The sequence below is a fragment of the Edaphobacter sp. genome (genome assembly GCF_035763405.1).
GTDB lineage: Bacteria > Acidobacteriota > Terriglobia > Terriglobales > Acidobacteriaceae > Edaphobacter.
In genome coordinates, this window is sequence record NZ_DASUBE010000047.1 from 1 (window position 1) to 57,671 (window position 57,671).

The 57,671-nt window shown below is 60.0% G+C and carries 51 protein-coding genes and 1 pseudogene (1 of these 52 running past the window's edge); 20 read left to right on the forward strand and 32 right to left on the reverse strand.

Features of this window, described 5'->3' with window-relative positions; translation table 11 throughout:
- Window positions 1-253 precede the first annotated feature (253 nt).
- The 6 genes from VFU66_RS04160 to VFU66_RS04185 all read right to left on the reverse strand — a co-directional run bounded on the left by VFU66_RS04160 (window position 254) and on the right by VFU66_RS04185 (window position 5,850).
- Complete coding sequence (locus tag VFU66_RS04160; RefSeq protein WP_326444977.1) at window positions 254-1,024, reverse strand: phenylalanine 4-monooxygenase; 771 nt, start codon at window positions 1,022-1,024, stop codon at window positions 254-256.
- A 68-nt stretch (window positions 1,025-1,092) separates the two neighbouring features.
- On the reverse strand, window positions 1,093-2,358 hold the full coding sequence (locus VFU66_RS04165) for an MFS transporter (RefSeq protein WP_326444978.1): 1,266 nt from the start codon (window positions 2,356-2,358) through the stop codon (window positions 1,093-1,095).
- Between the two features lie 6 nt (window positions 2,359-2,364).
- Window positions 2,365-3,147 carry a response regulator transcription factor gene (locus VFU66_RS04170; RefSeq protein WP_326444979.1) on the reverse strand — a complete coding sequence of 261 codons (783 nt, stop codon included), beginning with the start codon at window positions 3,145-3,147 and terminating at the stop codon, window positions 2,365-2,367.
- A 3-nt stretch (window positions 3,148-3,150) separates the two neighbouring features.
- Entirely contained in the window at window positions 3,151-3,477 is a 327-nt protein-coding gene (locus VFU66_RS04175) for a PilZ domain-containing protein (RefSeq protein ID WP_326444980.1), read from the reverse strand.
- Between the two features lie 144 nt (window positions 3,478-3,621).
- Window positions 3,622-4,551: an aldo/keto reductase gene (locus VFU66_RS04180; RefSeq protein WP_326444981.1), complete on the reverse strand. Its 930-nt coding sequence runs from the start codon at window positions 4,549-4,551 to the stop codon at window positions 3,622-3,624.
- Between the two features lie 48 nt (window positions 4,552-4,599).
- Entirely contained in the window at window positions 4,600-5,850 is a 1,251-nt protein-coding gene (locus VFU66_RS04185) for an MFS transporter (protein WP_326444982.1), read from the reverse strand.
- A gap of 157 nt (window positions 5,851-6,007) precedes the next feature.
- Between VFU66_RS04185 and VFU66_RS04190 the strand changes: the two genes are divergently transcribed.
- Window positions 6,008-6,898: a dihydrodipicolinate synthase family protein gene (locus VFU66_RS04190; protein ID WP_326444983.1), complete on the forward strand. Its 891-nt coding sequence runs from the start codon at window positions 6,008-6,010 to the stop codon at window positions 6,896-6,898.
- Here VFU66_RS04190 and VFU66_RS04195 read toward each other — a convergent pair whose 3' ends face one another.
- Together VFU66_RS04195 and VFU66_RS04200 are read right to left on the reverse strand one after the other, a co-directional pair.
- Window positions 6,899-9,331, reverse strand: a complete 2,433-nt coding sequence (locus VFU66_RS04195) for a glycoside hydrolase family 2 protein (protein ID WP_326444984.1) — start codon at window positions 9,329-9,331, stop codon at window positions 6,899-6,901.
- 9 nt (window positions 9,332-9,340) lie between these two features.
- Complete coding sequence (locus VFU66_RS04200; RefSeq protein ID WP_326444985.1) at window positions 9,341-11,404, reverse strand: DUF5054 domain-containing protein; 2,064 nt, start codon at window positions 11,402-11,404, stop codon at window positions 9,341-9,343.
- A 206-nt stretch (window positions 11,405-11,610) separates the two neighbouring features.
- Here VFU66_RS04200 and VFU66_RS04205 point away from each other — a divergent pair, with 206 nt between their 5' ends.
- The 3 genes from VFU66_RS04205 to VFU66_RS04215 all read left to right on the forward strand — a co-directional run bounded on the left by VFU66_RS04205 (window position 11,611) and on the right by VFU66_RS04215 (window position 15,885).
- A complete protein-coding gene (locus VFU66_RS04205) occupies window positions 11,611-12,804 on the forward strand; it encodes an acyl-CoA dehydrogenase family protein (protein WP_326444986.1) in 1,194 nt (397 codons plus the stop codon).
- 150 nt (window positions 12,805-12,954) lie between these two features.
- Window positions 12,955-14,826, forward strand: coding sequence for a 2-oxoacid:acceptor oxidoreductase subunit alpha (locus VFU66_RS04210; protein ID WP_326444987.1), 1,872 nt, complete (start codon window positions 12,955-12,957; stop codon window positions 14,824-14,826).
- Window positions 14,827-15,885 (forward strand): 2-oxoacid:ferredoxin oxidoreductase subunit beta, encoded by a 1,059-nt coding sequence (locus VFU66_RS04215; protein ID WP_326444988.1) that lies wholly within the window; start codon window positions 14,827-14,829, stop codon window positions 15,883-15,885. It abuts the gene before it with no gap.
- A 167-nt stretch (window positions 15,886-16,052) separates the two neighbouring features.
- Here VFU66_RS04215 and VFU66_RS04220 read toward each other — a convergent pair whose 3' ends face one another.
- The 4 genes from VFU66_RS04220 to VFU66_RS04235 form a co-directional block, all read right to left on the reverse strand.
- Entirely contained in the window at window positions 16,053-17,318 is a 1,266-nt protein-coding gene (locus tag VFU66_RS04220) for a four-carbon acid sugar kinase family protein (RefSeq protein WP_326444989.1), read from the reverse strand.
- Between the two features lie 5 nt (window positions 17,319-17,323).
- Complete coding sequence (locus VFU66_RS04225; RefSeq protein WP_326444990.1) at window positions 17,324-18,604, reverse strand: ribulose-bisphosphate carboxylase large subunit family protein; 1,281 nt, start codon at window positions 18,602-18,604, stop codon at window positions 17,324-17,326.
- A gap of 138 nt (window positions 18,605-18,742) precedes the next feature.
- Entirely contained in the window at window positions 18,743-20,530 is a 1,788-nt protein-coding gene (locus VFU66_RS04230; RefSeq protein ID WP_326444991.1) for a beta-L-arabinofuranosidase domain-containing protein, read from the reverse strand.
- Between the two features lie 65 nt (window positions 20,531-20,595).
- Window positions 20,596-21,822, reverse strand: coding sequence for a substrate-binding domain-containing protein (locus tag VFU66_RS04235; RefSeq protein ID WP_326444992.1), 1,227 nt, complete (start codon window positions 21,820-21,822; stop codon window positions 20,596-20,598).
- A gap of 282 nt (window positions 21,823-22,104) precedes the next feature.
- Here VFU66_RS04235 and VFU66_RS04240 point away from each other — a divergent pair.
- Window positions 22,105-23,589: pseudogene (locus VFU66_RS04240) on the forward strand (sulfatase family protein).
- Window positions 23,590-23,618: 29 nt separating this feature from the next.
- On the opposite strand, the gene VFU66_RS04245 reads toward VFU66_RS04240, so the two are convergent.
- The gene (locus tag VFU66_RS04245) at window positions 23,619-24,407 is read right to left on the reverse strand and encodes a TlyA family RNA methyltransferase (RefSeq protein WP_326444993.1); all 789 of its coding nucleotides are present in this window, start codon (window positions 24,405-24,407) and stop codon (window positions 23,619-23,621) included.
- Between the two features lie 198 nt (window positions 24,408-24,605).
- On the opposite strand from VFU66_RS04245, the gene VFU66_RS04250 reads away from it, so the two are divergent.
- Both VFU66_RS04250 and VFU66_RS04255 read left to right on the forward strand, forming a co-directional pair.
- Complete coding sequence (locus VFU66_RS04250) at window positions 24,606-25,172, forward strand: sigma-70 family RNA polymerase sigma factor (protein ID WP_326444994.1); 567 nt, start codon at window positions 24,606-24,608, stop codon at window positions 25,170-25,172.
- Entirely contained in the window at window positions 25,169-26,047 is an 879-nt protein-coding gene (locus VFU66_RS04255; RefSeq protein WP_326444995.1) for an anti-sigma factor, read from the forward strand. The genes VFU66_RS04250 and VFU66_RS04255 overlap by 4 nt, the downstream gene beginning before the upstream one ends.
- Window positions 26,048-26,130: 83 nt before the next feature.
- Here VFU66_RS04255 and VFU66_RS04260 read toward each other — a convergent pair whose 3' ends face one another.
- Window positions 26,131-27,552 carry a YncE family protein gene (locus VFU66_RS04260; protein ID WP_326444996.1) on the reverse strand — a complete coding sequence of 474 codons (1,422 nt, stop codon included), beginning with the start codon at window positions 27,550-27,552 and terminating at the stop codon, window positions 26,131-26,133.
- A gap of 64 nt (window positions 27,553-27,616) precedes the next feature.
- On the opposite strand from VFU66_RS04260, the gene VFU66_RS04265 reads away from it, so the two are divergent.
- Window positions 27,617-28,489 (forward strand): DUF92 domain-containing protein, encoded by an 873-nt coding sequence (locus VFU66_RS04265; RefSeq protein ID WP_326444997.1) that lies wholly within the window; start codon window positions 27,617-27,619, stop codon window positions 28,487-28,489.
- Between the two features lie 36 nt (window positions 28,490-28,525).
- Here VFU66_RS04265 and VFU66_RS04270 read toward each other — a convergent pair whose 3' ends face one another.
- Both VFU66_RS04270 and VFU66_RS04275 read right to left on the reverse strand, forming a co-directional pair.
- The gene (locus VFU66_RS04270) at window positions 28,526-29,191 is read right to left on the reverse strand and encodes a YdcF family protein (RefSeq protein ID WP_326444998.1); all 666 of its coding nucleotides are present in this window, start codon (window positions 29,189-29,191) and stop codon (window positions 28,526-28,528) included.
- 76 nt (window positions 29,192-29,267) lie between these two features.
- Window positions 29,268-29,912 carry an L-threonylcarbamoyladenylate synthase gene (locus tag VFU66_RS04275; protein WP_326444999.1) on the reverse strand — a complete coding sequence of 215 codons (645 nt, stop codon included), beginning with the start codon at window positions 29,910-29,912 and terminating at the stop codon, window positions 29,268-29,270.
- Between the two features lie 207 nt (window positions 29,913-30,119).
- On the opposite strand from VFU66_RS04275, the gene VFU66_RS04280 reads away from it, so the two are divergent.
- The 4 genes from VFU66_RS04280 to VFU66_RS04295 are packed head-to-tail and all read left to right on the forward strand — an operon-like array spanning window position 30,120 to window position 32,977.
- Complete coding sequence (locus VFU66_RS04280) at window positions 30,120-30,581, forward strand: GNAT family N-acetyltransferase (protein WP_326445000.1); 462 nt, start codon at window positions 30,120-30,122, stop codon at window positions 30,579-30,581.
- 52 nt (window positions 30,582-30,633) lie between these two features.
- The gene (locus tag VFU66_RS04285; protein WP_326445001.1) at window positions 30,634-31,443 is read left to right on the forward strand and encodes a TrmH family RNA methyltransferase; all 810 of its coding nucleotides are present in this window, start codon (window positions 30,634-30,636) and stop codon (window positions 31,441-31,443) included.
- Window positions 31,440-32,783: a replication-associated recombination protein A gene (locus tag VFU66_RS04290; RefSeq protein ID WP_326445002.1), complete on the forward strand. Its 1,344-nt coding sequence runs from the start codon at window positions 31,440-31,442 to the stop codon at window positions 32,781-32,783. Before VFU66_RS04285 ends, VFU66_RS04290 begins: the two co-directional genes overlap by 4 nt.
- 29 nt (window positions 32,784-32,812) lie before the next feature.
- Window positions 32,813-32,977 carry a hypothetical protein gene (locus VFU66_RS04295; protein ID WP_326445003.1) on the forward strand — a complete coding sequence of 55 codons (165 nt, stop codon included), beginning with the start codon at window positions 32,813-32,815 and terminating at the stop codon, window positions 32,975-32,977.
- Window positions 32,978-33,322: 345 nt separating this feature from the next.
- Here VFU66_RS04295 and VFU66_RS04300 read toward each other — a convergent pair whose 3' ends face one another.
- The 6 genes from VFU66_RS04300 to lnt all read right to left on the reverse strand — a co-directional run bounded on the left by VFU66_RS04300 (window position 33,323) and on the right by lnt (window position 39,666).
- The gene (locus VFU66_RS04300; RefSeq protein WP_326445004.1) at window positions 33,323-33,715 is read right to left on the reverse strand and encodes a YybH family protein; all 393 of its coding nucleotides are present in this window, start codon (window positions 33,713-33,715) and stop codon (window positions 33,323-33,325) included.
- Complete coding sequence (locus VFU66_RS04305) at window positions 33,712-35,805, reverse strand: protein-disulfide reductase DsbD family protein (RefSeq protein WP_326445005.1); 2,094 nt, start codon at window positions 35,803-35,805, stop codon at window positions 33,712-33,714. The genes VFU66_RS04300 and VFU66_RS04305 overlap by 4 nt, the downstream gene beginning before the upstream one ends.
- 42 nt (window positions 35,806-35,847) lie before the next feature.
- On the reverse strand, window positions 35,848-36,258 hold the full coding sequence (locus VFU66_RS04310) for a CoA-binding protein (protein ID WP_326445006.1): 411 nt from the start codon (window positions 36,256-36,258) through the stop codon (window positions 35,848-35,850).
- 10 nt (window positions 36,259-36,268) lie between these two features.
- A complete protein-coding gene (locus VFU66_RS04315; protein WP_326445007.1) occupies window positions 36,269-36,784 on the reverse strand; it encodes a DinB family protein in 516 nt (171 codons plus the stop codon).
- A 67-nt stretch (window positions 36,785-36,851) separates the two neighbouring features.
- Window positions 36,852-37,983, reverse strand: a protein-coding gene (gene prfB / locus VFU66_RS04320) for a peptide chain release factor 2 (protein ID WP_326445008.1) whose coding sequence is annotated in 2 segments (ribosomal slippage) — window positions 36,852-37,913 and window positions 37,915-37,983 — 1,131 coding nt in all. Because the reading frame shifts where the segments join, the coding sequence is not laid out codon by codon here.
- A gap of 9 nt (window positions 37,984-37,992) precedes the next feature.
- Window positions 37,993-39,666 carry an apolipoprotein N-acyltransferase gene (gene lnt, locus VFU66_RS04325; RefSeq protein ID WP_326445009.1) on the reverse strand — a complete coding sequence of 558 codons (1,674 nt, stop codon included), beginning with the start codon at window positions 39,664-39,666 and terminating at the stop codon, window positions 37,993-37,995.
- A 145-nt stretch (window positions 39,667-39,811) separates the two neighbouring features.
- Between lnt and VFU66_RS04330 the strand changes: the two genes are divergently transcribed.
- On the forward strand, window positions 39,812-40,042 hold the full coding sequence (locus tag VFU66_RS04330) for a hypothetical protein (RefSeq protein ID WP_326445010.1): 231 nt from the start codon (window positions 39,812-39,814) through the stop codon (window positions 40,040-40,042).
- A gap of 100 nt (window positions 40,043-40,142) precedes the next feature.
- Here the strand turns inward: VFU66_RS04330 and VFU66_RS04335 are convergent, their stop codons facing one another.
- The gene (locus VFU66_RS04335; protein ID WP_326445011.1) at window positions 40,143-40,781 is read right to left on the reverse strand and encodes a class I SAM-dependent methyltransferase; all 639 of its coding nucleotides are present in this window, start codon (window positions 40,779-40,781) and stop codon (window positions 40,143-40,145) included.
- A 21-nt stretch (window positions 40,782-40,802) separates the two neighbouring features.
- Window positions 40,803-41,225, reverse strand: coding sequence for a bactofilin family protein (locus VFU66_RS04340; protein ID WP_326445012.1), 423 nt, complete (start codon window positions 41,223-41,225; stop codon window positions 40,803-40,805).
- Between the two features lie 168 nt (window positions 41,226-41,393).
- Here VFU66_RS04340 and VFU66_RS04345 point away from each other — a divergent pair, with 168 nt between their 5' ends.
- Window positions 41,394-42,356 carry a hypothetical protein gene (locus VFU66_RS04345; RefSeq protein WP_326445013.1) on the forward strand — a complete coding sequence of 321 codons (963 nt, stop codon included), beginning with the start codon at window positions 41,394-41,396 and terminating at the stop codon, window positions 42,354-42,356.
- An 8-nt stretch (window positions 42,357-42,364) separates the two neighbouring features.
- Here VFU66_RS04345 and menC read toward each other — a convergent pair whose 3' ends face one another.
- From menC to mazG, 3 genes are all read right to left on the reverse strand, one after another.
- A complete protein-coding gene (gene menC / locus VFU66_RS04350) occupies window positions 42,365-43,495 on the reverse strand; it encodes an o-succinylbenzoate synthase (RefSeq protein WP_326445014.1) in 1,131 nt (376 codons plus the stop codon).
- 86 nt (window positions 43,496-43,581) lie between these two features.
- Window positions 43,582-44,358, reverse strand: coding sequence for a GNAT family N-acetyltransferase (locus VFU66_RS04355; protein WP_326445015.1), 777 nt, complete (start codon window positions 44,356-44,358; stop codon window positions 43,582-43,584).
- Window positions 44,355-45,218, reverse strand: coding sequence for a nucleoside triphosphate pyrophosphohydrolase (gene mazG / locus VFU66_RS04360; RefSeq protein WP_326445016.1), 864 nt, complete (start codon window positions 45,216-45,218; stop codon window positions 44,355-44,357). Before mazG ends, VFU66_RS04355 begins: the two co-directional genes overlap by 4 nt.
- A gap of 78 nt (window positions 45,219-45,296) precedes the next feature.
- Here mazG and VFU66_RS04365 point away from each other — a divergent pair, with 78 nt between their 5' ends.
- The gene (locus tag VFU66_RS04365) at window positions 45,297-45,503 is read left to right on the forward strand and encodes a DUF3311 domain-containing protein (RefSeq protein WP_326445017.1); all 207 of its coding nucleotides are present in this window, start codon (window positions 45,297-45,299) and stop codon (window positions 45,501-45,503) included.
- Between the two features lie 175 nt (window positions 45,504-45,678).
- Here the strand turns inward: VFU66_RS04365 and VFU66_RS04370 are convergent, their stop codons facing one another.
- Window positions 45,679-46,458, reverse strand: coding sequence for an OmpA family protein (locus VFU66_RS04370; RefSeq protein WP_326445018.1), 780 nt, complete (start codon window positions 46,456-46,458; stop codon window positions 45,679-45,681).
- 236 nt (window positions 46,459-46,694) lie between these two features.
- Between VFU66_RS04370 and uvrC the strand changes: the two genes are divergently transcribed.
- The gene (gene uvrC / locus VFU66_RS04375) at window positions 46,695-48,716 is read left to right on the forward strand and encodes an excinuclease ABC subunit UvrC (protein WP_326445019.1); all 2,022 of its coding nucleotides are present in this window, start codon (window positions 46,695-46,697) and stop codon (window positions 48,714-48,716) included.
- A 277-nt stretch (window positions 48,717-48,993) separates the two neighbouring features.
- Here uvrC and VFU66_RS04380 read toward each other — a convergent pair whose 3' ends face one another.
- A complete protein-coding gene (locus VFU66_RS04380) occupies window positions 48,994-49,395 on the reverse strand; it encodes an alpha/beta hydrolase (RefSeq protein ID WP_326445020.1) in 402 nt (133 codons plus the stop codon).
- Window positions 49,396-49,419: 24 nt separating this feature from the next.
- Entirely contained in the window at window positions 49,420-50,112 is a 693-nt protein-coding gene (locus tag VFU66_RS04385; RefSeq protein ID WP_326445021.1) for an alpha/beta hydrolase, read from the reverse strand.
- Window positions 50,113-50,284: 172 nt separating this feature from the next.
- Here VFU66_RS04385 and VFU66_RS04390 point away from each other — a divergent pair, with 172 nt between their 5' ends.
- Window positions 50,285-51,253 (forward strand): lipase family protein, encoded by a 969-nt coding sequence (locus tag VFU66_RS04390; RefSeq protein WP_326445022.1) that lies wholly within the window; start codon window positions 50,285-50,287, stop codon window positions 51,251-51,253.
- Between the two features lie 21 nt (window positions 51,254-51,274).
- On the opposite strand, the gene ypfJ is transcribed toward VFU66_RS04390, so the two are convergent.
- Entirely contained in the window at window positions 51,275-52,138 is an 864-nt protein-coding gene (gene ypfJ, locus VFU66_RS04395; protein WP_422653415.1) for a KPN_02809 family neutral zinc metallopeptidase, read from the reverse strand.
- A 128-nt stretch (window positions 52,139-52,266) separates the two neighbouring features.
- Here ypfJ and VFU66_RS04400 point away from each other — a divergent pair, with 128 nt between their 5' ends.
- Together VFU66_RS04400 and VFU66_RS04405 are read left to right on the forward strand one after the other, a co-directional pair.
- On the forward strand, window positions 52,267-53,859 hold the full coding sequence (locus VFU66_RS04400) for an ArnT family glycosyltransferase (protein ID WP_326445024.1): 1,593 nt from the start codon (window positions 52,267-52,269) through the stop codon (window positions 53,857-53,859).
- A gap of 325 nt (window positions 53,860-54,184) precedes the next feature.
- On the forward strand, window positions 54,185-55,579 hold the full coding sequence (locus tag VFU66_RS04405) for an APC family permease (protein ID WP_326445025.1): 1,395 nt from the start codon (window positions 54,185-54,187) through the stop codon (window positions 55,577-55,579).
- Here the strand turns inward: VFU66_RS04405 and glgA are convergent.
- Window positions 55,564-57,012, reverse strand: a complete 1,449-nt coding sequence (gene glgA / locus VFU66_RS04410; RefSeq protein WP_326445026.1) for a glycogen synthase GlgA — start codon at window positions 57,010-57,012, stop codon at window positions 55,564-55,566. The two genes, VFU66_RS04405 and glgA, sit on opposite strands and share 16 nt — an antisense overlap.
- 66 nt (window positions 57,013-57,078) lie before the next feature.
- Here glgA and rsmA point away from each other — a divergent pair, with 66 nt between their 5' ends.
- Window positions 57,079-57,671, forward strand: partial view of a 16S rRNA (adenine(1518)-N(6)/adenine(1519)-N(6))-dimethyltransferase RsmA gene (gene rsmA / locus VFU66_RS04415; RefSeq protein WP_326445027.1) — the 5' portion only. It continues 220 nt past the right edge of the window; 593 of the gene's 813 nt are visible here — the first part of the coding sequence; it begins with the start codon at window positions 57,079-57,081; the stop codon falls past the right edge of the window.

The following is a 57,671-nucleotide window of genomic DNA, read 5'->3' on the forward strand; positions in this document are numbered from 1 at the left end:
CGTTCCCTTGCCACCCAAATACGCCTGCAACACCTTCCGCCGCAAATCATCGCTATACGCACGAGCCATGACTCACACTCGCAGACTCAAGACGTCAGGAAAAGAATCAAGTGATATACCTATGGGTAAAATGCTCTAGAAGAAGGACTTTACAAAGCACGACCCAATAAAATCAGGACTTCCACCAGGTAGTCCAAACCTAAGTCCTTTGTTCGAAGGACTTTGCGCAAAAAAGTGGGGGGGGGTACCCACCCTATCCCAGCCGCGACTCCGCCATCTTGGCCGCCTCGTAGATCTGCTCGAACGACTCGACGGCATAAAGCACCGGTTGCATCGCGCCGGTATCGAACTCCTGATTCATCACCGTGTCCAGGTCGAAGTCCTTCACCTCACACCCGCCTGCCAGCACCCGCGTACACTCGCCGTGCGAGGAGATGAGCCCACTGCCGTAAACCTTCACCTCGCCGTCCTGCCGGATCAGTCCGAACTCGACCGTAAACCAGAAGAGCCGCCCCATCCGTTCCAGCGCCGCCGGATCGTGCATCAGGCCCGCGCACACCTTGCCGTAATGTTGCAAAAAGTTGCCGAAGACCGGATGCGCATGCATCGGCACATGCCCGAAGACATCGTGAAAGATGTCCGGCTCAGGCGTGTAACCCATCGACTCGCGCGACCGGAGCCACGTCGTCGTCGGAAACATCCTCGCAGCCAGCATCTCGAAGAAGGCGTCCGGCGGCAGGAAGCCGCTGACCGGCGTGGACTGCCAGCCCGTCCTCGGCCCCAGCCGCGCGCTGACCGCCTTCAGGTCAGGCAGCGTGTCTTCCCGGAGACCGATCTGCTCGAAGCCGTTCAGATACTCCCGGCAGGCGTGCTCGCGCAACTGCGGCATCCGGCGGCTGACCAGCTCGGCCCACACGGCATGTTGCTCGGGTGTGTAGGCGGCCCAGTCCTGCTCAATCAAAAAGGGCGCGGCCACCGTCAGCCTGCCCTTCGCTGCATCCAGCGATGAAGTCGCTGTTCCCATATATCTCCTGTCCGGCGCCGTGCCGCCCAGCAGCATACATGGTTAGACGCATCCCAGTCAGTTTCCAGTCAGTCTCCGGAGAACTCGACCCCGGTGGCCTGCCGCCCCAGCGCCGTGATGCCCGCCACGGCCAGCGCCACCACCAGCACCGTCGCGGACATGACCGGCTTCAACATTCCGCCGGAGAAGCGGCCGGCCAGCATGACCTGAAAGACGTTGTTCCTCGAAGCCAGCAGATTACCAAGCTGATATGCGAACCCGGGAAAGATGGCCCGGACCGGCCCCGGCGACAGCTCGTTCAAGTGCGCCGGGATGATGCCCCATGCACCCTGCACCATGAACTGCATCAGAAACCCACCCACTCCCAGCAACACCACCGAGTGCGACCACGCCCACAGCGGAATCATCGGCAGCGCCAGCAGCGCCGCGCCAATGATCGCGCCCTTGCGTCCCAGCCGCTCCGAGGCCCACCCCCACGCGATGCCTCCAGCCAGCGCACCGATGTTTCCAATCATCACCAGCAGCCCAACATGCGCCGGACTGAGCCCGTGATCGCGCTGTAGAAAGGTTGGGTACATGTCCTGCGTGCCGTGGCTGAATGAATTGAATGCCGTCATCAGCACTACAAGGAAGAGAAAGGAAGGCAGGTACTGCAGCACACTCTTCCAGTCGAACGAAGCCCGCAGACTTGTCCCCTTTGCTATCCGCTGCTCACGGCTCGCCAGCCACACCGGAGATTCTTCCACCTTGAACCGCAGATAGAGCGCCAGCAGCGCAGGCAGCGCGCCGAGCATGAACATCACCCGCCACGGTACGAATATCCCCGTGCCGTGCAGGTGAGGAAACAGCAGCCAGTACAAAGCCGCTGCAAGAAAACTGCCGACCACGTAGCCTTCCTGCAAGAGCCCGGAGAAGAGGCCGCGCCCTCCGACAGGCAAGGTTTCAAACGCGAGCGCCGCGCCGACGCCCCACTCGCCGCCCATTGCCAGTCCGAACAGCCCGCGCCAGACCATGAAGCTGCCGATGGTCGGAGCAAAGGCCGAGGCCAGCCCGAACGCCGAAAACGACACGATGTTCAGCATCAGCGTAGGCCGCCGCCCGTAACGCTCTGCCATCAACCCAAACAGAAACGCCCCGACGGGGCGCATGGCCAGCGTCCAGAACGTTGCTTCAGCGACGGCCTTGATGCCGACATGAAAGTCCGCTGCGATGGCGGAGAGACACAAAGTTAAGAGGAAGTAGTCGAACGCATCGAGCGTCCAGCCGAGGAAGCAGGCAAGGAAGGTATTTCGCTGGGTTGCGCTCAGCGAGCGCCACTCGCCGGTCAGTCCCATGTTGCCTCAGAGCTTCGCGCGCAGAGGATGCGCGGCCTCGCCCTGCGGCGCGGGCGTCGCGCTTTCGTCGTGCAGATACTGCTTGAGCAGTTCGTGATGCAGACAGTAGAGCGCAAGCTCCAGGCGGTCGGAGACGCCCAGTTTGTCGTACACCTTGCGCAGATAGTTTTTGATGACCTGCTCGGTGGTGCCGATCTGGTAGGCGATCTCCTTGTTGCGCATTCCGCGCGTGATGCAACTGATAATCGCCAGCTCTTTTTTGGAGAGCTTGGGCTGCACGCGCGGGTCGGTCAGGGTGGTTGCCTGCGAACGATACGCTTCGATGACCCAGCTAATCGACTGGTTATCGATCCAGGTCTCGCCCTCGGCGATCTTGCGCACGCACTTGACCAGCAGGTCGGGCGCAATGGAGCGGGGCACGACACCGCGCACACCGCGACGGTACAACTCGACCGTGTTCGATTCGTCAGTCTCTGTTACCTGCACGATCAGCTTCGCGTCGGGTGCCTGACGCACCAGTTCAGGAATCGCGTCGATGGTGCCTGCGATGAGCTGCCCTTCGAGCACGACCACGTCGGTCGGATAGCGTTGCAGCGCCGCGTAGAGATTGGTCAGGGTTTCGACCTGGGCGACGACGCGGATGTCGTCCTCCAGCGCGAAGACCTTTCTCATGCCTACGCGATAGATGGCCTGCGAGTCCGCCAGGATGACCCGGATACCGGCATGGGCCGCTCCTTCTTCTGGAACGTCGTCGGGATGAGGTGTCTGCTCAATATTTACTACCGTCATAGTTCAGGCCTTTAGGAAATACTCATCAATTACAGCAGCAGCCTTTTTTTCTCCGCCTTGCAGATAGTGCCGCACCACACGGCCAATGCAATGAATGGTCACGTCCGTCTCCGATCCCATGACTTCGGAAGGCATTGCTATCGTAAATTCAATTCGACTGTCAATCTCCGGGAGCGTGTCGCTCACGAACAGTAGGCCGTTGGCGGAGATGTTCTCCGTCATGGCGTCCAACTCCCCCTGCTCCGTCCTTACGTGGATGGCCAGTCTCATGGGAAAACGCACCGCGGTGCGAACCGGATTTTCTCCGCCGGGCTTTTGACGCTGGGCCACTGGTCCTCCTCTCTCCACTCACACCAACACGCGTTTGCACGCTGCCGACTCCACTGAAGTCTACCTCACGTGGCAAGCGTTGCAGCGATTTTTTCTCTCATCCTATTGAAAAAGCGGCACTTCAGCAATTACTGCGTGCTTGCACTAGATCGGCGCCGGGTGCGCATCGAGAAAAGCGCCTATCTCCGCATACTCGGCCTCGGTCAGCCGGAAGTGCAGCGCGGGAGCGACGCCTTCCACCTGCTTGGCGCTGCGCCCGCCGACGATGGCCGCGGTAACGGCCGGGTTGTGCAGCGTCCAGGCGATGGCGACCACCCCGGCGGAGACGTTGTGCCGCGCGGCAATGGTCTTCAGGAACTCTGCAATCTGAAGATTGCGCGTGAGCTGCGGCTCCTGGTAGTTCTTCGCGCGGCGACGGAAGTCGTCGGCGGGCAGAGCCTGCACACGCTCCTTCGTCATCGCGCCGGTCAGCAGGCCGGAGTGCATGGGTGAGTAGTTGATGACGCCAATACCATGCTGCAAACAGAATGGAAGTATCTCCGGTTCCACATTGCGGTTGATCATCGAGTACGGGGGCTGAAGCGAGGCGATTGGAGCAATCTTCAGGGCGCGCTCCATCTGCGCGACGCTGAAGTTGGAGACACCAATCCAGCGCACTTTGCCTTCGCGCTTCAGGTCGGCCATCACCGACCATCCCTCTTCGATCTCTTCGTCGGGCTTTGGCCAATGGATCTGGTAGAGGTCAATCGTCTCGACCTGCAAGCGCCTGAGGCTCTCTTCGACCTCGCGCCGGATTTGCCTGAGGCTGTTGGTAATGTCGCCTTTGCTGTCCCATACCATCGCACACTTGGTGAAGACGTACGGCTTGTGCGAAGTGGATTTGAGCGCGCGGCCAACGATCTCCTCCGAGTGGCCCAGACCGTAGACCGCCGCCGTATCGATCCAGTTCACTCCGAGATCGAGTGCACGGTGAATGGCAGCGATTGAGTCCGCATCGTCCTGCGGTCCCCACGAAAACGCCCACCCGCCGCCACCGGCGGCCCACGCGCCGAATCCGATTGAGGAAAGACGCATATCAGAGCTTCCAAGCTGTTTGAAGTCCATGCTTCTGATTCTAGACCGTCATGACTGCTCGACGCTGGAGGAGCTGAACCGGCGCGCGGCCGCGAAGAGCAAAACGCCGATGAGCAGATAGATCGCGGCAGTGGCGCTGAGCGCGGCGCTCATTCCGTAGTGCTCCGCACCGACTGCAACAGCGATGGGCGCAAAACCTGCGCCCAGCCAGCCGAGTGAGTTCAGGATGCCGGCAGCCGCGCCGCGCCGCTCGACGCCGACCACGTCGTAGAGGCTGGCGAAGATGTTCGCGTCGTAGATGCCTTTGAAGTACCCGAAGCCTACCATCGCAATAATGAGCAATGCGATCGACGCCGTGCTGCCAGTGAGGAAGAGGAATGGAACTCCGCAGAGCAGGCCGATGGCTTGCGTGAGGACGCGACCTCCGCGAGATTTTTTATGCAGAGCATCAGCCAGAACGCCGCCCGTGAGAACGCCGAGGACGGAAGCGATCTGGATGTAGACGGTGCTGTTGAGCCCGGCCATCGAGAGGCTCATGTGGAACTTCTGGTAGAGAAACGTCGGCAGCCAGGTGAGGAAGACGACAGCAACGAAGTTGGCCCCGATGAACGCGAGGATCAGGACAAGAACCATGCGGCTGCCGAGGACTTCGCGGAATTCTCTGACGAGGCTGGATTGCGATGACGGACGCGCTTCAGGTGCATCGGCCATGCCTCGGACGGGCTCTCTCAGCAGAAACACGAGCAGCAGGGCCAGCGCGATACCGGCCGATCCGAAGAAGAGAAAACTGGAGCGCCAGCCGTAGTATTGGCCGAGAAGGCCGGAGACGGTTCCGCCTGCAATACTGCCGAAGTAGACGCTGGACTGGTGCAGAGACATCGCGCGGGAGCGTGTCGACGGACCGTGGTAGTCGCTGATGAGCGACATGGCGGCTGGAAAGTAGAATGCCTCGCCAAAGCCGCCGAGCGCACGCACCAGTGTGAGTTCGGCAAAATTGCGCGCGAGGGCTGTGGCCAGAATCGTCAGCGACCAGAAGATGAGCGCGCTGAGGATGATGTTCCTGCGAGAGAAGCGGTCGGAGAGCCACCCGGCGATTGGGCCGAAGAGCGCGTAGACCCACATGAATGCTCCGCCGACGATGCCAAGCTGGACAGCGGAAAGATGCAGCTGCGTTCCGAGGAGCGGAAAGACGGAGAAGATGGCCTGGCGGTCCGCGTAGTTGAAAAAGCAGACAGTCCAGAGCATGGCTACGACGAGCCATCGGTAGGCGCGGTCCTGCGGCGCGCTCAGGATGGGCACACCTCGGGCGGTTCTGATTGGCGACCGGCTGCGGATCTCAGATACATGGACAAAGGGTACAGCGGACCGTCGGCAGCAATACAACACCGCCTTATGGAGGATGACAAGCTCCAGCGCAATCGAGTAGATAGAATCCAGTGACACGATGGAGGCAGACTTGGCTCAGAAACCGTTCGTTGGCGTCTACGCCGCGATGCTCACGCCGAGGACAGCACGTGGGCGGATTGATATGGATGCGCTGGCGCGGCTGGTTCGGTTTCTGATGGCGAAGGGCGTCTCGTCGTTTGCATTGAACGGCGCGACGGGCGAGTTCTGCCTGACCACGCCGGAGGAATTGCGCACCATACTGCGCACGGTAAAAGAAACGAGTGAGGGCAGGGGCAGGATTCTGTGCGGCGTGGGCTCTGCGGGCAGCGAGGGTGCAGTTGCGCTTGCCCGGATTGCCGAGGACGAGGGTGTGGACGGCCTGCTGCTGCCCATGCCTTACTTCTTCCGTTATGAGCAGAACGATCTGGAGCTTTTTTCAAGGACGGTTGCTCGGAGCACGGAGCTGCCCGCGCTGCTCTACAACCTGCCGCAGTTCAGCTCTGGGCTGGAGAAGGAGACCGTGCGGCGGCTAATTCTGGACGTGCCGAATATCGTGGGAATTAAAGATTCAAGCGGGTCGCTGGATATTCTGCGTGACCTGACCGCGAACGGAGTCGAGGCGTGCAGGATCGTCGGCAATGACGGCGTTCTGGCCCAGGCGCGCGAGGAAGGCGTCTGCGATGGAGTCGTCTCCGGAGTTGCGTGCGCGTTGCCTGAGCTGGTTACGGACTTGTACCGCAATCCCCTCGGCTCGGATGAGTTTCGTCGCAGTACGCGACTGATGGAGGAACTGCTCAGCAGGCTGGGGCAGTTCCCTGCTCCGTGGGGTGTGAAGTGGGCAGTAGAAGCTCGCGGGGTGGTCGATGCCACGTTTTCACAGCCGATGACGAAGCAGCGGTTGGAACAGGGTCGAGAGTTCATCGTGTGGTTGCGACAATGGCTCACGGACGCACTGGGTTAGTCAGAGCCTGGCTATGCGAGCAGTACGAACGCTTAGCTCCACCGTTCTTGTTCCGAGTTGCGAGTGAGTGGCGCGGATAACGACCTGGCCTGAGCGGTCGGGAATTGATTTGATCCACACTGCCCCGGAGCCGCCACTGTCTTCAAGATGGAAGGGGTTGTCTCCGACGATAGTGACAGGGCCCAGGATCTGGAAGGCGACTTCGCCCGTGACGAAGGGACGTTGTGCGCCAAAGCGATCCGTGACGCTGAAGGTAAGCCGTGTCGCGTCGATACCGTCGCCTTCGAGTTCACGATCATCCAGATGGAGCACGAGTCGATCGTGTGCGGGATCGGATGAGAGCGAGCGCGAAAGGGCCAGGCGGTTGCCGATATAGCCATCGATGCGGAGGGTGGGTTTGGCGGAGCCGTCCAGATTGAGGTCCGCAAAGAACGGCGGGTATTTGAGCTGCGCAAAAGCAGCGCGATCTGGATGGAGAACAGCGCGTTTGTTGCCGTCGATGGTTAGCTCGATGCGGTCGCAGTTGGAAAAGATGGCGGCGTGCTCACCGGGTCCGCCGGGCGTGCGGGGGCCGAAGTCCCAGTAGAAATTGGGTTCGATCACGACGCGCACTTTGGGGTCAACCTGCGATTGATAGAACGATGCGCCGAGTTTGGGAATACGGAAGACATCGGCGACACCCGGGCACTTGACGCCTTGATAAGGATTGACTGGACTGGCGTATTCGAATGCACACCACGCAATGGCTCCGCCGCAGCGTGGGAATGAGGCTGCGCGGTCGTGAGCCTGAGCATGAAAGATGGCCTGCTGCTGTTGGACAGCAGGATCGCCGGCGCGACGATAGATGTTGTCAAAGCCGTGACCGCGAGGATAGTTGAACTGGCCCACGGTTTCGGAGAAGAAGAATGGGACTCCGGGCAGCGGTGGGGTGAGGCCCACGCTACCGTCGGCGGCAGAGTGATAGTCATCGAGTGCGAAGACATCCTGATGCCATAGCTCCTTCCACGTCTTCATCGACCCGGACGTCATGGATCCGGAGGTGGGACGGCTGCCGTCGAGGTCCTTCGCCAGGTTGCGGGTACGGATGTAGAGCGTGGGATCGTTGCGCGATCCATTGACGCGCACACCCCAGATGACCACTGAGGGCCGATTGCGATCGCGGCGAACCATGTCATGCACATTTTGGACCACGATCTCCTGCCATTGATCGTCGCCAAGATAACCCCAGCCCGGAGTCTCTTCCCAGACCATCAGGCCAAGTTCGTCGCAAGCATCGAGAAAGGCCGGAGATTGCGGATAGTGCGAACAGCGAATGATGTTGCAGTTGAACTCATGCTTGAGAATTTCAGCGTCGCGGCGCATGACGCGCGGTGGCATGGCGTAGCCGGCGTAGGGATAGATCTCGTGGCGGTTGAGGCCAAAGAGTCGCAGGCGGCGACCGTTGAGGAAGAATCCATCCACACCGAAGCGAGCTTCGCGGAAGCCAACCCGGGTGCGGTAATCGTGGATAGGTTGACCATTGTGGACGAGAGTGACGATCAGCTCATAGAGATGTGGGGCATCTATATCCCAGAGCGCAACATCTTTGAGGCCGGTCAAGTTGAAGGTGATTTCGTTCTCGCCCCGCCTTTCGATGGCGATGTCATTTGATGTAACTGCGATCTTTTTTGCTGCCGCTTTGACATTGGCCCACAGGCTCGCTTCCATCCTGAAATTACCGTCCGGAACATCGGCTGCATCGACGGTGCATTTGATTTCGAGATGCCGCTCGGAGCTGAGCACGTTGAACGGTCTGGCGAAGACATCGCTGATAAATACCTGCGGGACGAAGCGAAGTTCCACCGGGCCGGTCATGCCTCCGGGAAGGTAGTAATCGCAGGCCGAGATGCCCTTCGGCGATCCGGCAGGTGGAATCGGCAGCCAGCGCGAGTCCACCTGGACGGCAAGGGTGTTGCTCTCTTCGAGCAGATGGGTGATTTCGTCATTGAACGGCAGGTAGCCACCGAGATGCTTCGGCAATGCGTGGCCGTTGAGTGTAGGCGCGGCGGCGGCCATTACGCGGTCGAAGTGCAGGAAGGCTCGGTTGCCCTGGTGAGCATCAGGCAGCGCGAAATGGCGCCGGTAGATCCAGACATCCTCCCATTGGGCGGGATCCCAATTCTCCCAGGAGAGTTCTGCGACGCAGTGCGGAAGAGTGACGCGGGTAAAGGATACGTCGTTGAAGTCTGGACTCAGGGCGGATGCGTCGAATTTGCCTCCGAAAAGCCACTTCTGATTGAGAGAGAACGTGCGGGTTGCGGGGCCGCGCCGGCCGGGTATGGGCGTGCCCTTCAGTGTCCAGCCGCTTAGGATGGGCGCGGCTGTAATCGCCGCCGCAGATGCTACACAGTTGCGGATGAAGCTTCTGCGAGACGACGGAGCAGTTTTCATCATGGTCGATAGCTACGCATGCAGCGTAAAGCGGAAGCGCATGTCTTCGCCGAACCACATGATGTAGTTCGTGCCCCATGCGTTGTTGAAGAGACTCGAATGGATGCCGCCGGAGAGATCAGGTTGCGACCGGGAAAAATTCAGCGGCGACTTTTCGCCCAGGGCGATGACTGGCGCGTCGAGCGTCTCCACGCGGAACGATCCCTTGTCGTCGGCGTAGCGGAAACCGGACGAGACTGCGTGCATGTGGCGATTGCCGGACGCCACCACGTCGAGCGGCGAAACCTGCTCGCCGGATTTATCCATCGTCCAGCCGCGCTGAGATTGCACGAGCGGGTTAAAGGTGAGCCAGATGGCTTCGGGCATTCGCGTCGAGGGTTTGTCAAACCAGTGGAAGCTGAGGTGGACGACCGGTTCAGTTTTGGGCAACGACAACTCCAGATACATCTTCTGCGGAAACGCAGCACGACCGGACCGGAAGGCTTCGGCATCGCGGATGGCAAGCTCGGCGACGATGCGATGGCCCTGCTCGTCTTCTTCGACCTGCGTCGTAGCGAGCGACGGCAGCCAGCTTTGGCTCACTGCGCCGAACCGCTCGATATTCGGCTTGCCGAAGTCCTTCTTTGCCCAGTCAGCATCGCTGATGACGTAGTTGCTGAAGAACTCTGCGTAGTCCTGCTGCGAAAGTGTCTGGTACGAGAACAAAGCAAGCGGATGGCTGGCAGAGGCCCACTCGCGCCTGGTCCTCTTGTTGTAGAGGCGACGGATGGCTCCCGTCGAAGGGTCGAGCGCGAGGATGAAGTGCTCTGTCTCGATCTCTTTGCCTGCTTCATGCGTCGATGGCCTGGAGAGTTGCGGCTCTTTGGCTGCGAGGCTTTGAACCGCCGCAGTCGCTTCGTCGCGCAACGCGGCGGGAAGCGCCGCAATCCCATGAAAGAGATCGTCGCGCTTTTCCTTCCAACTGAACTGGACGACTTTGTAGTTCCTGGTGTCGAGCATCTCGGCGAGATCGTGCGGCGTGTAGTGATCGAAGTCGATCCATGTCTTCGTATCGGTGCCCCAGGTATGCTCTGCCTCAAGCAGCACGCGGCGCAGCAGTGCGAGATCGGTCGCGTCGCCAAGGGCGAATTTACCCTGCGCAATCCACGCCTGACGCAGACGAGCGACCTCTCGGTAACGCGCCACTTTGAGCGGATCGCTGGGGCAGCCGTAGATCCAGGTGTCGCCGATCTCTTCGGTGACGACGGGAAGATGCGCGTGATAGGGCTTCACGGCATTCGCAATCTCGGTGAGGCTGGTCGGGACAACCTTCGCGCTAGGAAATTGCGCACTCAACTCGGCGTAGGTTTTCGCAATCTCCTCGGGCGTGTGCGGGCCGCTGTTGTCGCCGCGCACAACGATGGCCACGGCAAGATCGGAGCCGGGCACATGCACCACGCCGCCGTACTCGTGGTGATACATCACGGCAAGCGTCGAGCCGCGGGAGTCCTTCCACACAAACAGCGGAGGCAATTCTGCCGGGCGGCTGGCGCCGTTGACGCCAATGTCGAGAAAGGTAACGCCATGCGCGGCCATCGGTGCTACGAGACCGCGTGTGTGGCCGGGAACGTCGGTCATCTTCGCGCCGGTGGTGGTGCGGCCGAAACGGCGGTCGAGCGCGTGCGAGAGCGCAAAACTGCCCTCGATCATCGACCGGTCCATCATCTCGGTCTGCCAGTTGAAGGGCAGTGCATGCCATGCGATGTCGCCAACGGCGATGGCCTTCTCCATGCGGCGGCGGTCATCCGCAGAGGCCTGTTCGAGATACTCGTAGAGCAGCCAGGAGCCGGTGGTCCACACGTAGCGTTCCGTGCCGGAGTTGCGAAGCTGCTCGGCCACATCGATGGCCTTGGGAAAGTATTCGTTGAAGTAGCGATGAACGACGGCTGTCTGCGTGTCGATGAAGCCGGCATCGAAGTGGCACTTGAACATCACGAGCACGCGCTTGACCTGCGCATTTGCGGCTTCATCCTGCGCCTGCCACGCGCGCGCCTGCCTACAGGCGACTGCGCCCCCTAGTACGAGAGCTGATTTCACAAATTCACGACGCCGCATGGTGGTCTCCGGTGTGGATTCTGAAGCAGCGCGCATCTCCGATACAGCTTGCTTCAGCGAGAACTTTACAACAAGAAAGGATGCTTCGGCTCTGCTGCCGCCTGACTTCATTCAGAATTTTCATAGGCCTTTGAGAGAATCTCCAGCATCGCAAACAGCGGGCTTTCGATGGTCTAGAATGTGCAACCATGGCATTCAAATTTCAAGGCGTCGATTTCATCGAGTTCGATTCTCTCCTCACTGAGGATGAACTTCTGGTCCGCGCAAACACGCGCGCTTTTATTGAGGACAAACTGGTTCCCATCATCGAACAGTGCAACCGCGACGGGCGTTTTCCCAAAGAACTGATTCGTCCGATGGGCGAGCTTGGCTTCTACGGCGCGACGCTTGAAGGCTACGGCTGTGCGGGCATGAACAACGTCGAGTACGGCCTGATGACGCAGGAGCTGGAGCGCGGCGACTCGGGCATCCGCAGCTTCGTCAGCGTACAGTCTGCACTGGTGATGTATCCGATTTACGCCTTCGGCTCGGACGAACAGAAAGACCGCTGGCTGCCGAAGATGGCCACCGGCGAAAAGCTCGGCTGCTTCGGCTTGACCGAGCCCGACTTCGGCTCGAACCCCGGCGGAATGCGCACGCGCGCACGCAAAGATGGAGACGATTACATTCTGAACGGCGAGAAGATGTGGATCACCTCAGGCAGCCTGGCAGATGTCGCCGTCATCTGGGCGAAGGTCGAGGAGCCCGGTGTTTCAGCGGATGACTGGCGTGTGCGCGGCTTTCTGGTCGAGACCGACCGCCCGGGCTTTTCCGCGAGCGACGTGCATGGCAAATGGTCGCTACGCGCTTCGGTCACGTCGGGGCTTTCCATGCAGAATGTGCGCGTGCCGGCGACAAACGTGCTGCCGAAGTCCGATGGGCTGAAGTCTCCGCTGATGTGCCTGAGCCAGGCGCGGTACGGCATCGGCTGGGGCGCGATTGGCGCGGCGATGGCCTGCTACGACGTGGCTCTGCAATATGCCAAACAGCGTAAACAGTTTCGCGGCCAGCCTATCGCGAGCCACCAGCTTGTGCAGGAAAAACTGGCGTGGATGATTACCGAGATCACGAAAGCGCAACTGCTCTCGCTGCAGGTGGGACGATTGAAGGACAAGGGCAAGGCGGCGTTTCAGCACATCTCGATGGCGAAGAAGAACAATGTGTGGATGGCGCTCGAATGCGCGCGCATGGCCCGCGATATTCTGGGCGCGAACGGCATCGCGGATGACTACCCGATCATGCGCCACATGATGAACCTTGAGTCCGTCAAAACATACGAAGGGACGCATGACATCCACACGCTGATCGTCGGTCAGAGCATTACGGGCATCTCGGCTTTTTAGGCAGGGTGCCCGATTCCTAACCTCTTCCTGAGCAATCAGTTCGATAATCGCCCCATGTGGCCGTACAGAGGCCAGACGGCGTAAAGTGGATAAGGTAACGAGATTCGTTTGTGGGGCCCGTTGAGGCCGCACCGAAGGGGAGTACACCACATGGCGACAGAAGACGTCGCGCTGGCAGCCGGCGCCGAAGGCGGCACACTGGCCAAACCAGACACGCAGCAGCTAGCTCCACAGAAAAGCATTATCAACGACCTCAGCATTCAGATTGCGACCGTCAACGGGTCGGGGTCACAGTCGGCCAACTCGGTCCTGCTCAAGTCGATCTTCCGGATGGGTGTTCCGGTCAGCGGCAAAAATCTCTTTCCTTCCAACATTGCCGGACTGCCGACGTGGTACACCATCCGCGCCAGCAAGGACGGCTACGTTGCGCGCAAGAAGGAGATCGACGTCCTGGTGGCAATGAACCCGGAGACGTCGAAGGAAGACATGCTCTCGCTGCCTGCGGGTGCGGCGGCGATTTACGAGGAGTCCGCCGACCTGAAGCAGTTCCGCCAGGACATTGCGTGTTATCCGGTGCCGTTCGACAAGCTGACGGCGGCGGTCTGCCCCGAAGCCAAGCTGCGCAAGCTGGTCAAGAACATGGTCTACGTCGGCGTCGTCGCGCAGTTGCTCGAGCTCGACATGACGGCGGTCGAGGCGGCGCTCCGCAAGCAGTTCGCCAAGAAGACCAAGGCCGCGGACCTGAACTGGGCTGCGGTGCAGGCTGGCTATGAATATGCCAAGGAGAACTTCACCAAGCACGATCCGTTCCTGGTGAAGGCGATGAACGAGACCGCGGGCAAGATCATCATCGACGGCAATGCTGCTGCGGCGCTGGGCTGCATCTTCGCCGGTTGTACGGTGGCGATGTGGTATCCGATCACGCCATCGTCGTCGCTGGTCGAGAACTTCATCGACTATGCCAAGCGTTACCGCATCGACGCGGACGGCAAGGCGACCTTCGCCGTCGTGCAGGCCGAGGACGAGCTGGCCGCGATTGGCGCAGTGCTGGGCGCAGGTTGGGCAGGCGCGCGCGCGATGACGGCGACCTCCGGGCCGGGCATCTCGCTGATGGCGGAGTTCGCGGGCCTCGGCTACTACGCCGAGCTGCCGGGCGTGATCTTCGACGTGCAGCGCACCGGGCCTTCAACCGGAATGCCGACGCGCAACCAGCAGGGTGACCTGCTCTCCGTCGCGTTCCTCTCACATGGCGACACCAAGCATGTGATGCTGATTCCGGGCAGCGTGAAGGAATGCTTCGAGTTTGCGCAGGCCGCATTCGATCTGACAGAACAGTTGCAGACGCCGGTCTTCGTGCTCTCGGACCTCGACCTCGGCATGAACAACTGGATGTCGGAACCGTTCAGCTATCCGGAGAAGCCTCTGAATCGCGGCAAAGTGTTGAGTGCAGCAGACCTCACCAGGCTCGGCGGCTTTGCTCGCTACAAGGACGTGGACGGCGACGGTGTGGGCTATCGCACGCTGCCGGGCACGGACCATCCGCTGGCGGCATACTTTACGCGCGGCTCGGGCCACAACGAGAAGGCGCAGTATACGGAGCGACCGGACGATTACTTCAACAACATGGAGCGGCTCTCGAAGAAGTTCGAGACGGCGCGCTCGCTGGTGCCTCGACCCGAGGTAGTACAGACAGGCAAGTCGAAGATCGGCCTGATCGCCTTTGGCACGTCGGACTTTGCGACGCGCGAGAGCCGCGACCAGTTGAAGAAGGAGTACAAGCTCGATGCGGATTATCTGAGGATTCGGGCGTATCCGTTCTCGCGCGAGGTGCATGACTTTGTTGCTTCGCATGAGCGCGTGTATGTGATCGAACAGAACCGTGATGCGCAGATGCTGAGCCTGCTGAAACTGGACGTGGCCGCCGAAGAGGTGGTGAAGCTGCGCAGCATCCTCCACTTCAACGGGCTGCCAATTGACGCGCGCTCGATCACCGACGAACTTGTTACGCAGGAAGGAATCTAAATGGCAACGACGCCTGTTACCTCTGAAGCACCGAAGCCGGCACCGAAGACGAACCGGATTGGCTTGCAGGTGCTGGACTATCGCGGCGGCAAGACGACACTGTGCGCTGGCTGCGGACACAACGCCATCTCCGAGCGCATCCTCGATGCCTACTACGAGATGGGCATCCAGCCGGAACGGTTGATGAAGATGTCCGGCATCGGCTGCTCGTCGAAGAGCCCGGCCTACTTCATGAGCCGCTCGCACTCGTTCAACAGTGTGCATGGCAGGATGCCTTCGGTAGCGACCGGCGCTCTGCTGGCCAACCACACCATGCGCTCGCTCGGCGTCAGCGGCGACGGCGACACGGCCTCGATCGGCATGGGGCAGTTTGTTCACCTCGTCCGGCGCAATGTTCCGATGATCTACATCATTGAGGACAACGGCGTGTACGGCCTGACCAAGGGCCAGTTCTCCGCGACGGCGGACATCGGCTCGAAGCTGAAGACCGGCGTCATCAATGACCTGCCGGCCATCGACATCTGCTCGCTGGCGATTCAGTTGGGTGCGACCTTCGTGGGGCGCTCGTTCTCGGGCGACAAGAAGCAGCTCTCGGCGATGCTGAAGGCCGCGATTGCTCACAACGGCACCGTAGTGCTGGATGTCATTTCGCCGTGCGTCACCTTCAACGATCACGAAGGCTCGACCAAGAGCTATAAGTACATGCAGGAGCACGAGGAGGCCATCTCCGAGGTCGGCTTCGTGCCGTACTTCCAGGAGATCGACGTGGAGTACGACCCTGGTACGACGATCGACGTGAAGATGCACGATGGCAGCCACCTGCGCCTGCGCAAGCTGCACGAGGACTTCGACCCGACCGACCGCGTGGCCGCCGTTTCTGCTCTGATGACCGCGCACGCGCAGGATGAGGTGCTGACCGGCGTCTTCTATATCAACACCGAGAAGCCCAGCTTTACGGAGCTGCTGAACCTGGTGGACCAGCCGCTGGGCACGCTGCCGGACGAGCGCGTTCGGCCTAGCCGCGCTGTTCTCGACGACGTGATGCAACGGCTCATGTAGTCCTCTGCAATCCGCAGCAAGAATCGCACTTGAGACAACCGGCCCGAAGTCATTTTCTACAAACTCTGTTTTGTAGCGGATGATTTCGGGCCGCGATTTCATCTGCCAATGCCGGAGACGCGGATACATCGCCTCGCTCCATCAAGACGCCGGAAGGGTCGTTGCGCTTAGGCCCGATGCGCCGCGTGGAGAAAATCGAGCGTACCGACTTGTCCGCCTTTGAGGACCAGCTCAATGCCATGCAACGCGGGCTGGTCGGAGTGGGCCCGGCACAGAGGGGCTCCAGTCTGAACAGGCGCGGCCCAGGTAAGAGCGTAGATACCAAGCTGCTGGATGGCGTGCGAAGCGGTATCGCCACCACAGAGGACTGCGCGGCGTGTGTTCGTCGTCTCCAGCAGATGGCGGAGTAGGCGGCCGAGGGCCTGCCCCAGCGTGTCTCCGTGGGCTGAGGCGTCCGGTGAGCCTAGGGCCGTATACAGGATGACGCTTTTGCCTGCAATCAGACTGTCAGTAGCGGCGATCTGGATGCGGTTCAATTCGGCAGCAGAGTTCAGTAGCCTTGTCGGGTCAATCGCGATGCCGTAGAATCCGTTGTCGAGCGCCCATCGAATCTGCCCTGCGGTGACAAGCGAACAGGAACCGCTGAGGACGAGCAATGGACCTGAGTTCTGCGATTGAGCCGGAACAGGTTGCCGATTCGCAATGAGCGCGGCGTTGCGCCATGCCGGAATCAGAGCAGCAGTGAGACCGGAACTTCCGACGGCGAAGAGTGAATTTCGTTGCGCATAGCGCCAGAGGAGTTCGCCTGTAGCGGCAAGTGCCTGCTCGTCTGCTCCATCGAAGAGGATGGCTTCGGCGCCTGACTGGAGTTGAAGGTTGAGTTCGGTTTCTGTGTGATGGGCAGCAAGACCGATGGGCGTGATCGTCTGTGCGGCGAGATGTTTGCGCAGGTCGGGTTCGCGCATGGGCGTAACGGGGTGGTTCGCCATAGGGTGCTGGTCGATGCGTTTGATCTGGCCATCAGGCGCAGCAGCAAAGAGGCTTCCGTTGACGACATAACGACCAAGATGCGGCGCAGCGACGACGATGGGAACAAACGTGGGATGGAAGACACCGCGGCCCAGTTCAAGCGCCCTGCCGATACTCCCATGTGTGGAGCTGGAGTCGAATGTGGAACAGACTTTGTAGTGGTTGACGGACGCACGGAAGGACCGGAGCGTGGCGAAGATGCGTGGAAGGTTTTCGGTCATCCATTGAGGCGAGCGCGAGCGGCTGTCTCCGGCGATGCCGATGGCTTCAACATCTGCGAACCTCTCTCGCTGCTCTGGAGTTGGCTCCGCGAGGAAAAGTACGGACGGAACGCCGTTGGACGCGAGCTGTTCGAGCACGTCGGTGGAGCCCGTAAAGTCGTCGCCATAGAAGGTATAGAGCATCGACGTCAGGCCCCGAAGAGTTCGAGAGCAGCTTTGAGTTCGGTGTGTGTTTCGGCATAGGCCGTGAGCGGAATACTCTGCACTGCCGCCTCCCATGCCTGCTGCAGACTCTGCACCCCGGCGGCAACTCCTTGCGGATGGCCCATAATGCCTCCTCCGCAGGCATAAATCAGATCGGTCGTCCCGAGCGCATGGTAAGTGTCGGGAGCCTGCCGCGCTGACTGCCCCGAAGAAAAAACGGGCATGACCTCGCATCCTTTGTTTGGCGCGGAGAACATCGGCGTAAGACAGGTGCGCGCGGAGTCAATCACGGACTCGTCCGACTCGCAAAATTTGTTGCGCAAACCATTGACGTGAGTATGGTCGATACCGGCAACGCGCCAGAGTTTCTGAAACGCGATGAACGACATGCCGATGGCGGGGCTGCGGCTCATCATGCCCCAGCCGTTGCGGTGTCCGTGAATCGCGACGTGCGCGTGCCTGCGGATGATCTTCATGGCAGGCAATCCGATGGAGTTCATACTGACCATCGCGCAGGTGCCACCGTTTGCCTCGATATGTGCGAGTCGTTCGAGCATCTGGTCGAGGTCGCCGGTAATGTTGGCCGCATACATGACACGCTTGCCGGTACGCGCGGCGTGCGTGTTCAACACATCGAGCACAGCAGAGACTCGCGCGTTGAAGGGACAGTGCGGGCCGTCGGACTGAAGTTCATCGTCTTTGACGAAGTCGATGCCTGCTTCGGCGAGCGTTTTGACCTGCTGCGCCGTGGCCTCGGGCGTCTGGCCGATGCTGGGTTTGATAATGGTGCCGATGATAGGACGGCCATACACACTCGTCAGTGTGCGCGTACCTGCGACGCCAAACTGCGGGCCTTGATATTGAGTCAAAAACTCTGGCGGCAACGTGAGATCGAGCAGTTTGAGCCCAGAGAACGGCTTCAGTTCAGAGAGATTTCCCGCGACAGTGGCCAGCAGGTTGGGCAGGCTGGGACCGATGTTGTAGAGCGGCCATGAGAGTGTGACGTGCGCAGTGCGGCGCTTGCCATCCCAGTTCTTCGGCGTTCCGGAACCGGGGAGGCTTGGGCTTGTGACTGGCCCTTGCTCTTCGAGAGCTTCCACTCTGGCGGCAAATTTTTTGCGCAGCTCGTCAGTCTCTCCGGGAACACGAAGAAAAGTCCCGGTGGACTGCTCGCCCGCCATGATGGCTGCGGCATCGGCAAGCGGGTAGGCGCTTTCAATCCAGTAGGTGGCGTAAATGCGGTTTGGTACTTGATGATCGTTCATGAGTTTGACAGCGACTACAACAACACAAACCGATGGATGAAGGTGATGCATCCTACCCATCGCACAAAGCGCGATGGATGGTACACCCGAGAGTTCGTGCCGAGTTGAAGGAAAGACAGCTACAACGGCAAAGACAGATCAGGCGCGGGTGAAGTATGCGGTGTAGGTCTCGTTCTGAATGCGGTAGAACGGGACAAAGATGAGTCGACGGCCTTCGTAGTCTTCGACGAAGGTTTCGGGAGCGATTTGCTTAAGACTTGAGGGTAGCGGAAGCCTCGCTTTTACGAGATTGGTGGGTGGATTCAACGCGGCGTATTGCACAGGACCGCGCATCAGCGCGACGGTTTCGGGATGCAGCTCGTCGATGAGCTCAATACGAAAATCCTGCGGAATCGTGATGATGATGCGGTCGCCGGAGCGCCAGAGCGCGCGGAGAGTGGCCAGCGTCCCGGGCGCAGCCTTGATCGTGGGCGCGTCGTTGATTTTGATCGACGCGGCTGAGGGTGTCCACGACGGGACACGTAGCGTAATGGTGAATGTTGTTGGTGCTCCGAGGTGGAGTGTGATGGCGACCGTGTTTTCTGTTGGATAATTCGTAGTTTGCGTCAGCTTGACGGGAGTGCTTCCCTGCTTCCACGTCACTTGCGAAGAGGTGTAGGTGTTGATGTGGATGCCGGTGGGCGAGAGGAAGTAGAGGTTGAGCGGATAGTCTGCGACAGTCTGCGCGAGTGTGCCGGAGCAGCAAGGCCACTTCTTCGGGTAATACACCTTTATCGCGTTGGGGGAGTAGGTGGAGTAGTAGAAGTAATCGCCGTCAGAGTCGGGCATCTTCGCGGCGAGGATGGTGTTGTAGAGGACGCGCTCCAGGTTGTCGCCGTAGGGGACGAGATGGCGCGGGTCACTGGCGGTGCGGATTAGATAACGCGCAAGTTTGGTCGCGGCATAGGAGCCACACGGCGTCTCGAAGTGGTCTTCAGTCGTTTGGAGCGCAGCGTACAACTCGCCCTTGTGCGGCGTGATAAAGGTCTCGTTCGGCCCCCAGCCTCCGCTGGCGAACTGCTGTTGGGTGGTGAGGAGCGTGAAGGCATTTTGGATGACGTCGTGATATTTGCTATCGCCGAGCGTGAGGTACGCTTTTGCTCCGGAGCTAAGCGCGATGGCGTGCGAGTAGGCGTGTTGACCGGGAAAGGGATTGCCTCCGCGGGCAAGCGGGTCAAAGAACTCGCGATCGAGCAGGTAGCGCACGGCAAGCTCATGGAAGACCGGGTTGCCGGTGAGCGCGTGCGCGGTGAAGAGGTTCTCCGGCATGACGTAGGTTTCGTCGTAGGGTGGATTCTTCTTGCCGATGCGGTCACGCCCCTTTGCGGGGAGCAACGTCTTCGCACCGTCGAGGACGCGGGTGAGCAGGTCGCGCGCGTTGGCGACGTTGCTCAATGTAGCGGCGTTGATGAGGCCAGCGAAGTGTTTGTCGAGAATGTAGCAGGGCCAGAGATTTGTCTCTGGTCGCAGAATGCTCTGGTTGTCCGGACCGAGTGTGGCTGCGAAGCCTTCGACGAGCACGTGAACTTTTTCGTGGCAGGCCTCGTCACCGGAGGAGGCGCCGAAACGCGCGAGGCCGGAGATGTACTGGCCCAGCGAGTGGCCGGGGACGAAGCCGTTCAGGTCGTACCAACCGCCCATGTCGCGGCCTGGCGCTGGCAGCCCGGCTCGCTGGCGGTAGACCTTAAGCAGGCGGTCGTTGTCGAGGCTTAGGTAGTGAGCATGAATCGCCTCGTAATGCCGCTTCAGTGGTCCTGAGGTGAGCTGGACAGCGGAGTAGGGGAACTCACGGAAAGGCTCGCGCGCAGATGCTGCTGCGATGGCTGGCGCAGGCAGAGCGGCGGCCGCGCCGATGCTCTTGAGAAATGTGCGGCGAGTGAGCTTCACGAGGTCGAGTCTACTGCTGTGATGGGTGGATGAATAGGGCACCGCAAATGCTCTGTTGCATTCCGCTATCTGGAACGAGCGGAAGCTGCGCGAAGGTTGCCGATTTGGCCTGATTTAAAGTCCCGGCGCTCGTCGAGCGGGTAGATCAGATCGACGTTACGCGAGGTGATGAGCTGGTGTTTGACGAAGACGGTCGAGGGCACAGGCTTTTTATGGAGTATCTGCAGAGCAAGGGGGATGACCTCGTCGCCGTATCGCTCCGGAAAGTAAGCGACTGTACCGACGAGGCGCGTATTCGGACGACGCAGCTCATTGCGCGCATCAAGGATGGCATTCTGGCCGACGACAGCGACGCGCTCGCTGGCTCCGGCCTCTTCAAAGGCGCGCAGCGCGGCCAGAGCGCAGATGTCGTTGACCGTACCAACGAGGGTGCGTTTGGCCGGAGCGCGGCGCAGGTATTGGCGCAGCACTTCAAGCACCTGCTCAAAGTCGCCTCGCCCATTGAGGTGGATAACCGGGACGCTGGCGATGCCGGGCAACTCGGAGCGGAGGCCATCAACGAGTCCGGTCACGCGGAGTTCCAGCAGAGAACCGGCGATGGGCAACTCAAGCAGAAGCAGGCGATCCACTTTGCCATCCCAATGTTCGCGTGCCCAACGGCCAAGTGCCTTGCCCCCGATCAATCCTGCCTTGTAGTTGTTGGCGCCGAAGTAGGTCGCTCCGGGATGCGGAATCTCGATGGCGATGACGGGCGTATTCGCTTCAAGGAACTTAGAGGCAATGACAGGTGCGACGCGCTCGTAGGTCTGGTATTCGAGGATGAGATCGACGCGCTCTTTGATGAGAAGGTCGGCGTTGCGCAATGCTTCGCGTGCAGAGTAACGGTTGTTGACGGTGATCAGATTGACATGCTCGCGGAGCGCAGCGGTCTCCATGCTTTCGGTGACGGCGCGGCAGAACTCGGAGTCTCCCTGAGCGGCAAAGCCGATGCGGAACGGCTGCCTGGTGACAGGGCCGAAGAGGTTGCGATAGATGCCGGAGCTGGAACGTTCGAGCAAGCCACCGTGGATGAGCGTGCGGAGCAAGCGAAAGGCCGTCGTTTTGGGCAACCCGGTGCGGCTGACGACCTCGCCTAGAGGAAGTTCTTCTCCCAAATTGCGGAATGCCTTGAGCACGTCGCAGGCACGAAGAACGGTAAGAGACTCGTTGCGGTCGCCGCGACGCACGGGTTCTTCAACTGCTGCATGAATGGTCTCTTTGGTACGCACGGTCTTCTTTTTAGCTGACGCCATGGATCGCTCCCCGGAGTATGGGTGAACATCGTATATTCCGCTAAACGGAATGGCAAGGGCAACATGCGGATGACATGCTCCATTGCTTTAAGCACTGCCTGGGAAGTACGCTTACGTGTCGTTGCAGCGATTGAGAGACACAGACTCAAACGATTACGAGGCTAACCATCGATCATGGGGAATGAAATGGGCGGCATTTCCAGAAGACAGGCAATGAAACAGCTAGGTGGCGCCGCATTAGGCTCCAGCTTCTTTTCCAGGGTAGCCGTGGAGCAGCCAGCGATGTCCGCATCCGCTGCTGCGCGCGCCGGCACTCCGGCACCGCGTTCGCTACGCCCCAATATCCTGTGGATCACCGGCGAAGGCGTACCCGTATCGGCGCTCGGCTGTTATGGCAGCACGCTCATCAAGACGCCAAACATCGACCGTATTGCCAATGAAGGGATGCGGTTTGAGAACAGTTTTACGACGAACGCACTGTGCGCTCCAAGCCGCGCCACACTGCTGACCGGCACGTACACGCACGTGAACGGGATGACCACAAATCCGCAGGACACCATCGACGAAGAGACGCCCGCGCACTTTGATGCGTCGCAGGTGACGTTTCCGAAACTGCTCAAACAAATGGGTTACGGAACGGGCACTGTCGGCAAATGGCATCTTCCGGCCAATCCGGGTGAGTGAGGGTTCGACTACTTCATCTACAAGAATGGCGCGGGAGGTCCGTACTACGATCCCAACGGCTATCTACAGAATCCAGGTCTGGGCAGCACGGAGATCGTGAAGGCGATCTATCCCGGCTACGAGACAGACAACATCACCGACCTGGCGATGAAGGGCATCGAGCAACTCCGCAAGGACGGTGCGCCATTCATGATGATGGTCCAGTTCTTCAACGCGCACCGGCCGTTCGACCCTCCGCACAAGTATGAGCATCTCTACGACAACACACGCATTCCCGAACCGGCGACTTTCTGGGACGATTACTCGCACCGCGCCGCTCCCGCGCGCGAGGCGAAGATGCGCATTGAGAACATGCCGGACTTTCATCCGCCGAGCGACCTGACCGGGAGGCAGAGGAAGCAGTGGAACTATCAGAAGTTCATGGAGCACTTTCTGGGCACTCTGCGCTCGCAGGACGACAACATCGGCAGGCTGCTGGAGTTTCTGGACAAGTCCGGCCTGTCGGAGAACACGATCGTCGTCTACACCACTGATCACGGGTTTTTCCTGGGTGACCACGGCTGGTTCGACAAGCGATTTATGTACGAGCAGGCGATCCGAGTGCCGTGGATGGTGCGCTATCCGGGAGTAGTCAAGCCAGGCAGCGTAAGGAGTGAGTGGGTGGTCAATATCGACAACGCGCCGACGGTGCTTGACCTGGTGGGGCATCCCGTACCGGAGTCGATGCAGGGAAAGAGCCTGGTTCCACTGCTGAAGGGAGAGACTCCTTCGGACTGGCGGACTTCGTTCTACTACCACTATTACGAGTTGGGATCTCCGCACTGGGTCATGCCGCACTACGGGATTCGCACCAGCAGATACAAGCTCATCAGCTACTACACCATCAACGAGTGGGAGTTATTCGATCTGGAAAAGGACCCCGACGAAATGGAGAACCTGTTCAAGTGGAGCGGCTACAAAGTACATCCAGCGTATGAACAGACTGTTCAGGACCTTGTTAGCCAACTACGACAACTGCGCGAGATGTACAAGGACACGACAGGAAGGCCTGTGAAGATGTGGCCGACCAGTTCCTACGATTAGTTTGCTGCGGCGGCTGACGCTCTATCGCCCTAACGGAAGACGGCGTGGAGCAGATACTCGTGGTTGCCTTCCATTCCGAGAATGGGAGAGTCGATGACCTCGATCTGCTCGCCTCCCTGCTCGACCACACAACTCGATACACGCTCCACGGCCTGTTTACGGGCTTCCGGATCGCGGACAATGCCACCCTTGCCAACGTTGCCGCGTCCGGCCTCGAACTGCGGCTTGATGAGAATCACTGCCTCGCCTCGCCATCGCTGGCCGGCTTCGCAAAGCGCAGCGATGACCGGAGGGACGACAAGCGTAGCGGAGATGAACGAAACGTCCATGGCGAGGAAAGAAATGGCATGTCTCTCACTGGGTGGAGGAGGGCCACCTGCGTTCGCCTGCATCAGAAGCTCGCCGGGGGTGAGCAAGCGTGCATTGGTACGTTCGCGGAGGGTGACGCGCGGGTCGGAGCGGAGCTTCTGAGCTATCTGACCGTAGCCGGTATCGATGGCGAGGACGGAGGCCGCACCCGATTGCAGCATACAGTCGGTGAACCCCCCGGTGGAGGTTCCAATGTCGATGCAGGCGCGATCCTGGAGAGCGACGCGCCAATGTTCCAGGGCGCGTTCGAGCTTGAGTCCACCGCGGCTGACGTATTTCAAGTCCGAGCCGAGCAGACGGATAGCTGCATCCGGCGCAATGGGCGCACCAGGCTTGTCGACGCGCTGCTCGTTGACGAGCACACGACCGGCAAGGATGAGCGCCTGCGCACGCTCGCGGGAGGCGGCGTGGCCCTGATCGACGAGCAATTTGTCGAGGCGTGTTTTCATGCCGGCGCTTCTCCTTCTTATAGCAGTTTCACCTGAGCGGTTTTCGCTGTGCAATGCGCACCGGTGTTTTCGGGTAAAGTGGCTAAGACAGTGATTTGGGCAGCGATTGGGCCGGGCAGCTTGCCGCTCGGAAGCAGGTTGCCTGAGGATGGTAAATTTTCATGCTGAGCGAATCTACCGCGAACCCGGGTGCGTTCTATGTATAGAGAGACGGGGCTGGTGAACTCCCCTCCGCCATCGCGGGAGGAAGACGCCGTGTTGCTGGGGCAGGTGCGGAAAGGCGATGAGCAGGCCATGGCGGCGTTGTATGACCGCTATTCGAAGGTGGTCTATTCGGTTGCGTTGCGCGTGCTCCGGGATTCGGCTGCCGCTGAAGATGTGCTCCAGGAAATCTTTATGCAGATATGGCGCAACCCGGGCGGCTTTGAGGCGACACGAGGCAGCCTGGGTGGATGGCTGGCGGTGGTCTCGCGGAATCGCGCAATCGACGCCCTGCGCAGGAAGCGGCCCATGGATCAGGTGGATGAGCTAACGCTGCCTTCCAGCTACAATCTGGCCAACGAGGCGGAACGGGACAGCATGATGGAGAAAGCGCGTGTGGTGGTTCGCCAGTTGCCTCTTGAACAGCGCAAGACGCTGGAGATGGCATTCTTCGACGGACTGACCCACACTGAGATTGCCGAGATGACGGGCGAGCCGTTGGGGACCGTCAAGACCAGAATACGCAGCGCGCTCATAACGCTGAGAAAGGCGCTGACGGCATGAACACGGCCAGACATTTCGAACCGGAAGACCTGGCGCTGTTTGCCATGCAACTGCTTCCGCAGGACGAAGCGGCAGCGGTGGCGGCGCACGTGGAGCAGTGTGCAGCGTGCCGCCAGAACCTGACTGAAGTGCAAGGGGACCTGGCAGCATACGCCCATACCGTAGATCTGCACACGCCATCGGCTGAGGCCCGCGAACGGTTGTTGAAGCAGGTAGCACGGGAAAAGAAGACCATCCCCATCGACCGCGTGCCGGAAAAGCAGGAGTCTGAGCACGAGACGATTCCGCTGGCAAGCTACGGACGCGGTCTTGGACGCGGAGAATACCTACCGGAGGAAGACCCCCCCCATCGCCGCCCAGCGGGAAGGCTCTTACCGTGGCTGGGATGGGCAGCTGCTGCTGCACTGGCCTTTGCTGCGGGCAATCTATACCAACAGCGTGATGCACTCAGGAGCATCATTGCAACCCAGTCGAGCACCATGAACCAGGCCTTGCCGGGAGTCGCCGAAGCACGGCAGGTGATGGAGGCGCTCACCGATCCCACGGCAAAGCGGGTGGTGCTGAATGTGACCCCTACTGAGAAACCCACACCGCAGGGCCGGGCGACCTACGTGGCCAGCAGAGGCACGCTGATCTTCGTTGCCGATAACCTGGAGCCGCTGCCTCCGGCAAAGGTGTATGAGCTGTGGCTGATTCCGGCCAGCGGGGCGGCGCCAGTTCCAGCAGGAACGTTTCAACCGGACGCGAAAGGGCACGCCAGCGTGCTCCTGCCAACGCTGCCGAAAGGCGTGGAGGCGAAGGCGTTCGGGGTAACGATTGAAGCCGAAGGCGGAGCAACGAAGCCGACCCTGCCCATCATTCTGGCCGGCGAATAGCCGGTACACTGCCCGGTTGACTGCAAAAGCAAAAGGCCATCGCGCGGATGGCCCTTTGCTGACTTCTCTATACGGAAAGTGAATCAGGGAGCAGTGACGCGAACGCTGATACCTGCTCCCTGAAGAGGAATCTCGGTCTGGACCGAGTCGGTGTCGGTACGGATAACAGTGAGGAAATTCGTCTCGGCCGAGGTGACGTAAACCTTGCCGGTGGGCGTTCCCGTGGTCACGGCAATCCAGTTCGGGTGGCCGTTCTGCGTTGGGGTCAGCGCGTTGGTCGAAAGCGGAAGGGGGATGGTCGCCGTGACCGTGTTGCTGGTGAGATTGACGACCGATACTGAACAAACAGTGCTTTTGCCGGGGACAGCGGGTGGAGCAGCGCAGGGCAGGCTCGGGGTGCCGGCGTTGAGAACATAGGCACGGGTGCCGTCCTGTAGTACGGCGACCATAACCGGATTGATGCCGACCGGAACGTTGGCGATCAGCGTGCCGAAGCCCACCGCATCGACCGGGTTATTCGGATCGCAGTTTGGGTTGGTAGGCTGGGCGTTCGCCGTGCAGAGTGGGATGCTGAAGATGCTGACCGAGCCCGGATTGACGCCGTCGCCCGCATTGGCGACGACAAGCTCATTGAGCGTCGGGGCAAAGTCCGCCCAGAGCGGCGCTACGGCTGCCGGGTCCGTCAGGACGGAGGTGGGCGTGTCGAGTTGGTTCGTCTGCGAGTTAATGACGCTGACGCTGTTGCTGCCCTTGTTCATGATGAAGGCGCGCCGGGTGTCGGCAGTCATCACGCCATAGACCGGGTTCGTGCCAACTGGAATGGGTGTGGCGTCGATGGTATCGCTGGAGGTCTCGATCGTGGAGACCTGGCCCGGGCCGCCGCCATTGGCCTTGCTGATCACGAAGACACGCGGAGCGTTTCTGACGCCAGCCACGTAAACGGGTGTGAAGGCCGGGTCGATGGGCAGTTCCTGATGGAGAGCCAGCGGCGAACTGACGTACTGCGCGACGGAGTTGCGCCCCGGCTGCGTGATGTAGGTATTGGTGCCTTCCGGGTTAATCGTCAGCGGCAGTACGCCGTTGTTATCGAGCAGTGTGCTCTGCTGAACCTGGCTGCTCAGCAGGTTGGTGCTGATGGGGAAGCTGGTCAGTGTTTTGTCACCATTCAGCGTATAGCCAGTACCGCCAGTGGGATCGAGCGCGAGGTAGTAGGGGTTAACGCCGACGTTTGCCGTGATGAGGATCGTGTCGCCCGAGAAGTCCACAAACGTGGTAATCCCGGGAGAGGTCGGGCTGGGGCTTGAAATGGCAATCGCAAATTTCTGCGGCTGGCCTGCGGGACCAACAGGGTTGATCGCCGTAACTACCGGACGGTACGTGTTACCGCATCCGATGAGCGCCACGAGAACAGCAGCGCCTGCGGCGGACTGGATGAGGGAACGCATCGAACGCCGGAGCGGCCGCGCCTGAGTGATCTTCTCTGCTTCAATTCCTGCTAAGTGCAAAACTGCTCCCACATGCTGCTGGTGTTGGCTATGCTCAAGGATTGATTGTAAATCACGGAGGGGGATGAAGCTGACTATGGACGGAGAAATACAAGCAGGAGCAGGAGGCGGGTGGCGGAAGGCAATCTCGCCCGGGCGCGACCGGTTGCAGTCGAGATTGCTGGTCTGGCCAGTGGGCATGCTGCTGCTGGCAGTGATGGCACTTGAGCTATGGTCGCAGCCCTGGGGCGAGATGCTCCTCCGGTGGCCGGCTGCGGCTGCTTCCTTCAGCGCCGGTTTTGCCCTGCTGGTATGGAGAATCCGCGCGGCGACATGGCCCGCAGCCGCACTGGGCGGGGTCGTCTGCATGAATCTGCTGCTGGCCCAGCCGACGGAGTGGCTGGATACTGCTTTGCCCTCATTATTGGTGCTATTCACCCTAACGTTTGCCGCAACCCGCTTTGGGCGACGCAGAAAAGAGGCCATGGGGGCAGGCGAACCCCGGCAGGGACGACGCGCCTCGCAGATCGTGGCCAACCTCGGCATCGCTGGCCTGTGCGCGTCTGGCATCTCCGGAGCATGGCTCGCTGCGTGTATTGCAGCGCTCGCAGAGACAACAGCAGATACAGTCTCGTCCGAAATGGGCCAGGCGCTCGGCGGCACAACCAGGATGATCACAACCGGACGGCGCGTTCCGGCAGGCACCGACGGCGGAGTGAGCCTGATAGGAACTGCGCTCGGTGCGGCAGCGGCTGCGGCAGTCGCTGCGGTTGCAGTTTTGTGCGGGGCCATTTCCCTTCACGCAGCCCTGATTGCCTTCGGCGCGAGCCTCGCAGGCTTGATCTTCGACAGCGTTCTCGGCGCAACTGTCGAAAGGTCGGGATGGATCGGCAATGACTGGGTGAACTTTGCTTCGACCGTGCTGGCAGCTGTGCTTGCGTACACGCTTGCACGATGAGTGACCAATCAGGCCTCGGCGAAACCAGGCCGCCTATTAATACGGGTCTTCCTTGCCTTCCAGCCAGTCGGTGTTGAAGCCGACACACCAGGCGCTGTAGCTGAGTATCTCGTGAAAGTACCGCGAGGCCATGTCGTAGCGATCCAGATGGCCGATGGTCGCGCGCGGCGACGTGTAGACGTCTAGCCCGGCATTCTCGCAGAGCGCCCGGATGCGGAACAGGTGCGTTCCATCGGAGACGACGACGATGTGATGAAAACCATTTTCACGGGCGATTTCGGCCAGCCGATTGACCTGCTGCTCGGTGTCGGTGGAGCGGGTTTCCGCGATGATGCTGCCGAAGGGAACGCCGTTGGCCAGGAGATAATCGCGGCCAACTCCGCCCTCGGTCTTGCCGGAGTCCTTGTCGCCGCCTCCGCCAAGCGTGATGATGACCGGCGCAATCTGCCTGCGATAGAGATCAACGGCATGGTCGAGCCGTGCATGAAAGACTGGCGACGGGCGACCGTTGTACTCCGCCGCGCCGAAGACCGCGATGGCATCAGCGTGCTGCGCGTTGTCCTGGCTGGCGACAGCGTTAATCTGCCAATAGACCCAGTAGCACCACCCTGCCGCAAGCAACAGACCAAGCACGAGCAAATGGCGGAAGAGTTGCCCCCAGATGGTGCCGTGACGCCTCAGGTTGGATTGGGAAACAATCATGTGAGAGAAGGACAAGACCGAAAACTACCTGGAACAAGCGGCGCTCAATCGCCGGCGCAATGGACGACAGACCATTCTAACGCTGGAGCGTAAGAGCGATCTCGTGCGTGGGAATGGCGCCCTCGCGGACAATCATCCATGAGTTGCCGCCGCCGGAGACATCGACGATGGTGGTCGCCGTAGCGCGCGCGGTTGGGCCGCCATCGACGATGAGCGGAATTTTGTCGCCAAGCTGTTCGCGGACGCCGCTCGCATAAGTACACTCCGGCAGGCCCGAGAGATTGGCCGAAGTCGCCGTGATAGGCAGGCCAAGGCTTTTGACCACCGCGCGCGGAATCGCCGCTTCCGGCACTCGCAAGGCGAGATTGCCCGTATTGGCTGTAACGCGCAGCGGCAGACGAGAACCAGCCTTGACGATGATAGTGAGTGGTCCGGGCCAGAATTTTTCCGCGAGCCGGTCGAAGGCAGAGTCGATGTTGCGCGCCAGTTCGTAGGCCTGCGCAACTTCTGCGATGAGCAGCGAAAGCGGTTTATGACGCGCACGGGCCTTCAACTCGTAGATGCGGTCCACAGCCTTCAGATTGACGGGATCGACGGCGAGACCGTAGAAGGTATCCGTAGGCAGGGCCACGACGTTGCCGCAGCTGAGGCTCTTGACGACGTGGTGAATCAACTCGGGTTCGGGCTCGTCGGGATGAATACGAAGTGTTTCAGCCGTCAAAATCTAGCTCCTGCGCCTTGGATCTTCGTCCATTCGGGACTGGGCGGAATAAGAACTCTGTCTCGCACCATTAGCATACCGCCACTTCTCATGATAGATGCTGAACGGCAGCGCGTCGCTCTGGAGGTCAGGTCCGCTATAGTCGAACCATATCCCAAATAGGTTGAATATATGGCCGCGATATGTCCTATCACTCCAGAACTCGCAATGAGTTACAAAGCAGTTCGGCTTCGCGCATTAAGTGATGTGCCGAGTGCCTTTGGCAGCACGTTTCAAAAGGAGTCACGGCTTGACGACAACGAGTGGATCGCCCGCGCTGTGAGGCTGTGCAGCAACCAGGCGGTCGGCTATCTCGCGCTGGATACCGCAGAGTACTGCGGAATCGCCGTGTGCTTTCTCGACGAAGATGACCCCCAGACCGCCCAGTTGCTTTCGATGTGGGTCGCGCAGAGGCAGCGCAAAACTGGCATGGGCAGAATGCTGGTTGAAGCTGTAGCACACTGGGCCGTAGCGCACGGCGCTCGAAGACTGCGTCTGATGGTGACGAGCAGCAACTACCCGGCGATGGACTTTTATCGCAAACTCGGATTCTCGCCAACCGGACGGACAGAACCGTATCCGAACGATCCGGCACTTGAGGAGTATGAGATGGCGAAGATGCTTGTATAAACCGTCGCCATGCGCAAGACCGATCAGCGGCCACGGCGTAAGATTTGCGAAGATGCCAATTTCTGAGACGCTAATTTCGAGCAGGACAAATGCGCGCGTGAAGCAGTTGCGCGCCGCCTTTGAAGGCAACGCACGATTGAGCGGTGGACTGGTGGCGATTGAAGGCGACCACCTGCTGACCGAAGCGATGCGCAGCGGCGTCGCCGTGAAGGTGCTCTTTGCGACGGAGCGCCGCGAGCTGCCGTCAAGCATTCCGCAAAAGACTGAGGTGCTGCGTCTCACCGCCGATGTGTTTCGCAGCGCCGTCGAGACACCGTCTCCGCAAGGAATCGCGGCGCTGATTGAGCCTCCGCTGTTTGCGCTCATGGATGTTGTCGGCAAAGCTCCGCTGATTCTGATAGCGGCAGGCTTGCAGGACCCGGGAAATCTGGGAACGCTCATTCGCTCGGCGGAGGCCTTCGGCGCAACGGGCGTGCTGACAACTCCAGGCACGGTGAGCCCGTGGAATCAGAAAGCGCTCAGAGCCAGCGTCGGCTCCGTGTTTCGCGTGCCTGTCGTAGCGGCGACGCCGGATGATGTAGCGGGACTGAAGAAGCGCGGTGTGCATCTGCTGGCTGCCGTTGGCTCGGCTGCCCCACACACAAAATCCGTGCAGGACACAAACTTCGCGAATGCCTGCGCGGTGATGATCGGCAACGAGGGCGCCGGGCTGAGCGCTGAATGGCTCAAACTCGCAGATGAGTGTGTAACCATTCCCTGCCCTGGCCCGGTAGAAAGTCTGAATGCAGCGATTGCCGGATCGCTGCTGCTCTATGAGGCTTCACGACAGCGGACAACAAATCCGCCGGAGGTGAAGCGATGAGCTTGTTCGATGCTTCGCCGATAGCTGGCCCCGCGTCCCGCGCGCGGCAGGTGCCTCTCGCCGAGCGAATGCGTCCGCGCACGCTCGATGAATATGTAGGGCAGGAACATCTGCTTGGGCCCGGCAAGCCGCTGCGTCTTGCGATCGAGGGCGATGATGCCACCTCGATGATCTTCTGGGGGCCTCCGGGCACAGGCAAGACAACACTGGCAAAAATCATCGCCCACATGACGCAGGCCAGCTTCATCGAGTTTTCCGCCGTGCTCTCAGGCATCAAAGAGATCAAGCAGGTGATGGCCGAAGCCGAAAAGGCGGCACAGTTCGGCTCGCGTACGATTTTGTTCGTCGATGAGATCCACCGCTTCAACAAAGCCCAGCAGGATGCGTTTCTGCCGTATGTCGAACGCGGGACGATCCGGCTGATCGGCGCAACGACGGAGAATCCTTCCTTCGAAATCATCGCCGCGCTGCTCTCGCGTTGCCGCGTATATACGCTGCAGCCGCTGGCTGAGGAGCAGATTGTCTCGCTTCTCAAACGCGCACTCACCGATGCCGAACGTGGGCTTGGAACGTCAGCAATCGAGGCCGACGATGAAGCTCTCGCTACGATTGCCGCATACGCAAGTGGCGATGCGCGCAATGCGCTGAATGCAATCGATGTCGCTGTGAAGCTGGCAGAGGGGCGCGGCGAAAAGCTCATCACAAAGCCGCTGGCTGCCGAGGCATTGCAACGTCGCGTGCTGCTCTATGACAAACACGGCGAGCAGCACTACGACATCATCTCGGCGCTACACAAGAGCGTGCGCAACTCCGACCCTGACGCCGCGCTCTACTGGCTCGGACGGATGCTCGAAGCAGGCGAAGACCCCATGTACTGCGCGCGGCGCATTGTGCGGATGGCCGTCGAAGACATCGGCCTGGCCGCGCCTGAGGCGCTGAATCTCTGCCTGAGCGCAAAAGACGCGATGCACTTTCTTGGACACCCGGAAGGCGAACTGGCGCTGGCCCAGGCGGTGGTGTATCTCGCGCTCGCACCGAAGTCGAACGCAATCTACACAGCCTACGGCGCAGTGCAGGCGGATATCGAGGCCACAGCCGCAGAGCCGGTTCCGCTCCATCTGCGCAACGCTCCGACGAAGCTGATGAAGGAGCTGGACTACGGCAAAGGCTACCAGTACGCGCACGATGTCGAGGGCCGCGTTGCGGACATGGAGTGTCTGCCTCGTTCGCTGGCCGGGCGGCGCTACTATCAACCCACGAATGAAGGGCGCGAGAAGCTGCTGGCGCAACGGATGGATGAGATCGAGCGGATCAAGAAGAGCAGCCATGGCACCCGCTAAATCTATTCAGAATACAAACACCAATACCAATGAGGCGCTCTAACGAGGGAGTCATCTCTGCGCCCTTCGCGTGGAAGTACAGCAGATACGTCCTCTGCACCCAAACCCTCTGGATACCGGACAAAATCGACGGCGTTTCGGTGACGCATGCCTGCCGCGAGCCATCAAGGAAGACGATTGTGAAGATGGTGTAGCCCATACCTGACTCACCAGCACGATAAAGCTGGTTTGCATATTTCGCAGGCAGTCGAGCGGCTGTCTCTTCTATTCGCACGACATCTTCAATACGAATTGAGCTTTTCTTTTGTCGTCTTCAGGGTAAATTCCGAGTACTTGATATGATATAAGGCTTCTCAGATACGACATAGACAGTATCGAAACTGCTGCCATCCCTGAGAACGGCGCGGCACGGAAGATACGTCAGCTCACCATCTTGACTTGGCTCGATGGACAGAGTGCGGGCCGTTTGGGTCATTGGGACCTCCTCTGCTGTTCTGGACGTATTTTGCGCTTGCCTGGTTTACGCGAGCAAGAGTGGCTTAGACAGCGGTGACGAGGTTTGCATCGCGCCAGACGCGCCATTGACCATCTACGCCACGGCGAAAGGCGGTGAGAGTGTAACCTGCGCGCTTCGTTGTGGTTCCGCTCATGAGCGGGACGATATCAACTTCGATATAGTTCCAGCAGAGAGCGAGGTCGTCCTTCACGGTAATCTCCTGCACAGTAGAGCGAGACAGGGCCTGGACAGAACGAATCATTGATTGGAACGCGCTGATGAACTCGGAGCGATGCATCGGTGGCTTGCCGGGGATGAGGAAGGTTATGTCTTCGGTCATCAGATTCAGCAGGGCATTCAGGTTGCCTTCGGCCGTAGCTTTTGCCCATGTGTCGATGACGGCTCGGATTTGCAGTTCATCTTGATGGGTGGTCATGGGTGCAGATCCCTTTTGAGAGCGTCGAGGACAATCTGCTTCGTCAGCAGCTCAGGCAGAACATCGGCAGGATCATCTTTTCTGGCCGGATAGATAACATACGTAGGCACGCCGCTGCGGCCAATCGACGCGAGCTCTTTCGTAATCTCCGGATCGTAGTGCGTCCAGTCAGCCTTGAGCAACGTGACGTTGCCCTTGCGGAACTCGTGCTGCACCTCAGTGGACTTCAAAACGAGCCGCTCGTTGACCTGACAGCTCAAACACCACGCGGCAGTGAAGTCGATAAAGACAGGACGACCGGCGGAGCGGGCCTGATCGAGCGCCTGCTGCGAGTACGGTTGCCAGACGAGCGTCGTATCCTTCGGCTGATACAACGGAATCGCCAGCGCAATCGCGCCGATGATGACCGCCGCGATGGCGCTCTTCCACCGCGCAGGCCACTTACCGAGCACCCACCCGGCAATGGCCAGCCCGAGGAAGCACCAGAGCAGGTGTACCGTGTGATCCACGCCCGGCACCCCGACTCCGCCTTCGCCGGAGTAGAGGTAGCCGTAGACCCACGAGAGCCAGATGGCGGTACCGAACAAGGGCACCGCGGTAAGGTGCTTGAGCGTCTCCATCCAGGAGCCTGGTCGCGGAAGCAGACGTGTCCACGCAGGCTGAAAGCTCAGCAAGAGATACGGAGTGGCCAGCCCAAGTGCGAGTGCGGTAAAGACAGCAAAAGTGACCTCCACAGACTGCGCCAGCGCAAAGCCGATGGCTGCGCCCATCAGCGGTGCTGTGCAGGGCGTAGCAACGATAGTGGCGAGCACTCCCGTGAAGAAGCTCCCGGTATAGCCGGGCTTCTTTGCCAGATCGCCGCCGACGCTGGTCAGCGAAAGTCCAATCTCGAACTGCCCTGCCAGCGAGAGCGCAAAAAAGAAGATGCCCGAAGCCAGCAGTGCGACGAACGTCGGCGATTGAAGCTGGAAGCCCCATCCCGCCTGGCTGCCGCCTGAACGCAACGCCAACAGTACAGCAACAATGGTCCAGAACGAAACCAGAATGCCAAGCGTATAGATAAGGCCGTGGCGACGCAGGCGGCTGCGCTCCTCGCCCGAAGACTGCACCAGCGCAAGCCCCTTAAGGAAGAGCACCGGAAAAACACATGGCATCAGGTTGAGGATGATGCCGCCCAAAAATGCGAGGACTATGGCGCTCCATGGGGCCGCTGAAGATGACTTCACCGCAGCAGCGACGGGAACTTCGCCTGGAACAACTGGTGCGGTAACATCATATGCTCGCGCCGCGCTGAGTTTGATGATGCCGTGAAGTTCCGCTGGCAGTTTCACTAGTTCCGGCGCGCGCGACACGCGAAGCCGAACACCGTTCGGCAGCGGCTCGACAGCCTGCGGCGCAGCGTTGGCAATCTGCTCCTGATCGAGCGGATAGAATTCTGCGTTGGTCTCACGGGTGCCCGTAATCAGCGTGAGGACAAAGTTCTGCCTGCCGCCCATAACTGAGAACTGCGCGTTGCTGGGCGGCGGCCCAGGAATGAGGCTGAGGGCTTGCGCGAGGTCGCCTGTAGGCGCAACAGGCACAGTTCCGCGGACAACGTTGAGGTTCAGCCCAAGATGTGCCTTGCCGGGGATGCAGACCTCGCGGCAGACAAGCCAGTCGATCTTCGCGTCAAGATGAACAGGGCCTGGCCTGGCATAGGGCGATGCGACGAACTTGATCGGAAACACGACGCCGTTCTCATAGCCAAAATCCATCAGCGGACCGAGCGGCAGGCGCGTCGGGATGGGAAACTGCATCGGGCCAGCGGTGATGTCTTTGGGCAGCGCCCATGTAATCTTTGGCGGCTCACCGGAGTCCCCCGCATTGACCCAGTAAACATGCCAGTGGTCATCGAGCCTGAACTGAAGGCCGACCTGCAACGTGCCTCCAGGCGCGACGCTCGACGATGGCGCGATAAGCGCGACCCTCAAATGTTGCGCCGTAGCCGGACCCGGGCCCCCGTCGCCGACGACCTCTATCTGCGCGCGTGCAGATACGCCGAATAGCAGAGCGCAGACCGCGAACAGAAGGAGTGTAGAGAGACGGCGCATGGTCATCTGTACCGATTGTAGGGCTTCCGGCCGCAGCGTTTGTCAGAGATTTGTCAGATGCCTGTGCTCGACCATAATGCAGTGATCCATCACCACGCGGATGCCGCCTGCCTCGGCACGCGCGGCCGCTTCCATGTTGACGATGCCAAGCTGCACCCAGAGATTTTCAAAGCCAAGCTGGAGCATCTCGTCCACGATGCCCGGAATGTACTTCGGCAGGCGAAAGACATTCACGATGTCAGGCTTGATGGGCAGTTCGGCAAGCGAGCCATAGCACCTCTCACCCAGCACTGAACCCACCGTCGGGTTGACCGGCAGAATACGATAGCCATGCTGCTGCATGTACGCAGGGACATAGTGGCTGGGCTTCGCAGGATTCGCCGACAAGCCAATGACAGCAATCGTGCGCGGCGGGGTGCCCAGCATGACGCGGATTGTTTCAGGTTCATTCATACCGAACAGTCTATGGGTTCCAGATTCCAAGCAAGCGTCGAAGGACGACGAATTCGCCAAGATGATAGGCATTGTGGTCCGCGATCAGCAGTGCTTCTCGAAGCAGGTTCTGCCCTTCACCCCAGCGGAACGGCTTGTACAGATCAACACCCGGCTTCAGCAGCAGCGCCTCGAAGTGCTCACGGTCTTTGCGGACGGCGGCGATCGACTGCTCCCATGCACTCAGGCCGGGCGGCGTGGAAGACTTCGGCCAGTAATCGTCCGGCCACTGCATGGGCTGATACCCGCCCGTCGGAGGCGCGGAAAAATTAAGGATGTCGCGCTGTGCAATCCGGAGATGTTCCAGCACCTGCCACGCCGAGTGAGACAAATTCTCCGGAACCACACCACGCAGATCGGCAGGAAAATCGCGCACCGCATCGTCAAACGTGACATGCGCCTGCCCACCCCGAAGCAGCGCAAGCAGTTGGTCGATCAGAGGATTCTGCTCGTATTGCTCGTTATCCGAATGCTTCGACTCACTCATCGTCACCTCTCGTTCCCCGGTGAATCGTTGGATGCGCGATCAGGTGAGTTCGCCTCAGAAAAATTCGTTACGTAAGGTCATCCTCATTCACCTCGGCAGGCATATTGCCTTCGCGCCGCATCTTCAGATAGCCGCGAATGAAGGGTTCAAGATCGCCGTCGAGCACGCGGTCCACATCGCCCACTTCGACGCGCGTGCGCAGGTCCTTCGCCATGCGATAGGGCTGGAGTACATAGCTGCGAATCTGCGAGCCGAACTTGATGTCGAGCTTTGAGTCTTCGAGCTTCCTGCTGATGGCCTTCTTTTTGTCTAACTCGTACTCATAGAGGCGCGAGCGCAGCAACTTCATCGCCTTCTCTTTGTTCTTATGCTGCGAACGCTCGTTCTGGCAGCCTGCAACGAGGCCGGTGGGAATGTGCGTGATGCGCACGGCAGAGTCGGTCGTGTTGACGTGCTGGCCACCCTTACCGCCGGAGCGGTAGGTGTCGATGCGCAGGTCTTCTGCCTTGATGTCGATAACGATGGTGTCGTCAATCTCAGGCGAGACGAATACCGAAGCGAAGCTGGTGTGGCGGCGCTTGGCCGAGTCAAACGGCGAGATGCGCACCAGCCGATGCACGCCAGTCTCGCCCGAGAGCAATCCAAACGCATATTCGCCCGAGATCGTAAACGTCGCGGACTTGATGCCGGCCTCATCGCCGTCCTGTACCTCGTTAATCTCGACTTTGAAGTTCTGGCGCTCGCCCCAGCGGATGTACATGCGCATCAGCATCTCGGCCCAGTCCTGAGACTCTGTTCCGCCCGCACCGGGATGCACGACGACGATAGCATTCAGCGGGTCACTCTCACCCGAGAGCATGGTTTTCGATTCAAGATGCTCCGCAAACTCGACCAGCGCGGGAATCTCGCGAGCGAGATCGGCCTCGGTATCTTCGCCCTCTTTCGCGAGTTCGAAGTAGGCCTCAATATCGTCGGAGCGGCGCGCCAGTGCCGCGTCGTCCGCCAACAGGTTCTCCAGCCGCTTACGCTCGCGCATCAGCGGCTGCGAGCGTGCAGGATCTGCCCAGATGGCTGGGTCTGCGGTCTTTTCTTCGATAGTGGCTAATTCACGGCGTAGGCGTGGCGCGTCAAAGATACTCCCGCAGATCGCGCACTTTCTCGCGGACCGGGGAGTAGGAATATTCGAGATCGCTAATCATAAAACTATTTTACTGGAACATCCTGCGCATACTGAAACCGAGACCCAAAGCCGCCGCCAGCGCACAGAGATACGCAAAGAGATCGCCGTAGCGCGTATAGAAGGTTAGGTCGTGCTCATAGCCAAAGCGCACTTGAATGCTGGTGCGTACGTGGCGCGGTGCAGCTTCCGTAACTCTGCCGTAAGGATCAATGGCAGCAGTAACTCCCGTATTGGTGGCGCGCAGCACCCATCGATGATTTTCAATCGCGCGCATCCGCACCATGTTCAGGTGTTGCCACGGGGCGCTGGTATCTCCATACCAACCGTCATCGGAGATATTGACCAGCACGTCCGCACCCTTCAACACAAACTGGCGCACTTCGTCAGCAAAGATCGATTCATAACAGATGAAGGTGCCATAACTATGTCCGCCATAGTTGAAGACAGTCCGGTGCGTGCCGTGCGATAGATCGCCGGCCTCGGCAAGCAGGTCGCCTGCGAAGAACAAGACGGATTTGAATGGAACATATTCACCGAAAGGTACCAGATGCATCTTGTCATAGCGGCCGGAAAACTCCCCATTCGGCGTGATAAACGATGCGGAATTATAGCGGTCGTAACCACTCCTGCTGGAAGCATCAGGAGTAACTCCCAGACTGTCTACAATCACAGGCGCATCTGCCTCGCGAGCAAGAGACGAAATCGACGCGCGAAACTCAGGATCGTAATCAGCAAACGGAGCAGGTGACTCGGGCCAGACGATCAGGTCCGTTGGCGTAGGCAGCGGCGTGTCTGCCGCGACACCATCCACCGGAGGGTGTTCTCGCAGCAAAACCACGGACGATGTTCCCGGAAGCTCAGGAATGCCGAGAAAGTACTTTGAAGAAGGATAGCGGCTCAGATACGAGAAGGATTCAAGGAGCTGCTGCTTGGTCTCCTGTGGATCTTTACTCTCCGCTCCTACCGAGAGGTTTTCCTGAACAAGTGTGGCGCTGGCAGAGGCAGGAGAAGAGTGAGGATTTCTAATTCGGTTCAGCCCAATGGCGTATGCCGCTACAGTCACAACAATCGCCAGAGTGAGTGCAGGACGAATGAACCGGCTGTTGCGCACATGAACTTTTGTCAGCCACAAAGCATTCACAGCCGCAATCACAAACGAGATCCCATAAGCTCCAGTTACAGGCGCAAGTCGCGTCAGGAGCGGGTTATCGACCTGCGTTATACCAAGAAAGTCCCATGGAAGTCCCGTGATGCGCGCACGTGCAAGCTCAACGGCAACCCACGCAAACGGAACCAGCACTAATGCATATCCTCGCCCGAGGCTCCTGCGCGCCGCGACAATCAGCGTTCCAAACAGCGCGTGATACAGGCCCAGATAGAGACAGAACAAGACCAGGATGCCTGCCGCAACAGGCTTAGCAAGCCCGCCGTAGAGATACATCGTCTGATAAATCCAGTAACAGTTGCCCAGATACCAGGTAAATCCGCAGACATAGCTAAGCATCGCGCCCTGACGAAGCGTAAGCGGTTCGCCCGCCTGGTTGCTGCTGATCAGCACTGCAAGCAGCGGCATCAGCGCCAACCAGCAAAACTCCGTGCGCCATAAAGGTACTGGGCCGGCAATGGGGAACGGCAAGACCTGAAGGACGCCTGAAAGCACGGCCAGCGCCCAAAGCCGCAATGGAATCTGTCGCATCGCCATGAGTCTAGCATCCTGAACGGCTCATATTAGAATACTGTCGTTTGCCACGGACTAACTGCTTCTGTATCGTTGTGACTGAAACTAAGTAGGTACATCGTTACTACTTAAAAGAGTGCTCTATACAGGAACTAACAGGAGGTTCTAAGTGGAAGTCAGCCGCATTATCAACGAAATCGACGCGCAGATTGCCAAACTACAGCAAGCTCGCGCCCTGCTGCTCGGAACAACCGGTCGCACACCCGGGCGACCCAAAGGCAGCAAAAACTCCACCGCGCCGCGCAAGCGCAGACTGAGCGCCGCTGGCCGCAAGCGCATCTCCGAAGCCATGAAGAAGCGGTGGGAGGAGCAGAGGAAGAAGGGCGCAAAGAAATCCTGACTCCGTTCCCTGTCCCTGAAACAACATCAGCGCAGGCCCGTTCTCCGGACGCCTGCGCTGATGTTCTTACCGCATAGATGCGCCCCAAAAAAGGGGCGAATCAACGAGTAATAATAACTTCCCGCAGACTGTCCTTCGCCAGAAAAAAGCGATAGCTGCCGAACTCGCGCAGCATGTTCTCGATAGAACGGTTGCTGTAGGAGTGAAGCATCGGATAGTTCCCTGCCCGCTGCATCTCGACAACCTCAGTATCGGTCAGGTGATAACGGCAGAACGCAGTGTCCGCTGCGCCCACGGCGTGGAAGAATGCCAGCATCAGGCCGCCCGGCTGTAGAACCTGATGGATGCGCGAAAACACCGGCGCGACCAGCGGCTCCGGCAGATAGTCCGCGGTATCCCACAAAATCACCACGTCAAACATGCGTCCGGAAAAGTTCAGGTTGCTCTCCAGAAATCGCTCGACCGCAAAACCCGGCGGCCCACCCGCGTCGTCGAGGACCAGCCACTCCGGCTTCGCCGCCTCCTCCACCACGTTCGCCATGTAGATGCTGTGGCCCAGGCTGGTGATGTAGTTGATGTTCGTCGATGAAGTAGGCCCAATATCCAGAACACGCAGGGACTCCTGCGTCCGCAGATGTTTCAGCAGCTCCTTCCATCCGCTGGAGTGCCGGGGGTGCCGGCTTCCTTCCGTTCCTTTGTGACTGCCAGTGCTGTCGCTGGCGCCGAAGAGGCTCCGCATACGGCCATTTCCCTTTCTGTGCTAAGCCCCTGGCTGGGTTAAGAGCGGTGTCTTTGACGCGGACGATTCAACAACGGCAGCCGGGTGCGAGGCCGATGCTGCCTGAGCCTCGCCGCCACCCTTCAACTCGACCCTGCCTTTGAGCGTCACGCTCTCTTCGATGGCAAGCCTTGTGGCAACGATGTCTCCATTGACCAGCGCGGACTCGCGCAAATCGACGCGGCCTGTCGCGGTCACATTGCCGGACAGACGACCCAGCACCACCACGTCGCGCGCATGAATATCCGCCTTGGCGCGAGCATTGGGGCCTATCGTCAGGCGATTGTCGGGCAGCGTAATCGTTCCTTCGATGTCCCCGTCCAGGTAGAGGTCTTCACTGCCGGAGAGATCGCCCCGGATAATGACAGATTTGCCAATGACGGTGGAACCTTCTGCTGGCTTCATGAAGTTGTACGCTCCTGATGGGGATGGTCGACTTGCAGACACGCTTGCCCGAACTATACCCAAGCCCGCGCAATGAGGCAAACCGGAAAACTTTAACGCAGGTGAGACGTCTTATCGAGTGCGCACGTAAGATATGCAGAATGAGTTCGCGCAAGACAAAGGAGCGCGGTGCTGAACAGTCTCATCAACAGGCATTCCAAAGCTGACCAGGCTGTGCCGCGCACACCAATGCCGAACGTGCAGCAAGCCTCGTTGCGCCCGCTTCGTCCATGCGCCATTGCGCTCGTAGCCGTTCTCACCGCGCTTTCGGCAACTGCTCAGAGCGCAGTTCCTGCAAAACCAGACCCCGCCCTGCTCGCGGTTCCTCCGCGCAACTGGGTCGTGGATGCGGTGAACAACGAGTTGACGGCCCTGCACCATCGCGGCTCGTATCTGCGCTACCGCATCCACACCATAGGCGAGAAAGGCGACCTCACCCGCGACCTCATCGAGAGCCAGGACGGCTCCGTGGCGCGGCTCATCCTGCACGATGGCCGCCCACTGACCGAAGCCGAAGACAAAGCCGAGAGGCAGCGACTCAACGACATGATCTCCCATCCGTCAGACTTCGCCCGTCACGTCAAAAATGAGGAGACAGGAAGAAAGATGGCCGATGAACTCCTCCGTATAATGCCCGACGCCATGCTCTACACCTACGTGCCGGGACAGCCGCAGACGCCAGGAGGCGCAGGCCCGCAGATCGTGCTGGACTATGCACCGAATCCGAAATTCAGACCGCCCACCCTCACCGCCGACGCACTGACAGGACTCAAAGGCAGGGCGTGGATCGATGCAAAGTCGCACAGCGTCGTCCGCATGGAGGGAACCATCTTTCGCCCGGTCAACCTTGGATGGGGCGTCGTAGCGCACATCTATCCGGGCGGAAGACTTCTGCTCGAACAAGCTGACGTCGGCGGCGGCAGGTGGATCTTTACCCATTTCACCGAAGACATCACCGTGCGTGCCCTGCTGGTCAAGACCGTGAAGGTACATGAACAGATCGACGCCTCGGCTTTTCAGGTGCTGCCCGGCCCCATGACCTACCAGGACGCAATCCATCTGCTACTCAACACGCCGCTGCCGGGCCGGTAGTGCAACGCTCAGGCAGTCACACGTGCCTTGGCGTACAGGCTCTGTCGCCGCACCGTCAGAGCCTCAATACGGTCCTTCCGCACCTCGAATCCGCGTCCCGCCGCCGTTGGTACTGCAATCTCGCCCTTCGCGCTGACCGTGACCGGAGGCTCGATGATGTCCTGCACCCAGTAGCGGCTCGAAGCCGAAACGTCCCCCGGCAGGGAAAAATTAGGCAGCGACGAAAGCGCGATATTGTGCGAGCGCCCTATGCCCGTCTCCAGCATTCCGCCGCACCACACAGGAATGCCGCGCTCAGCCGCCGCGTTATGCACGGCAATCGCCTCGCTGAAGCCACCCACGCGCCCCACCTTGACGTTGATAATACGGCACGACTCCATATCGATCGCCGCCAGCGCATCGCGCCGGTTGCGGATCGACTCGTCCAGACAGATCGCCGTGTCCAGTCGCTTTTGCAGCATCGAGTGAAAATAAAAATCGTCGTACCACAGCGGCTGCTCGATCATTAGCAGCTTGAACCTGTCCCACGTTGCGATGTGGTCAAAGTCCCTCATCCGGTAGGCGGAGTTCGCATCGCAGCTCAACATAATGTCGGGCCATCGCTCGCGCACAGCTTCAAACACCTGGTTGTCCCAACCCTGTTTGCACTTCAGCTTGATCCTCTGGTATCCGGCCGCCAACTCTGCCGCAATCGTGTCCATCAGCTTTTCCAGCGACGGCTGAATGCCAATCGAAACGCCGCATGGAATCGTCTTGCGCGTCCCTCCCAGAAGCTGCGACAGCGGAACGCGCTCCACCTGAGCCTCCAGGTCCCAGACGGCGTTCTCCAGCGCAGCTTTGGCCATGCGATGGCCGCGCACCTGCTTGAAGATCTCCGGGCAGCTCCCGCCGCCCTCAATCTCAGCTTCCAGCAGACGCGGCGCAAGTTCATGCTCGGTGATGATCCACGCCGTGTCGATCATCTCATCGCTGAAGTAGGGGTGTTCACCCGCGACGCACTCACCCCAGGCAGTCAACCCGTCAGCCTCCAACTCGACCAGCAGAATGCGGCGGCCCGTCGTCAGCCCGAAGCTGGTCTCGAACGGATAGGCCAGCGGCATGTTGATCTCGCGCAGGTGGATGGCGTCGATGTTGAGCATAGATGGGCTCCTGTTCCGCATTGCACAAGTTGAAGAGTGAGACGACAAATTCGATTCGGTAGACGTTTCCTTGTCATGGTCCGGCATCAAGGTGCGCCTTTGCCAGACCCTTCATTCCACGGCCCCAAAAGAAAGCATCCGTCTCCCTCGGCGTTGCGTTCATAGCCGATGACGGCAAGACCACGGGCAAATGCCGCTTCCAGCGCCTCTCGATTATGGGTCTGGAGCGCGTGCGCCAGACCTCGCTGCTCTGCATGCTGCTTCCACTGGTAAACGGCGTGCGGGACTGTGACTCGTTCGACCACCCGCTCCGGCATGGGCTCTCCGCGCAAGACAGCGGCAACGCGTGGGGAGTTCAGCCACCATTCCGCGTATAGCCTATCCGTCGGAAGCCCGCCCTGCAATGGGGAAGAAGATGGCCCATAAAAATCAGGCTCATAGCGCCGGACGATGGCCCCCAGGCGGGCAATGTTCAGGTATGCGTTCTTAATTTCCAACGGATCAAATGTCCATTCCATCAGATCAAAACCACGAGCAATCGCATCGTCCCGCTGTGCCAGCTTCAGGCGACGTCCCAAGCCTGCATTCCGGTACGCAGGCAGCACCGCCAGCATGTGCGAGTGCAGGTACGAACGGCCATCCCGATAGCCTGGCCACGACATCGCAAACCCGACGACCGTCCCGCCATCGAACGCGCCCAGCACCTGCCCGCCAATCTTCTGCGCCACCAGAAAGACCCGGCGCGGAATCAAGTCTCCGTCGCTGTAACCCCAAACCTCCAGTTGCAGCACAACGCACCGCTCGAACTGTTCGAGCGTGGTCAGCGGACGGATTTCAATCTTATCGTTTTGCTCTTTGCTCATGGCCTCAGTTCACTCTTGGTGGCGTTCTTCGCCTCGTTCCACCGTCGGTCCAACTCCCCAGGAGTCATCGCCGCCAGCGCGTCCCGTCCGCCCGCGGCGGACTCCATCGCGACAAATCGCCGCCGGAACTTCGCATTCGCCCCACGCAGCACACCCTCCGGGTCGACCTTCAAGTGACGCGCGAGATTGACCGCCGTAAACAGTAGATCGCCCATCTCTTCTTCAACTGCGCTCAATGCCTGAATCGGCTCATTCAGTTCGACTCGAAGTTCGGCCATCTCTTCCTGTAGCTTCTCGAAGAGGCCCTCGGCGTCCGGCCAGTCGAACCCGACCTTCGCCGCGCGAGAGCCTAGTTTGCCGGCCTCCATCATCGCCGGCATCGAACGAGGAACATCGTCCAGCATTGACGTGTGCGCGCGAGCGGCGTCCACCTTCTCCGCGCCCTTAATCTGCTCCCAGTTCCGCAGCACGGTGTCCGCATCAGGAGCATCAACCCCGCCAAAGACATGCGGATGCCGCCGGATGAGCTTCGCGTTCAGATTCTCCGCTACGTCGGCAATGGTGAAATAGCCCGCCTCCGAAGCCATCTGCGCATAGAAGAGCACCTGGAGCAGCAGGTCGCCGAGTTCGTCCTTCAGGTCGCCCCACTCGCGGCGCTCAATGGCGTCAAAGACCTCGTAGGTCTCCTCCAGCGTGTATCGCTTGATGGTGTCGAAGGTCTGCTCCCGGTCCCAGGGGCAGCCGCCCGGCCCGCGCAGCCGTGCCATGATGGTGATCGCTTCCTCCATCGCACGCGCGCCCGAATTCGCATCAGGCGTCGTAGCCTCAAGCCGGGAGGGTCCAGGTGCTGGGACGTCCATACCTTCCACTTTACCCGATTGCCGCCGAATCCCAACAGGTTCACAATCGCCGCCCGGTCGAGTATCCTGAGCACCACGATGCCGCCCACACCCAAAGCGCCGCACCGCAGAAGCAAGTGGCTCCTGCTGCTCGTGCTGCCGTATCTGGGCCTGTGCTTCCCGCAGCTCTACGCGCGTGCCACGCCCGCACTCTGGGGATTCCCCTTCTTTTACTGGTATCAGTTCGCCTGGGTCGTCCTTGCATCCGCGCTGCTTGGCATTGTCTACAGCAAACTCAAAGCCTGATGAGCCGCACACATGCCTTTAAAGAAAGACAGGCGGGCAGGGCGTATCCGTGCTGCCCTGCCGCCATCGGAGAGGGGAGGAGCAACACGCCCGGCAGCACACCGGGCGCGTCGCTTTTGGAATGGTTCTTGTGCAGTTGGGTGTTGCGGACTCAATCTCCGTCTTGCGCGAAACCCTATTGCGCAGGCGGCGTAACCGAGGCCGTCGCCGGCGCCGTCTGGTCCTGGTTCATGTTCGACAACACCTTGATCTCGACGCGGCGGTTCTTGGCCCGTCCAGCAGCCGTGCGATCCGTTGCCACCTGCTGGTCCTTGCCAATACCAATCAGATAGAACTTGTGCGGCGGCACGTTGTACTTCGAGGCAAGATACTCGACCACGGCATTGGCGCGGCGCTGGCTCAGCTCATAGTTATAGTTCGCATCGCCTACCGTATCGGTACCGCCCGTCACGGCAAGGATGTAGCCCTTGGCGCCGGTCAGACTGGTGGCCAACGTATCAAGCTGGTCCTTGTCCGAGCGCGTCAGAGCTGCCTTGTCGAAGCCGAACGTCACCGTCACGTCCTGCATCGTCTTGTAGTTGTCCAGATTGGCTACCACACCGGTCAGGCTATCCACCCGGTTGTAGGCATCCTGCGCGGACTTATTCGCAGCGTCGGCGGCCGTTCCCGCAGCCTGTGCATGTTGGTCAGCCGTATCGGCTGCGGTCATTGCGCCGCTGATTCCCTTCTGTGCGCGCTCGTCCGTGTCCATAATCGAACGGTGGTCTGCCGCCGTCTTGGCGTCCAGTTCATTGGTCTGCTGAATGATCGGCGCAGTCTGCGAACGAACATAGTTCTTGCTCGAGCATCCGACCGTGAACGCAATCACAAATGCACTGGCCAAAACTACAGTGCAGGCAGACTTCATCTTCGACTTTGCATCGCTCAAATTCTCAAATCGCATCGTGGAGCTCATGGATTTCATCTCCTGTTAGGTCCCATGTTTGCCATGGTTCGACATCCACCCAACAGCAATCTCCATGCCAAACACGGGCATCGCACCAAGCCGCCTATTTACATCAACATACACGTCTCATTCGGTCAGACTGCATCAGACGCGCCGGGAATTTTTGATAGAGAACAGCGTCAAATCTACGCTGCAATTTCATGCACATAGATCAGCGACTACACTGAACACAAGCCCGTAACCCCATGGATCTCCACCAGAAAATCCGTACCCTGCCCACTGGCCCAGGCTGCTATCTCTACAAAAACGCCGAGGACGAAGTCATCTATGTGGGCAAGGCCAAGAACCTTCGAGCCCGCGTCCGGTCCTACTTTCTGGCCGCCTCGCAGGCCAACGCCAAGACCGGCACGCTCATGCGCGAGGCCGTCGATCTCGACTACATCACCGTCGCCAACGAGCATGAGGCACTCGCGCTCGAAAACAACCTCATCAAGCAGAAGAAGCCCCGCTTCAACATCCTGCTCCGCGACGACAAAACCTATCCCTATATCAAGCTCACGCTCACCGACCGCTATCCCAAGGTCTTCGTCACCCGCCGCCTGCGCAAGGATGGCTCCCGCTACTTCGGCCCCTACTTCCCCGCCAACCTGGCTTACCGGCTCGTCGATCTCATCCACCGCAGCTTCCTCATCCCAAGCTGCAAAGTCGATCTCTCCCGCTACCACCCGCGCGCCTGCCTGCAGTACTACATCAAACGATGCCTCGGCCCCTGTGTCGAAGGCTTCACCACGCCGGAGATCTATAAACAGGCCGTCCGCGACGTAGAGCTTTTTCTCGAAGGCAAACCCAGCGAACTCGAACAGTCACTCACCGCACGCATGGAGGCCGCAGCCGCAGCCGAGCAGTTCGAGCAGGCCGCGCGCCTCCGCGACCAGCTCATTACCCTCAGCCAGCTCCACGACAAACAGCGCATCGCCGGCACCGACGACGGCGACGCCGACGTCTTCGGCTTCCACTACGAAAACGAGATGCTCGCCGTCAACCTCTTCCACATGCGCTCCGGCAAGATCGTCGATCGCCGCGACTTCTTCTGGGAAGACCTCGCCGACCTCATCCTCGACACACCAGAATCGGAAATCGCAGAAGAGAGCATTGCAGAAACGTCATCTCGACCGGAGCGCAGCGAAGTTGAGCTTACGAACACGTCATCTCGACCGGAGGCGGCGTCGTTTGCCGCCGGAGTGGAGAGACCCCCGTATTTTTCTCAGCCCTCCACCGAATCCAACCCGGCAAGCACCTTCAGCCCTGTAGCCTTCTTTTCCGCCTTCCTCAAACAGCTCTACCTCGACCAGCACTACGTCCCCCGCACGGTCCTTGTCCCGGTCGAATTTCCCGACCGTGCAGTGCTGGCCGAGATGCTCACCGCACAGACCGGCAGACGCATCGAGATCCTCGTCCCGCAGCGCGGCGAAAAGCGTTCACTCGTCGATCTCGTCAGCCAGAACGCAAAGCAGTCCTACGACCAGCGATTCCGCGTCCTCAAGCCCAACATGCGCGCCATTCAGGAGGCGCTGCAGGACGCACTCACACTCGAAGACCTCCCCACACGCATCGAGTGCTTCGACATCTCGCACATCCAGGGCGCCGAGACCGTCGCCAGCATGGTCGTCTGGCAAGACGGCGCGATGAAAAAATCCGACTACCGCAAGTTCCAGGTCAAGACCGTCTCCGGCGTAGACGACTTCGCCTCCATGCGAGAGATCATCCAGCGCCGCTACAAGCGTCTCCTCGAAGAAAAGAAGCCGTTCCCATCACTCATCCTCATCGACGGCGGCCTCGGCCAGCTCCACGCAGCCTACGCCGCGCTCGAAGAGATCGGAGTCACACTCCAGCCGCTCGCTTCCATCGCAAAAAAAGAAGAGGTCATCTACGTCTACGGACAGGAGAACGACCCCGTCGTCCTCGACCGCCGCTCGCCCGTCCTGCACCTCATCCAGCAGATCCGCGACGAGAGCCACCGCTTCGCCATCACCTACCACCGCAAACGCCGCGAGATGCGCGACCGCGACTCCGAACTGCTCAATATCCCCGGCGTAGGCCCCCGCACCCGCCAGCGCCTGCTCGAACACTTCGGCAGTCTGCGCGGCATCAGGCAAGCCTCACCCGATGCGCTCACCGCCGTCGTCAACACCGCGACCGCCGAAAAAATCCGCGCCCACTTCGCCACCGAATCCAACCGCGAAGCCGCACTGAACATCATCCGGTAGAAAAATGCCCAGCAGAAGAACACCAGGGGGCGGGATTTGTTTTCATTCCCGAAGGGAATCCGCGTTTCCATTCCGCCCATTTTTGTTGTCATTCCCGAAGGGAATCTGCGTTTCGCTTCAGGTCGCACCGAACGACAGTTCCAGGGAAAATACTTTAGGGAGCCTCTAATTAAGTCTCCGGTTTTTGACTCGTCATTCTGAGCACAGCGAAGAATCCCTGTATTCCTTTTCTGCGCCGATTCATTCCGTAGCTCTCCGATACTTAATCAGACCATCCTTAGTTGTCAGCCTTCCGCGAAGCGTGAGGACCTGTTTTCGCTACCTTCTTTACCCCTCCAATCGAATACCCCTGCCACAGATACTCCAACGCCTCCGGCAGCGTCTGCTGCTTCACCGCACGATCCACATGGCCCGCGTTCCGTGCGAATACAAACTGATAGTGATACCCCTTCGCCGCCAACACACGCGCCATGTCTTCATTCGCTACAACCCAGTCGTGCATCCCATCGCGCATCACATTCGGATTGAACAGATCCCGATCACCCACCTCCATCCAAATCCGCAGCGGCTTGCGCCGACTGGCCGGAATCAGGTGCTCGTGAAACTCCCACGCGCCATGCGGGGTCTTCGCATCATACGGCCACTGCTGATTCACAAACGTGCCCGAGTAAGTCAGCACGCGATGATAAAGCTCCGGGTGATACTACGCCATAATCAACGCACACGCCCCACCCGAACTTCCGCCCATCGTCGCACGCCCATCCGGGTCATGCGCCAGCTTCACGTGGTCCTCCGCCTCCACGCGCGGCAGCACTTCCTTTTCAACAAACTCCGCGTATCGGCCCGACATCGTATCGTACTCAAGCCCGCGCTCGCTTCCCTGCGCATCGCCCCCGCCGTTGCTGATCGAAATCGCAATCATCACCGGAACCTTATGCTCAGCGATCAGATTGTCCAGCGCTGCAAACAACATACGGTCAGGCCCATCCGCACCGACGATGAACGGCGCAACCGTGCCCGGGACATACTGCTTCGGCACATATACCGTCACCCTCCGCGTGTACGGAGCAGGATGGCTCGTCGTCACCATCAACTTCGCGGGGTCAGCCGGATCAGGAGTCCCAAACGTCCCCACCTCCCGCGCAATACCCGGATAAATTTTGCTGTCGGCCGAACTCATCGTAAACTCCGACACCGTGCCATGAGGAACGTCATCGCGCACTGTCATCTCCGGAGCAGGCGTATGCGTCGGGCCAAGAATGAAGTTCCCATCCGCACTTGCTGGAGCATTCGCACCATCGGGCAACTCCTTCGCCGCAACATAACCGGCCGTATGAGGATCGCGTGTAGGGGGCGTCGGTCGCACAGGACGAGTTACCGTCTGCGCTGACGCCATGGGAATTGCGCAGACCAGAAGCATAAGTTGCGAAAGACGCACCATCGAACACTCCTTCTACCACTCACAAAACAACAGACAAACATCCTGCGAAAGATGCCGTCGCTTCGTATGTTATAGACTCATCCCGCCCCTCTCCCGGTCTGTGGCGACGATTTACCTGAGGTATGCCATGAACCCCTTCGATGGAAACTTCGCCCTGAACTACGTTCTGCCCCTCGCTCAGGCCGCATACAACGAGCCGTGGAACTCAGCCAACAACCCCATCCTCGCCACGTTCACCCAGGTGCAGGAGCTGCTCGTAGACGACACCGGCCCTGCACTGCTCTCGCGCGCCCAGACGCTCAACGAAGACACTTCGCTGTTGCAGGAGATGTTGCGACCAGCCGGATCCGGCACACCCGCAACCGTCGCCGACGCCATCCACGCCGAGACCGGCCTGCCCGTCATACCGCGACCCGCGCCCTACGCCATCACGCCCACCACTCCCATCGACAAACGCTTCGGCTGGGTCTGCCGCGACAACCAACGCCTCATCGTCACCTTCCGTGGCACCCAGACCACAGGCGACTGGCTCCACGACTTCAACTTCATCCCCGCGCCCTACCTTCCCATCCCGAACAAAGCAACCGTCCATGCAGGCTTCCAGACTGTCTACTACGCCGTGCGCGACAACCTCATCCAACTCGTCAATGCCAGTTCCAGCGGCATCACCGAACTGCTCGTCACCGGTCACAGCCTCGGCGCAGCCATTGCGCTGCTCGCCATGCCCGACCTGCTTAACAATCTGCAAACCACCCATGGCCTCAAAGTCTCGCCCATCCTCTACAACTTCGCCGGCCCGCGCCCCGGCTATCCCGACTTCAAGGACCTCTTCAATGCCACCGTTGACCTCTGCTGGCGCGTCGTCAACGTCTGGGACATCGTCCCACGCGTGCCACCCCCACTCGCCGGCTACATCCACGTCGGTAACGAACTCGACATCGACAGCGGCTTCTCCTTCGATGTCGCCCGTAACCATCATCTCGACACCGGCTATCTGCCCGGCCTCACCCAATGGGTGCAGCAACATCAACCCACCGCCGCGCAGCCAAAACAAATCGGACCGGCTCCAGCAATCCTCGCCGGAATCTCCGATTAAATCGCCATCACCGAAGCGCCCTCAATAAGCATCCGGTCCCGCCGAGAACGTATTGCAACCCGCAATCGTCCCCTGCGCGAGCCCGCGTTTGAACCACCCGATCCGCTCTGCCGAAGAGCCATGCGTAAAGCTCTCCGGGCTCACCGAGCCGCGCTCCATCTTCTGGATATGGTCGTCGCCCACCGCAGCCGCCGCCTGCAAACCGTTTGCAATGTCGGCGTCGTCCACCACCTTGCGCTGCTCGGTGCTATGCGCCCACACCCCGGCCAGGCAGTCAGCTTGCAACTCCAGATCGACCGACAGTGGATTTCGCTGCGCAGGGTTCTGCCCCGAAAGCTGCTGCACCTTGTCCTCGATGCCAAGAATGTTCTGCACATGATGTCCCAACTCGTGCGCGATCACATACGCCTGTGCAAAGTCCGCCGTGCTCCCGCCCAGTTGCGACAACTCATCCCAGAAGCTGAGATCGATATACACCTTCTCATCCTCGGGACAGTAAAACGGCCCCGTCTGCGACTGCGCCACGCCGCATCCCGACTGTGTATAGTCGCGAAACAGCACCAGCTTCGCATGACGATACTGCTGGCCGGTCTGCTCCGGCAGCAAGACCGTCCACGTCTTCTGCACATCATCCAGCGTCCACGAGACCAGTTGCGCCGAGCGGTCCTCCGCAGCCGACTCGATCGGCCTGTCCGCTGAAGGAGAAGCCACCGTGCCGCCGCCCGCCAGATACGCACCAATGTAGTTGCGTCCCGTAACCAGGCTGATCACCACCAGCACCAGCAGTCCCACAATGCCTAAACCACCCCCGCCAAATCCGCCACCGCCCGACGTTGCTCGCCTGTCCTCAACATCGCCACTCAGTCCACCAGGTGTCCAATCCATCATCCACTCCAAAGCGCCGATGCGCGTCTGATCTTCGCCGACCGTCAACAGATAATACTCCACTCAAAAGGAACTTCCGCTCCATCCGTCCCGTATGCGATGCTGGAAGCCCCTCTGGAGAACTCTCGATGTCCACCGCGAATACAACCGTCGTTCGCCCAACCGATACGGAACTCAAATCCGCGCTCCGCCTCGCGCTCTTCTTCACCGCCATTAAACTCGCGCTGCACCTCGCCACCAATCTCTGGCAGGCGCATCTCGGCTGGGGATACTTCCGCGACGAGTTCTACTACCTCATCTGCGCCCGTCATCTCGCCTGGGGATACGTCGATCAAGGCCCCATCGTGGCGATTCAGGCGAAGCTCACCACAGCCCTCTTCGGCACGTCGCTCGCGGGCGTCCGTATGCTCTCCGCACTTGGCGGAGCGACCCGCGCCTTCCTGACTGGCCTGCTCGCCTGGTCGCTCGGCGGACGCCGCCCCGCGCAGACACTCGCGATGATCTGCGTCCTTGTCGCCCCGCTATACCTCGGCATCGACAGCTTCCTCTCCATGAACTCCTGGGAATCCTTCTTCTGGATGATCTGCCTGCTCGCGCTCATCCTCATCGTTCGAGGAGGCAGCAACAAACTCTGGCTCCTCTTCGGACTCTCCGCCGGCATCGGCCTGCTCAACAAGCCGTCGATGACCTTCTTCCTCGTGGCGCTCTTGATTGCGCTCATCGTAACGCCACAGCGCAAGCTGCTCTTCAACCGCTGGGCCGCCGCCGGAGTCGCGCTTCTCATCCTTATCGCCCTGCCCAACCTCATCTGGCAAGTCCACAACCATTGGCCCACGCTCGAATTCCTCCACAACGGCCGCGTCGAAAACAAAAACATCAAGCTCTCACCGCTCGCATTTATCGGCGCACAGATTCTCAACCTGCACCCGGTCACGGTACTGGTCTGGATTCCCGGCCTCATTTGGCTCCTGCATAATCCGCAAGCAAAGACCTGGCGCTGGCTCGGATGGATGTACCTGTTCTTCTTCGCCATCATGATGACGCTCCACGCCAAGGACTACTACGTCGTCCCCATCTACCCCATCCTCTTCGCTGCCGGAGGCATCGCCTGGGAGCGCCGCCTCGCACATAGAACGCTCGTCCAGCACAACCGCGCGTACGCCTTCCCTATCGCCGAAACCATCCTGCTCGTCACCGGAGCGATCGTGCTCCCCATGGCCATCCCCGTCATGACGCCGCAGACGTGGCTCAGATATACACGCGCCACCGGCCTCTACAAAACCAGCACCAACTCCGAAAACGAATCCAGCGGCATCCTCCCGCAGTTCTACGCCGACCGCTTCGGCTGGCAGGAAGAGGTCGATCAGGTCACGAAGATCTACAACGCGCTCTCACCGGAAGACCAGAAGAAGGTCGCCATCGTCTGCTCTAACTATGGCGAGGCCAGCGCGATTAACTTTCTCGCCCACGGCCTGCCTTTCGCCATCAGCGGCCACAATAACTATTGGCTGTGGGGACCACACGGTGCGACGGGTGAGATCGTAATCGACATCACAGGATTCTCTCCTGAAGAGATGCGCCAGACGTATGACTCCGTCCAGATCGTTGGCCGCATGGGCACCACGTATTCGATGCCCTACGAACATCGCAACATCTACCTTGTGCGCGGGCGCCACAAGAGCATCCTCGCTGAATGGCCAGAGTTCAAAAACTACATCTAGTGTCCCAAGTCTGAAGTTCACAACATAAATAACCTTGCCATCTTGAGCGGCGTTTGCCGGTCTCTTCGGCAAACGCAGTCGAAGGACCTGTAGTTCGAAGTCTCTCCTGATGGAAACAACTTCGGACTCAGGACACTGGCAGTCACCCACATCTCCATTCCGCAGCCCTTTCACATTTCCATTCCGCACCCTGAGCGAAGCCGAAGGAGTAGGAATCCGCTTTTCACTCGCCTCAAATGCCCGGGTGCTCCATCCATCGCGGCCTCAGGCGATGGGTGGAAAGATACACTCTCGTACAACCGTCCTTTAGTTCCGCTGAACCGATATGCTACCCTCCGTTGAGCCGATGAAGCAGACCCAGTCCGAACTCCCGCGCGTCCTCAACGCTTCGCACGCGACCTCCATCGTCGTCGGCATCATCATCGGCAGCGGCATCTTCCTTGTTCCGCGCGAGATGATGGCCGCCGTCGGCTCATCCGGCATGGTCTACACCGTATGGATCGTCGGCGGTCTGCTCTCGCTCTTCGGCGCCATGACCTACGCCGAGATTGCAGCCGCTCGCCCAAAGTACGGCGGCGAATACGCCTTCCTCCGCGAAGCCTACGGCGACCTCACCGGCTTCCTCTACATGTGGACGCAGATCACCGTAGCCAAGCCCGCCTCGCTCGCCACCATCGTCGCGGGCCTCGCGCGCGTGCTCGCCACCTTCGGCATCTTCAGCGCGTTCGACCACATGGCCTTCGCGCACCTCACCTGGGGACAGATCTTCGCACTCACCGTCACCTGGCTCATCACCGGCCTCAACATCATCGGCACGCGCGACTCGGCCAACGTGCAGCTTGTCCTGACCTGGCTCAAGGGTGTTCTCATCGTCGTCATCGCCGCATTCTGCTTCGCCGCCGCAGGCCAACACGGATCATGGCACAACTTCAGCACCGTCTTTACCGGCGCACGCGGAGGCTTCAACGGCTTCATGATCGCGCTCGTCGCAGCTCTCTGGGCCTACGACGGCTGGAGCGATGTCGTCGCCCTCGCCGGCGAAGTCAAGGAGCCGCAGCGCAGTATGCCCCTCGCGCTCGTCGGCGGAGTCGCTATCGTCGGCGCGCTCTACATGCTCACCAACGCAGCCATTCAGTACGTCCTTCCCGCCGCAACCATCGCCATGGCCGACCGCCCCGCAGCCGACGCCATGCGCGTCGTCGCCGGAAGCTGGGGCTCCGGGCTCGTCTCGCTCGGCATGGCCGTCAGCATCGCCGCCACCTTCGTCGGCTCGTCACTCTCCGGCGCGCGCGTACCCTTCGCCGCTGCCCGCGACGGCCTCTTCTTCAAATCGCTCGCGCACGTCAGTCCGCGCTTCAACACTCCATCCGCATCGCTCATCCTGCAAGCAGTCCTCACCTCGCTGCTGCTGCTCTTCATCGGAAAATTCCAGGCACTCTTCTCCCTCGCCATCTTCTCCGAGTGGCTCTTCTACGCGCTGAATTGCAGCACCATCTTTGTCTTCCGCCGCCGCGATCCCAGCGGCACGCGTTCCTACAGCGTCTGGGGATATCCCATCATCCCCGCACTCTTCATCCTTGCCGCAGCCGTGCTGCTCGTGTACTCATTCCTCGACCAGCCGCGCAACTCCCTCATCGGCAGCGCCATCATCCTGCTCGGCATCCCCATCCACTATCTACTGCAAAGAAGAGCAGCGCGCACACCTCAACTCCGGTTCTGAATCACCCGTTCATACACCTTCACATACTCCGCCGCAGGCTTGTTCCATGAGAAGTCTTCAACCATCCCGCGCCTCATCATCGCGGTCCACTCGTCCTTATTGCGAAAAGCCGCAAGCGCGCGCCGAATCGCCTCCAACAGCGCCTCCGAGTCATACCCTCGGAATTTGAAGCCGTTACCGCCGCCATTGGGCTGCTCGTCAATCGTGTCCTCAAGCCCGCCCGTCGCGCGAACAATCGGCACCGTGCCATACCGCAGGCTGTAGATCTGGTTCAGTCCGCCGGGCTCATAGCGCGACGGCATCAGGAACATATCCGAGCCCGCCTCAATTTTGTGCGCGAGCACGTTGTCAAACTTCACCTGCACCCGCACCTTCGCCGGAAAGCGTTCCGCCACCTCCATCAGCAACCGCTCGTAATACTCCTCGCCATTGCCCAGCATCACCAGCACCACGTCTTCCTGCGCCAGCCGGTCGATGATGTCCACAATGAAGTCAAATCCCTTCTGTGTTGCAAACCGCGAGACCACACCAATCACCGCCGTCTGCTCGCCGATACCGCCGAACCCAAAAGCGTGCAGCAGGTCGCGCCTGCACTCCTTCTTCCCCTCCAGCTTTTCTGCCGAGTAGTGCGCCGCGATATGCGGATCAACCGACGGATCCCACTCCTCATAATCAACGCCGTTCAAAATCCCGAACAGGTCGCCGCTGCGTCGTTGCAGCGTGCCTTCCAATCCATTGCCAAACTCCGCAGTCTTAATCTCCTCAGCGTATGTCCTGCTGACGGTCGTAATCGCATCGGCGTAAACAATGCCGCCCTTCAGAAAATTCAGCGTATCGTTCTGCTCCAGCTTGTCAAAGGTAAACATCTCCCACGGCAGCAGCAGCTTCTCCATCGTCTGCGGCGGAAACGCCCCCTGGTAGCCCGCATTGTGAATCGTCAGCACGGCGGGAATATGGCGCAACACAGGATCAAAGTAGTAGACCGAGCGCAGCATCACCGCCAGCATCGCCGTCTGCCAGTCATGCACATGGTAGACATCCGGCACGCCCAGCACCTTCGTCGCTTCAATGATCGCGCGGCTCAGCAGCCCAAACCGCTCAGCATTGTCCGGATAATCCCCCGAAGGCGTCGCATAAAAGCTCTCGCGGTCAAACAGCTCCGGGCAATCGACAAAATACATCTTCACGCCCTCCGCCGCGCCGCCGTCAAGAATTCTGACAAAGCGGTTATACGAAGGAAACGGCACCGTCACGCTCGGCAGCACCACCGGCGCATTTGGAGCCAGCTTGGCCACCTGCCGGTAATACGGCAGAAACACGCTGACCTTATGCCCCATCTTCACCAGCGTCTTGGGCAACGCGCTGACCACATCCGCCAACCCGCCCGTCTTCGCCCAGGGCGCGCACTCCGAAGCCGCAAATACAATCTCCATGCTGCCTTCCTTCATCTTCCCGACCAAATCGTTAGTCTATATAAGATCAACCGGCTCAAACATTGGATGCAGATGAAACACAAACCAAAACTCGGTCAGAACTTTCTCGTAGACGACCGCGCCCGTCACGCCATCGCGGACGCACTTGGCGATATTAGCAAACGCACCGTCATCGAGATTGGTCCCGGCCACGGAGCCATCACCGAAATCCTCGCCACGCGCTGCCGCAAACTCATCGCGCTCGAACTCGACCGCGCCCTCGCCGCCGAGCTGACCTTCCGCTTCCGCAACCAGCCGCAGGTCCAGATCATCGAGACCGACGTGCTCAAAACAGACCTGCGCGCGCTCGTTCCCGAAGGCGAGACCGCCGATATCGTCGGCAACCTGCCGTACTACATCACGTCAGACATCCTGCTCAGCCTCTTCAACGCAGGCAGCACCGGCCACCTCGCGCGCGCCGTCGTTATGATGCAGCGCGAGGTCGCCGTCCGCGTCTCTGCCGCACCCGGTGTCCGCGACTACGGCCTGCTCTCCGCCACCGCGCAGATGCACGCCCGCGTCGAAAATCTATTCACACTGCCGCCGTCCGCATTCTCACCGCCGCCCGATGTGCATTCCACCGTCCTGCGCCTCGACTTCGCCCCACGGTTCGCCGAACT

Coding starts and splice junctions, on each gene's coding strand:
- VFU66_RS04160 (WP_326444977.1), bottom strand. CDS start 1,024: ATGGGAACAGCGACTTCATCGCTGGATGCAGCGAAGGGCAGGCTGACG.
- VFU66_RS04165 (WP_326444978.1), bottom strand. CDS start 2,358: ATGGGACTGACCGGCGAGTGGCGCTCGCTGAGCGCAACCCAGCGAAAT.
- VFU66_RS04170 (WP_326444979.1), bottom strand. CDS start 3,147: ATGACGGTAGTAAATATTGAGCAGACACCTCATCCCGACGACGTTCCA.
- VFU66_RS04180 (WP_326444981.1), bottom strand. CDS start 4,551: ATGCGTCTTTCCTCAATCGGATTCGGCGCGTGGGCCGCCGGTGGCGGC.
- VFU66_RS04195 (WP_326444984.1), bottom strand. CDS start 9,331: ATGATGAAAACTGCTCCGTCGTCTCGCAGAAGCTTCATCCGCAACTGT.
- VFU66_RS04205 (WP_326444986.1), top strand. CDS start 11,611: ATGGCATTCAAATTTCAAGGCGTCGATTTCATCGAGTTCGATTCTCTC.
- VFU66_RS04210 (WP_326444987.1), top strand. CDS start 12,955: ATGGCGACAGAAGACGTCGCGCTGGCAGCCGGCGCCGAAGGCGGCACA.
- VFU66_RS04215 (WP_326444988.1), top strand. CDS start 14,827: ATGGCAACGACGCCTGTTACCTCTGAAGCACCGAAGCCGGCACCGAAG.
- VFU66_RS04220 (WP_326444989.1), bottom strand. CDS start 17,318: ATGCTCTATACCTTCTATGGCGACGACTTTACGGGCTCCACCGACGTG.
- VFU66_RS04225 (WP_326444990.1), bottom strand. CDS start 18,604: ATGAACGATCATCAAGTACCAAACCGCATTTACGCCACCTACTGGATT.
- VFU66_RS04235 (WP_326444992.1), bottom strand. CDS start 21,822: ATGGCGTCAGCTAAAAAGAAGACCGTGCGTACCAAAGAGACCATTCAT.
- VFU66_RS04245 (WP_326444993.1), bottom strand. CDS start 24,407: ATGAAAACACGCCTCGACAAATTGCTCGTCGATCAGGGCCACGCCGCC.
- VFU66_RS04250 (WP_326444994.1), top strand. CDS start 24,606: ATGTATAGAGAGACGGGGCTGGTGAACTCCCCTCCGCCATCGCGGGAG.
- VFU66_RS04255 (WP_326444995.1), top strand. CDS start 25,169: ATGAACACGGCCAGACATTTCGAACCGGAAGACCTGGCGCTGTTTGCC.
- VFU66_RS04265 (WP_326444997.1), top strand. CDS start 27,617: ATGAAGCTGACTATGGACGGAGAAATACAAGCAGGAGCAGGAGGCGGG.
- VFU66_RS04270 (WP_326444998.1), bottom strand. CDS start 29,191: ATGATTGTTTCCCAATCCAACCTGAGGCGTCACGGCACCATCTGGGGG.
- VFU66_RS04280 (WP_326445000.1), top strand. CDS start 30,120: ATGAGTTACAAAGCAGTTCGGCTTCGCGCATTAAGTGATGTGCCGAGT.
- VFU66_RS04285 (WP_326445001.1), top strand. CDS start 30,634: ATGCCAATTTCTGAGACGCTAATTTCGAGCAGGACAAATGCGCGCGTG.
- VFU66_RS04290 (WP_326445002.1), top strand. CDS start 31,440: ATGAGCTTGTTCGATGCTTCGCCGATAGCTGGCCCCGCGTCCCGCGCG.
- VFU66_RS04295 (WP_326445003.1), top strand. CDS start 32,813: ATGAGGCGCTCTAACGAGGGAGTCATCTCTGCGCCCTTCGCGTGGAAG.
- VFU66_RS04300 (WP_326445004.1), bottom strand. CDS start 33,715: ATGACCACCCATCAAGATGAACTGCAAATCCGAGCCGTCATCGACACA.
- VFU66_RS04305 (WP_326445005.1), bottom strand. CDS start 35,805: ATGCGCCGTCTCTCTACACTCCTTCTGTTCGCGGTCTGCGCTCTGCTA.
- VFU66_RS04310 (WP_326445006.1), bottom strand. CDS start 36,258: ATGAATGAACCTGAAACAATCCGCGTCATGCTGGGCACCCCGCCGCGC.
- VFU66_RS04315 (WP_326445007.1), bottom strand. CDS start 36,784: ATGAGTGAGTCGAAGCATTCGGATAACGAGCAATACGAGCAGAATCCT.
- lnt (WP_326445009.1), bottom strand. CDS start 39,666: ATGGCGATGCGACAGATTCCATTGCGGCTTTGGGCGCTGGCCGTGCTT.
- VFU66_RS04335 (WP_326445011.1), bottom strand. CDS start 40,781: ATGCGGAGCCTCTTCGGCGCCAGCGACAGCACTGGCAGTCACAAAGGA.
- VFU66_RS04340 (WP_326445012.1), bottom strand. CDS start 41,225: ATGAAGCCAGCAGAAGGTTCCACCGTCATTGGCAAATCTGTCATTATC.
- menC (WP_326445014.1), bottom strand. CDS start 43,495: ATGCTCAACATCGACGCCATCCACCTGCGCGAGATCAACATGCCGCTG.
- VFU66_RS04355 (WP_326445015.1), bottom strand. CDS start 44,358: ATGAGCAAAGAGCAAAACGATAAGATTGAAATCCGTCCGCTGACCACG.
- mazG (WP_326445016.1), bottom strand. CDS start 45,218: ATGGACGTCCCAGCACCTGGACCCTCCCGGCTTGAGGCTACGACGCCT.
- VFU66_RS04365 (WP_326445017.1), top strand. CDS start 45,297: ATGCCGCCCACACCCAAAGCGCCGCACCGCAGAAGCAAGTGGCTCCTG.
- VFU66_RS04370 (WP_326445018.1), bottom strand. CDS start 46,458: ATGAGCTCCACGATGCGATTTGAGAATTTGAGCGATGCAAAGTCGAAG.
- uvrC (WP_326445019.1), top strand. CDS start 46,695: ATGGATCTCCACCAGAAAATCCGTACCCTGCCCACTGGCCCAGGCTGC.
- VFU66_RS04385 (WP_326445021.1), bottom strand. CDS start 50,112: ATGGCGTCAGCGCAGACGGTAACTCGTCCTGTGCGACCGACGCCCCCT.
- VFU66_RS04390 (WP_326445022.1), top strand. CDS start 50,285: ATGAACCCCTTCGATGGAAACTTCGCCCTGAACTACGTTCTGCCCCTC.
- ypfJ (WP_422653415.1), bottom strand. CDS start 52,138: ATGGATTGGACACCTGGTGGACTGAGTGGCGATGTTGAGGACAGGCGA.
- VFU66_RS04400 (WP_326445024.1), top strand. CDS start 52,267: ATGTCCACCGCGAATACAACCGTCGTTCGCCCAACCGATACGGAACTC.
- VFU66_RS04405 (WP_326445025.1), top strand. CDS start 54,185: ATGCTACCCTCCGTTGAGCCGATGAAGCAGACCCAGTCCGAACTCCCG.
- glgA (WP_326445026.1), bottom strand. CDS start 57,012: ATGGAGATTGTATTTGCGGCTTCGGAGTGCGCGCCCTGGGCGAAGACG.